Raw genomic sequence first — 57,671 nt, forward strand, 5'->3', positions numbered from 1 at the left:
AACTTCCTTATTTAGATCTTCCGAAAGAGATGAATCCATTCTTAGGTTTCCGTGCTATTCGTCTTTGTTTAGAACAAGATGACATGTTTCGAGTGCAGCTTCGTGCTTTATTAAGAGCGAGTGCATTTGGTAACTTGAAAATCATGTTCCCGATGATTGCAACACTTGATGAATTCAGACAAGCGAAAGCGATGCTTGAAGAAGAAAAACAAAAACTCATCGATAAAAATGTTGAGGTAAGTGAAAAGATTGAAGTGGGAATTATGGTCGAGATTCCATCTACTGCTATAATGGCGCCTCAATTTGCTAAGGAAGTTGATTTCTTCAGTATTGGTACAAATGATTTAATTCAGTATACGATGGCTGCTGATCGGATGAATGAACAAGTATCTTACTTGTATCAGCCTTATAACCCAGCAATCCTTCGTTTAGTGAAGATGGTCATAGATGCCTCTCACGCGGAAGGCAAATGGACAGGCATGTGTGGAGAGATGGCAGGCGATGAAGTTGCTATCCCATTACTTCTAGGCTTAGGACTGGATGAATTCAGTATGAGTGCCACATCCGTTTTACCCGCAAGGAGTCAATTACGTAAAATATCAAAAGAAGAAGCAGAATCGGTTGCAACGAAAGCTTTAGAACTTAATACTTCTGAAGAAGTGAAGCAACTGGTTGAAAAAACGTTTCTTTAATACGATATTACTATTTGAACATGCTCTTTATTAAGTGTTTAGAATAGAATAAAGTAGAAACAAACGCTGGTTTTTAACCAGCGTTTTGTTTTGTAAGATAAGAATTTATAAGTTGACAGCTATCTTTACGCCACACGCATCAAGGGAAGTTCGCTTCCTTTCGAGTAGCACCTACACGCACTAAATAGGTGCTACTCGGGGGTGGCTTTAAAGATCACGCTGTATTTAATAAAAGACGCTTTGCGTTTTTCTTATAGAGACAAGTTCGCAGGTAATGCAAGTCTTGTCCTAAGGAATTCTGAGGAATCACTTGAAATATAGCCGAAAAAGAAGGAAAATAGAACTATTCATAGGAATCGAAAGGAGGAAGGCAATGCCTGAACAAAAGCATGTAGAAAAAATCGATGAGGTACAAGTAGAACATATTGAAAAATCACTGCGAATGATTGCAGACATTGTCAAACAAAAAGGACGAGAGATTCTTAATGAATTTCCTATTACACCTCCTCAATTTATCGCTTTACAATGGTTGCATGAATTTGGCGATATGACGATTGGCGAATTGTCATCAAAAATGTATCTGGCCTGCAGTACGACGACTGATTTAGTGGATAGAATGGAAAAAAATGAATTAGTTGAACGTGTCAAGGATTCCAAAGATCGACGTGTCGTTAGAATTCATTTACTTGATAAAGGTACAACAATAATACGCGAAGTGATTAACCAAAGGCAAGGATATTTACAAGGTGTTTTAGAAGACTTCTCGAGAGAAGACGTAGATATTTTAGAAAAAAACTTACGTTATCTTTACGATGAAATGAAACGTGATGCAAAAAGCTGGAAATCATTTTAATTAAGGAAGAGGACGTTTACCATTGAATAAGCCTATAGGAGTTATTGACTCAGGAGTTGGCGGGCTGACGGTCGCATCTGAACTGATTCGGCAATTACCCAAAGAAGAAATCATTTATATTGGAGATACATCCCGGTGTCCGTATGGTCCAAGACCTGAAGAAGAAGTACGGAAATATACATGGGAAATGATTGACTATCTCTTGCTTCATGAAATTAAACTATTAGTAATTGCTTGCAATACAGCTACAGCCGTTGTATTAGAGGAAGCGAAGGAGAAGCTATCCATACCCGTGATTGGAGTCATTCATCCCGGGGCGATTGCCGCGTTAAAGAGCACACGAAAAAATCATATTGGCGTTATTGGTACTGAAGGTACGATCTCCAGCGGGGCTTATTACCATGAATTAACGTCTATTAATAATGATGTGAAAGTAGTAAGTGTAGCTTGTCCTACGCTTGTGCCCCTCGTGGAAAGTGGAGGTTTCACAGGAAATCACGCAACTGAGATTATTGAGCATGCCTTAAAGCCTATTTTAGAATATGATATTGATAGTTTAATTCTGGGCTGCACGCACTATCCTTTGATTTTAGCTAAAATTCAGGAGATAGCCGGTCCCGATATTAATATCATTTGCTCGGGTGACGAAACAGCTAGGGAAGTTAGTGCACTTCTTTATCATAATAAATTGCTTTATTTTGGTACAAGAATTCCGATTCATCTTTTCTATACGACTGGGTTTCCGGAAACATTTGAAAAGGTTGCCTCAGACTGGCTTGACCGTGATGATTTGATTGTGAAAGTAACTGATTTGAATAAACTAAAAGTAAGTGAATGGTATTAGTTATCATTTTATCAGCCTATCCTTTAAGGAGATTTATTCCTTTATGGATGGGCTTTTTTGGATAGGAAGTATAAGTTGACAGCTATTTTTACGCCACACGCATCGAGGGAAGGGCGCTTCCTTTCGAGTAGCACCTACACGCACTAAGTAGGTGCTACTCGGGGGTAGCTTTAAAGATCACGCTGTATTTAATAAAAGACGCTTTGCGTTTTTCTTATCGATATCCCAGTTACTCATTCTTTTTTCGCATTTTTCTCCGCGAACTTTTTTCTTTTGGTCTAAAAAGAAAGATAGCTCGTATATATCTGTAGTACAAACAGTCAAGGAGGGAATGCAATGCATCGCAAATGGAAACAAAGAGGTACTACGATGTTAATCATTGGAGCAACGGTAATGCTCATTACTGCTTGTGGGTCTGAGGAAACAAATGATGTGCTTGAAGAGATTGACCCGCCGCAAATTGATTATATTGAGGATGAAGAAGAGTTGGATTTAGAAGTATTTGAAGCAGAAAGTAATAGTGAGGGTGATCAGCTTAGTTCGATCACGCAGGAAGAAGTAGACGTAGGTGATAATACAGCGGAAGAAAAAGGTGGTTCCGAAGAAAAGGGTGGCGCTTTACAAACAGGGGACGTTCAAGAATTATATCTTCTTGATAAAAACGGGATGGTCGCTCCCCAATCGATTTCTATCGAGTTAGGAGAAGACGAAGTAAAGACTCTCGTTGATCATCTTGTGCAAGAAGGACCAATTACGGAACAATTGCCTAATGGTTTTCAGGCGGTGCTTCCGGCTGGAACAGAGGTTGTGGAATCAGTGGTAGACAAACAAGGTGTTGCCACAGTTGATTTTAATACGGTATTCAATGATTATCATCCGTCTCAGGAACTGCAAATTCTTCAATCATTAACCTGGACTCTTACACAATTGGATGATGTAGACAGAGTGAAGTTGAAAATGAATGGAGAAGAACTAACGGCAATGCCGCAAAATGATACGCCAATTGGGGGAGGTTATACACGAGATCATGGTATTAACTTAGAAATGAACGATCAAGCAGATCTTGTAGCTACAACTCCAGTAGTTGTCTACTTTCTTGCCCAAAATAACGAAGAAACCTATTATGTCCCTGTAACAAGAAGGGTTAATGAAACCGACAATAAATATGAAGCGGTAATAAATGAATTACTGGAGGGACCATCCTATACCTCTCAATTACTCACGGATTTTCGTGAAGAGGTAGCCTTAATGGAGGAACCTACGTTTAAAGACGGTACGTTGCACCTTGACTTCAACGAAGGATTGTTAAGTCAGATAAATGGTACAGCGATGTCTGAAGAAGCGTTAAATATGCTCGTACTTTCTTTGACAGAGCAAGAAGAAGTGGAAGACGTTTCTCTTTCTATAAATTCTGATCCATCTGTAATGGTAAGTAATGGACAGGAAGTATCAGCACCTGTCGCTCGACCAACGCATGTGAACTCAGGAAGATTTTAATAATTATATGAAACAACAAAATAGATAGAAAAGATTCTACGCGTTTTTCTTACAAGATAAGAATTTATAAAATTGGCAGCTACCTTCACACCGCGCGTATCAAGGGAAGTCCACCCTTGATACTAAGATGGCGGTGGAAGCTGACGCTGTATTTCATAAAAGACGGCTATGCCGTTTTTCTTATAAATTTGAAATTGATGTTGGAAAGATTTATGATGAGAAGGGGTGGCTATAATGAGCTGCTTCTTCTTTTCTTTACATATGTAGTGATTTCCGACGAATATGTACATCCTATAATTACATGAGTTTCAGTTTGATTGAGAGAAAGGGGAAATATATGAGATATGAAAATCGTGAAATAGACGAATTAAGAAATGTAGAGATTCTGCCTGGCTATATTAAGCATCCAGAGGGATCTGTACTTATAAGTTTTGGAGATACAAAGGTTATTTGCTCAGCGAGTGTGGAAGACCGAGTTCCTCCTTTTATGCGTGGCAAAGGAAAGGGATGGGTAACCGCGGAGTATGCCATGTTACCGAGAGCCACAGAGCAACGTAATATTCGTGAATCATCGAAAGGAAAAATTACAGGGCGTACCATGGAGATTCAACGTCTGATTGGTCGTGCATTGCGGTCTGTGGTTGACTTAGATAAAATTGGGGAGCGAACTGTCTGGATTGATTGTGATGTCATACAGGCCGATGGAGGCACTAGAACAGCATCCATTACTGGAGCATTCGTAGCGATGGGATTGGCGTTTGAAAAACTGATTAAAGAGGGAAAGGTAAAGTCTAACCCTCTTAAAGGATATCTAGCGGCAATTTCTGTTGGGATAGACGAGAAACAACAAGCGATGCTTGATCTGGATTACGTAGAAGATTCTCAAGCTAATGTGGATATGAATGTGGTCATGACTAGCGACGGCGAGTTAGTCGAAGTACAAGGTACAGGGGAAGAAGCGACTTTTTCCAGAAAACAATTAAACGAAATGCTCGATCTTGCGGAGAAGGGTATTGAAGAATTATTTCTTATGCAGAAAAAAGTCCTAGGTGCATTTGGGGATAGTATAGCAAGTAAAAGAGACCGTAAAGCGGATGGAGAGTAGTTAGACATGAAGGAAATATTTATTGCAACAAGAAATAGCGGGAAAGTAAAGGAATTTGAGGCATTTTTTCAGGAACGTGGGTTACAGGTGAAATCTCTCCTGGATCTGCCAGATGAAATTGATGTAGTAGAGGATGGTAAAACGTTTGAAGATAACGCGATAAAAAAAGCGGAAACCATCGGTAAACGAATTGGCATGCCTGTTTTAGCGGACGATTCTGGTTTGGAAGTGGATGCATTACAAGGTGCTCCGGGGATTTACTCCGCCAGATTTGCTGGTCCAAAAAAAGATGACGGTGAAAATAATCAAAAGCTTTTGCGTGAGCTGGAAAATGTTCGTGACGAGGATAGAACCGCCAGATTTGTATGTGCACTTGCAATCTTTTTTCCTAACGGCAAGGTTCAAACAGTTCGTGGTACATGTGAAGGGAAGATTGGTTATGAATTGATGGGGGCTCATGGGTTTGGGTATGACCCATTGTTCAAAATTCCAAATTCAGAACAAACGATGGCTCAATTGGAAAAACACGAGAAAAATAAAATTAGTCATCGTGCAAAAGCGTTATTAGCTCTTGCAGACCACTGGGATGATTGGGCCGCAACGAATAAATAAGTAGTAAGGAGTGAAGGAACTATGAAAGCTTTAATTATGAGTGATAGTCATGGGTGGGAAAAGGAAGTCCAATTACTTGTCGATCGTCATAAACAAGAAGTAGATGCTATTTTTCATTGTGGAGATTCTGAACTAACATCTGATTCTGGTTGCTTAGAGGCTGTTACTACTGTTCGCGGGAATTGTGATTTTGGAGATGATTTTCCCGAAGAAGTCGTTGAGGAAGTAAGAGATACGCGCTTTTTAATTGCTCATGGTCATTTGTTAAATATTAAAATGACACCGACGAATCTTATTGAACGTGGGAATGAAGAGGAAGCTGATATTTTATGTCATGGGCATTCACATATACCTGTAGCGATGCAGGAAAACAACAAAATCATCATTAATCCAGGCAGTATCCGCCTTCCGCGTCAGTATCCAATCGGAACTTATGTGATTGTGGAAACATCAGAAGATGAGGTAGATGTGACGTTTTTATCTATGGCGGGAAATAAAATTGAAGATTTAAGTAAAAAGTTTAAGAAAACCAGTTGACATATTGGCTGAGATTGTTTATATTAGATATTGTCGCTGTTAACAAAAACAGTTACTAACGCAAAAATATTTTAAACAATCTCAGCTCTTTACATAGTTTATAACTGAGAGAGTGACCGATCGATAGTAATAAAGTTTTGTTTTATATGCGGGTGTAGTTTAGTGGTAAAACCTCAGCCTTCCAAGCTGATGATGTGAGTTCGATTCTCATCACCCGCTCCAAATAATGTCTCAGTAGCTCAGCTGGATAGAGCAACGCCCTTCTAAGGCGTCGGTCGTAGGTTCGAATCCTACCTGGGACACCATACATAAACTTTCAAACCTCTTGGTTATCAAGAGGTTTTTTGTTTGTTTTAAAAGAGGAGTAGGCAGCTTTAACTTAACTGTGAGTTCTTTCATTAATGGTTTGCTTTATTTTGAAAAAACGCTTGAAGTAGCGAAAGCGTCCGCCTAGAACGAATTCAAGCGTCTCTCTGACCTAAGTGAACTATCTATCAGAAGAACTTCATTATTAGTTTCACTTCGTTTTGGATACTTTAATAAAAAGAGAAGTTTTATTAAAGGAGCTCTATCATGTCCCTAGACGCGTTACTTATGGGCGTTGCTTTTATCCTCATCCATCTATTTGCAAACAATCTTATACCTTCAGAGAGAATTCGGCGATTAAAGTGGTTTTCATTTTCCGGAGGTCTAGCTGTATCCTATGTATTTGTCTACGTTCTTCCGACTCTGCATAAAGAACAAATTGTCGTCAAAAAGTATGGAGATTACTTTACGATGGAATCGGAATTGTATTTTGTTGGTTTAATAGGGCTAATTATTTTTTATGGGATACAAAAAGTTGTTAGAAATGCACAAAAAACATCGCCGCCAGGCAAAGTTAAAACTTTGTTTTGGTTACAAATCATCTTTTTTGGCGTCTATAATATGCTGGTTGCCTATACAGTTATTGCGCATGATGTTTTGGGTATTCAAGCGGTATTTTACGGTCTTGCAGTTGGAATGCACTTTATCGCTGTTGCTCATGACTTAGGGAGGGAATATCCGGAGATCTATAATAAAGTAGGAAAGTACGTTCTAGCCTTTGGCATTGTTGCCGGATGGGCGTTAGGTATCGGAGTGAACCTTTCTCCTTTAACAGAATCAGTTATCTTTGCCTTTATTTCAGGAGCAATGATTTTAAATGTTTTAAAATATGAACTGCCTCCAGATGATGAAGCACACTTTATTACGTTTTCTATTGGCGTGATTTCATACACTACCATTACGATGTCGCTTAAGTTTTTCTTTCAGTGGTAATCTGTTTCCTATACCAAGATGAAATTTCTTGGCACGGGTAGAAAGAAAAGAAAGGAAGGGCAAAGCCGATCTTCATCGACTTTGGCCTATTCAATACGTTCCATGGATTTTAAATCGTTAATTTTAATCCATTCCCCTGAAATTTTTAATTGGTGAAGTTGATGATCGATATGGTCAATGACTCCACTGATTTCGGTATCATATCCATTATTCCAATAAATGATGCGTACATCGATTGTGTAATTCAAGGACTCCATGGCAACAAAGCCGAGCTCTGTTAACTCATAGTCATTTAGGTTTGGTTTGGGGTCCTTTGTCACTTCTCTGTTTCGGTTACGTAATGCCTGGATATGTTCAGGGAGCATCATTCGGCTTCCTTCCCACATAAGGTTACCTCTCTTGATGTAATCACTCATTTATAATGTCCTCCTATTTTCGCAGCACGTTCATCGGATTGACTGGCTTGAAGAAGAGCAGATGCCCGACGAATCGAGGTTTTTCCATACTTTACGTTAATTTCATCCATTGTATAGCCAAGTTGAATACGATGTTCCTGGTCGGGATCAAACAGACTTAGTTGAACCATCTGATCGCTTGTAAGACTGGATAAGGAGACGCCAAGGCGACGGATGGGAAACGTATCCCAAAATGTTTCCAAGAGCTCACAGGCGTAATGAAACACAGATGTGGTGACATTGGTTGGTTCCATCATAGTAAGCTGTCGATGAAAGCCGGTTGGGTGATCGTAGCTTGCTCCTGACATGCTTAGAGTGATCGTTTGTCCCATGACGTGAGAGCTTCTTGCACGCAGACAAACTTCTTCGCAAAGCTCCAGCAATACCACTTTGATATCTTCCTTTTTACGATAGTCTGAAGGAAGGGTCATCCCGTGCCCGATTGCTTTTTGACTATTCGTGGAAGAGGTGGAAACTGGAGAATAATCAACACCATTTGCATTCATCCATAAAACCTGTCCGTGTATTCCCCATCTTTTTTTTATCTTTTTCACATCTGTTTGTGCCAGTTCTCCGATTGTTCGTATAGCCATCATTCGTAAATGATGACTCATCCGAGTTCCTGCCCGGAACAAGTTTTCGATTGGCATCGGCCATAACGTATGAGTCAGTTCTTCTTTTTTCAGGTGAAAAATACCTTCTTTCGTTTTTTTAGCGAAATTATCACATGCCATTTTGGCTAAAACTTTATTTTCTCCAATTCCCACCCGAGCGCGGACGCGGATCTGTTTCTGGATGTCATGTTGAATCTGGCGGGCTATCTCATAGGGATCACCGAATAATTTTTGAGAATGGGTAAGATCCATGAACTGCTCATCAATGCTGTACGGTTCTACGATGTCGGTATACCTTTCCAAAATTTCAGTGATTGCTAACGAACTATCAATGTATTCCTGCATCGTTGGAGGTACAACGACCAGGTGTGGACATTTTTGCTGCGCTTCCCACAACCGTTCGCCATTTTTAATACCTGACTTCTTGGCGAGAGGACAAGCAGCTAAAATAACACCGGATCTTCGTTTGGGGTCTCCGGAAACGACGAGAGGCTGATCTAGGTTTTTATAATGCTTCGCTTTTTCCACAGAGGCAAAGAATGATTGCATATCAACTAAAAAGATGACTTTTTTCATAGCTGTAATCCCTCCTTAGGCACAATAATACCTAAGGAGTCGGAAGAAAACAAGAACATTTGTTCGGTAATATTTGGGTCTCATAATTCAATTGATCAGAAAAGAACTCATATACGAAGAGAGACATGGGGAAATATAGTGCAGAGGGTAATAAAAAATATTTTTAATCATCTTTTTGAGACGTCATCAATGTCAGTTATTCCACATTTTTTAAGTGACTGGAAGAAAGGAAATTACGTGTATCTATTCCATCAAGCATAAGTGTCATGTCCTCGTGTGAAGATTTGACAGAGAAAGAAACGACGTGCCAGCCTTTTAATTTCAAATATAATAAAGAGAGTCTTGAAACAAGCGTTCTAGGTTTTTCTTCAATGAAAGCCACTCTAAATGGTTCGAGTGCTAAAGGGATAAATACAAAATTGAGTTGCAAACCGCATGATACATAGTATCTTCGAGCAACAAGGGCTTCATATAATTGTCGTTGACTGTCCGTTAAGATACTTAGTTCGTATTTTTTCACAGTAGTAAAATAGGGGCGCGAATAGTGTATGGTCATGGTATGTGTTAATACGATAACGAACATAGCTATCAGCATAAAGAAGAGAGTAGTCATTTTTATCCATCCTCACTTTCTATCTATCGATTGAAAAACTATATGTATACTTAACATTTTCAAAATCGTTGAAAAATAAACGTGAATCACAAAAGTATTGAAAAAAGACGACGATAGTCATAATTGTATTTGTTTTTCTACTTGACAATTGATAAACTAATGAGACAGATGTGAGAAATCTACATAATACAGAATTAAAAACGAAAGGAGGATAGCTAAAATGGGGAAGCAGGCAAATGGTCATGATGACAATGTTATCCTTTTTCCAGGACTTGTTGCAAGGCTTGTAGAAAAAGGAATGTCATCTTTAAAAGAGAAAAAATTGTATGATGCGCTAACATATTTTAAACAGTCGACAGATTTGGAACCGCAGCATCCACAAGCCCGTTATGGACTCGTCATCACGAATATCGAGCTGAACCGTTTAAATGAGGCAAAGAAATATTGTGAATCCATGCTTAAAGAAGGGATTGGAGAATATTTTGATGTGCTTCAAGTTTACGTCTCTCTTCTTATTCAGTTAGGTGATTACGAAGAAGTAGTAGGATTACTGGAGACGGTAATGACAGAAGAGAAACTGCCTGCAAAAATGGCAGAATCATTTTACCACTTGTTGGATTTCGCAAGGAATATGACAGAAGGTTTTGAAGAGATCGCGGACGAAGTAGACTTCGGGGAAAAGGATTCGCTTGAAATGGTCCCTTCAACCGATGAACTTATTAAGGTTTTGGAAAAGGGTCATCCTGATCAGCAATGGGGGGCGATTCAACAACTGAGTCACTATGACTCCAGTGAGGTTCAAAATGCGTATCGTGCTTTTCTGAAAGATAAAGATCATTCACCAGTTCTAAAAAGCTATCTCCTTCAAATTTTAAGAGAAATGAAGCATCAAGGAGTATATGAAGTACATAAATTTAATGAGCAGTATCAAGTGAATATTGAAGACTTGGAAGATGTATTTCATGAAAAGTTTGGAAACGAAGTGATTCACAGACTTGAACATGAACTCGGACAAGAAAATCCATCATTATTTGAAATGGTGGGACAAGTCTGGTGGCACTATTTATTTGCGATATACCCTCAGGCACCCATTCCTTTAGATATTGAAGTGTGGGCTTGTGCCTTGCATCACATGGGAAATAGTTTAATGGAAGAGGAAACGTCGTATATAGAAGATGTCCTTCCATTCTATGGAGGTGAAAAAGAAGCAACAGTAACCGCAGTGAAACAAATGAAGGAAATCGAGTCATTACTATTTGCAACGGATCAGACACATACATAATAATGGAAAAGAAATTACATACAGATATCTGCATTTTCTAATCAAGCAGAAATCATTGAAATGAATGCAACGTGTGTTATAATGTAGGGGTTGCAAAAAGCTGAAGCGATAAATATGATTTTTTTTATGTTGGAGGGAAAGTATACATGACAGCTAAATGGGAAAAAAAAGAAGGTAACTCCGGAGTCTTAACTGTGGAAGTGAACAGTGAGCGCGTAGACGATGCCTTAGATCAAGCATTTAAAAAAGTATCTAAACAGGTGAATATTCCAGGATTTCGTAAAGGCCGTGTACCGCGTCCGATTTTCGAACAACGTTTTGGTGTAGAATCACTATATCAAGATGCATTGGATATTCTGTTGCCACAAGCTTATACAGAAGCAGTGGAAGAAACAGGAATTAATCCTGTGGACCAACCTGATATTGATATTGGTGATATGGAAAAGAGTAAGCCTTTATCTTTCACAGCAACTGTAATTGTGAAACCAGAAGTGAAACTTGGTGAGTATAAAGGATTAACAGTAGAGGAAGAAGATACTACTGTTACGGATGAAGATGTGGATCAGGAAATTACACAACTTCAAGAAAAGAACGCAGATCTTGTCGCTGTAGAAGATGGAGAAGTGCAACAAGGCGATACAGTGGTAATGGATTTTGAAGGATTTGTAGACGGCGAACCTTTTGAAGGTGGAACAGCTGAAAATTATTCTTTGGAAATTGGCTCAGGTCAATTCATTCCAGGGTTTGAAGAACAGCTTACAGGTGCAAAATCCGGAGCGGATACAGAAGTAAATGTAGAGTTTCCTGAAGACTATCATTCAGAGGAACTAGCTGGTAAAAAAGCGACATTTAAGGTGAAAGTTCATGATATTAAGCGTAAAGATCTTCCTGAACTTGACGATGAATTCGCGAAAGATGTCAATGAAGAGTATGAAACATTAGAAGACTTGAAGAAAAATACTCGCGAAAAGCTGGAAACAGCAAAACAACAAGAAGCAGACGCTAAGAAAAAGGATGTTCTTGTTGAAAAAGCAGCAGAAAATGCTGAAGTTGACATTCCTGAAGCAATGGTTAAGACAGAAGTCGACCGTATGCTCGAAGAATTCGGTCAACGTTTGCAGTCACAAGGTATGTCTTTAGACATGTATTACCAATTCTCTCAAACAGATGAAGAAGGTATGAAAGAGCAATTTAAAGAAGACGCTGAAAAGCGTGTTCGAATGAACTTGACTCTTGAAGCTATTTCTATTGAAGAAGAATTGGAAGCATCAGATGAAGATGTTGATAAAGAAATTGAGCAAATGGCTGGCATGTATCAGCGCTCTGCCGATGAAATTAAACAGATCCTTGCAATGCAGGGTGGAGTAGATACGCTTAAGAATGATTTAAAAGTTCGAAAAGCAATTGACTTCTTAGTAGATAACAGCAAAAAAGAAAAATAATTATTTAGTAGGGCAAGGCGCGAAGTAATTCGTGCCTTGCTTTATACATAACCTAATTACATAAAGCTTAAAGCGAATAACTTGACTTTTAAACCGTGACTCCCGTATTCTAGATCAGACTTAGAAGATTTGATTACCCTTTCTTTATGCTCCCGAAATAAAATGTGGTACAATTTAAGGCAAAGGTGTCAAATACAATCTTTTAAGGAAACAAAAATAAATTTAGTGATCATCGTATGAGAACGTGATTAAAAACAGATACGGCTACGTACAATGTAAAGATAGCATAATAAAATATCGAACAGACGAATTTAAGGTTTCCGTGCGAGTTTCAATTTTACTGTAAGGGGTGAAGAGAATGTTTAAATTTAATGAGGAAAAAGGGCAGTTAAAATGCTCTTTTTGTGGAAAGACACAAGATCAAGTGAGAAAGTTAGTTGCCGGACCCGGCGTGTATATATGTGATGAATGTATCGAGCTTTGTACAGAAATTGTAGAAGAGGAGCTGGGTAGCGAAGAGGAAGTGGAGATGGAAGACATTCCAAAGCCTCAGGAAATTCGTGAGATATTAAACGACTATGTCATTGGTCAGGACCAAGCGAAGAAAACTCTATCCGTAGCTGTTTACAATCATTATAAGCGTGTCAATGCGACAACGAAAAATGATGAAGTGGAACTAGCGAAAAGTAATATTTGCTTGATCGGTCCAACAGGTAGTGGTAAAACATTATTAGCTCAAACGCTAGCTAGAATTTTAAATGTTCCGTTTGCTATTGCAGATGCAACATCATTAACAGAAGCCGGGTATGTTGGTGAAGATGTGGAAAACATTCTGTTGAAGCTTATTCAAGCAGCAGATTATGATGTTGAAAAAGCAGAGCGCGGTATCATTTATATTGATGAGATCGACAAAGTGGCCCGAAAATCAGAGAATCCTTCGATTACAAGAGATGTTTCTGGTGAAGGTGTTCAACAAGCATTATTAAAAATTCTTGAGGGAACAACAGCGAGCGTACCTCCACAAGGTGGACGAAAGCATCCTCATCAAGAATTCATTCAAATTGATACAACCAACGTACTGTTTATTGTTGGGGGAGCATTTGATGGTATCGATCAAATTATTAAACGACGTTTAGGCAAAAAAGTTATTGGTTTTGGTTCCGATATAGATAAGGATGACTTGAAGGAAGACCAATATTTATCAAAGATTTTACCAGAAGATTTGCTTAAATACGGACTTATTCCAGAGTTTATTGGTCGACTTCCGGTTATTGCGAGCTTGGAACATTTAGATGAAGCTGCATTAGTAGAGATCCTGACTGCACCTAAAAATGCTCTCGTCAAACAGTATCAGAAGCTGTTGGAATTAGATGAAGTGGAGTTAGAATTTACTGAGGGTGCGCTTCGTGAAGTGGCTCATCAAGCAATTGAGCGAAAGACAGGGGCTCGAGGACTAAGATCCATTATTGAGTCAATGATGCTTGATGTCATGTATGAACTTCCATCACGTGAGGATATTGCTAAATGTATCATCACAGATGAAACGGTCCGTGATCTTAAAAGACCAACGCTTCTTTCCAAAGATGGGGAAGAAATCAAAGATCAAAAAGAACCAAAGGAAAGTGCATAATACAATCAAAACCGCTTGAAGGCCTCGGCTTTTAAGCGGTTTTTTCTGTTTAGGTGGCGTGGAGGCCAAAGTTTTTGGCCGCGGAAGCGTCCGCCTAATATAAATTTGAACTGACCTCTTTTTAAAATTCTAAACAATTATTCAAATTATAAAAAGGCGTCATTGCTTCTCCAATTTTTACCTCCTTCGAAAATACAGATTAACTAAACATGGTCGGGAGAGACTAAGTGAACCATGTAATATTAGGAGGATGAAGGATGGCGTTTACAACTTTAGCTTTATTAATTCAACTCTTTTTTGGGTGTGTAATTGGGTTATATTTTTGGAATTTACTACATACACAAAGAAGTAACCGTGTTTCTATTGATAAACAATCACAGAAAGAGATGGAAGAACTTCGCAAGTTACAAAAAGTAAGGCTGAATGAACCTTTATCAGAAAAAATCAGACCGTCAGTTTTTCAGGATATCGTGGGACAAGAGAATGGAATACGGGCATTACAAGCGGCAATCTGTGGACCAAACCCACAGCATGTCATCATTTATGGACCACCAGGTATCGGTAAAACTGCGGCAGCCCGTTTAGTGCTGGAGGAAGCAAAAAGAAATCCTCATTCTCCGTTCAAACCTAACTCTGTTTTTGTAGAGTTAGACGGTGCTACTGCTCGTTTCGATGAGAGAGGAATAGCAGATCCTTTAATAGGTTCTGTTCATGACCCTATTTATCAAGGTGCCGGAGCGATGGGGCAAGCAGGTATCCCACAACCTAAACAAGGTGCTGTAACAAAAGCACACGGGGGAGTCCTATTTATTGATGAAATAGGAGAATTACATTCTATTCAAATAAATAAATTATTAAAGGTTTTAGAGGAACGAAAGGTAATACTAGATAGTGCTTATTATCATGAAGAAAACAAGCAAATCCCTGAACATATTCATCATATTTTTCAGCACGGGCTTCCGGCAGATTTCCGGTTAATTGCAGCAACAACAAGAAGACCCGAAGAAATACCTCCAGCGATACGGTCAAGGTGCGTAGAAGTCTTTTTCAGGGCACTAACTGCAAATGAAGTTGTCACTGTAGCGAAAAAAGCTGTACAACAACTGAAAATGGATATCGAAACCCCCTCTTACGAATGGATAGGAAGATTTGCCTCTAATGGGCGTGAAGCAGTAAATATGATTCAATTAGCAGCCGGGATAGCGATTAATGAAGGTAGACAAATTATTAAAGAAATTGATATTGAATGGGTCATTCAATCTAGCCAGCACAATCCGAGAATGGATGAACGAGGATCCACCTTACCTAAGGTTGGATTTGTGCGAGGACTAGCTGTTGTGGGCTCTAATGTTGGGATGGTATTAGGAATAGAGGTTACTGCTATTAACAATCCGGGAAAAGGTGCATGTATTGTAACTGGAGTGGTAGATGAAGAAAGTACTGGTGGGGAAGGAAGAACACTGACTCGGAAAAGTTCAGCAAAGAGTTCTGTAGAGAATGTTTCTACCGTACTTCGGCAAATGGGTGTAAAAGTCTCCGATTATGATATACACATTAATTTTCCTGGCGGGGTACCGATGGACGGACCATCTGCTGGTACTGCCATTATTACAGCGATATACTCAGCGATTACAAATACACCAATATCTCCAGATGTAGCTATTACCGGGGAGATAGGTATTCATGGTGACGTTAAACCTGTCGGCGGTGTTATAGCCAAAGTTGAAGCCGCAAGGGAAGCTGGCATAAAAGAAGTTCTAGTACCAAAAGAAAACATGCAAAAAATATTGGAAGAGATGAAAGGCATTCAAGTTTATCCGATGGAAAACGTAAAACAAGTTTTTGATCGAGCATTACTTGTGAAAGATAGAAAAAGAGAAGAAAGAGATGAACTGCTTCAATCATCCTTTGCTTTGTTAGACAAAGAAGAGACAATAGGATAGAATTGTACAAGAGAATCATGTAAGAGACAAGGCGTGATCCACATACAGGATGACGTCCGTTTTTTTCTAAACTAAAAGTGAATAACAAGCTTTTGGAGTCTCTGTTTGGGGAAAGATGGAGTAGAGCCCTTTAAAAAAGAAATAGCAATTTATTTAATAAATTTGGATGTAAGATGTCTTTCAAAGAGAAAATAAGCATAAAACAGAACGAGACATATGGAGGTGTCGTACATATGAGTGATAAACAACAATTAAAGAGATTAGCTTTACTGCCGTTGAGAGGACTACTTGTCTACCCTACGATGGTTTTACATTTAGATGTCGGAAGAAAGAAATCAGTACAGGCTCTCGAAAAAGCTATGGTTGAGGATCATGAAATTTTCTTGACTACTCAAAGGGAGATCTCAACTGATGAGCCGGAAGAAAAAGATATTTATACAATAGGAACACTAGCTAAAGTGAATCAAATGCTGAAGCTTCCGAATGGTACCATTCGAGTCCTTGTCGAAGGTCTTCAACGAGGCACTATCGAAAACTATATCGATAACGAAGAATATACCGAAGTAGAAGTAGAATTAATTGAAGAACGACAGGAAGCAACAGTAGAGGAACAAGCATTAATGCGTAATGTATTGGATCAATTTGAACAATATATTAAGCTGTCTAAAAAGATATCACAGGAAACATTCGCATCTGTTGCTGATATTATTGAGCCGGGGAGATTAGCAGATATTACATCTTCCCACTTGCCGCTTAAAATCGTTCAAAAGCAACAGATCCTCGAAACCTTTTCAGTAGAGGACCGTTTAAAACAAATATTAACGATCCTTAGTAACGAAAAAGAAGTGCTCGGTCTTGAAAAGAAAATTGGACAACGCGTGAAGAAGTCCATGGAAAAAACGCAAAAAGAATACTATTTGCGTGAACAAATGAAGGCCATCCAAAAAGAACTTGGCGATCGCGAAGGAAAAGAAGGCGAAATTGAAGAACTAACCGAAAAAATAACCGAAGCCTTAATGCCGGAAACAGTTGCGGAAAAGGCTTTTAAAGAACTAAAACGTTATGAAAAGATGCCGGCAAGTTCTGCAGAAAGTTCCGTCATTCGAAACTATATTGAATGGTTGACGCAAATACCATGGCACGAGGAAACAGAGGATTTACTTGATATTCACCGTTCTGAAAAGATATTGGATGAGGACCATTACGGTTTGGAAAAAGTAAAGGAACGAGTCTTGGAATATTTAGCAGTACAACAGCTTACGAATGAGTTAAAAGGACCAATTTTATGTTTAGCTGGTCCTCCGGGCGTAGGTAAAACATCGCTGGCTCGTTCGATTGCAAGATCTTTAGACCGAAACTTTGTCCGAATGTCACTGGGTGGGGTACGGGATGAAGCAGAAATCCGCGGACATCGTCGTACGTATGTAGGGTCCATGCCGGGACGTATTATACAAGGGATGAAAAAAGCAAGCACGATTAACCCTGTTTTTCTATTAGATGAAATCGATAAAATGGCCAATGATTTCAGAGGTGATCCTTCCTCTGCACTTCTCGAAGTGTTAGACCCGGAACAAAACAACACATTTAGCGATCATTTTATTGAGGAACCATATGATCTTTCAAAAGTAATGTTTGTCACAACCGCGAACAACATTGGCGGCATCCCTGCTCCTTTACGGGACCGTATGGAAATTATCCATATTCCAGGGTATACAGAGCTTGAAAAGCTTCAAATTGCCCAAACTTACCTTTTACCGAAACAAGTAAAAGATCATGGTCTTACAAAGGGGAACCTGCAAGTTAAAGAAGAAGCTATTTTAAAAGTGGTGCGTTACTACACAAGAGAAGCCGGGGTTCGTAACTTAGAACGTCAAATGGCAACAATCTGTCGTAAAGCGGCAAAAATGATTGTTTCTAATGAACGAAAAAAAGTGATCGTAACAGAAAAAACGATTGAAAATATGCTCGGTCAACCAAAATTCAGCTATGGTAAAGCTGAATCTGAAGACCAAATTGGTGCGGCTACCGGACTTGCTTATACAACAGCCGGAGGGGATACATTATCCATAGAGGTTTCTTTATCACCGGGAAAAGGAAAGCTTACATTGACCGGAAAGCTTGGCGATGTCATGAAGGAGTCTGCGCAAGCGGCGTTTAGTTATATTCGCTCGAAGTCAGAGGAGCTGAACATAGATCCAACCTTTAATGAGCATAACGATATTCACATTCATGTACCAGAAGGAGCAACACCAAAGGATGGACCTTCAGCTGGAATTACGATGGCAACAGCGCTAATTTCCGCCTTAACAAATCGAGCAGTTCGGCGTGAAGTTGGTATGACAGGAGAAATTACCCTTCGTGGACGAGTGCTTCCAATCGGTGGATTAAAAGAAAAATCGATGAGTGCCCACAGAGCAGGTCTCACGCATATAATTATGCCGAAAGAAAACGAGAAAGATTTAGAAGACATTCCGGAAAGTGTGCGAAAGGACTTAACGTTCATTCCTGTTTCACACTTAGATGAAGTCTTAAAACACGCATTGGTAGGGAATAAAAAATGAAAATATCAAACGCAGAATTAATTATAAGTGCCGCAAAGAAGTTTCAGTTTCCAGAAGGGCCATTTCCAGAAGTGGCTCTTTCTGGACGTTCAAATGTTGGGAAATCCTCGTTTATAAACACTCTTTTGACGAGAAAAGGATTAGCCCGGACATCTCAACAACCAGGAAAAACACAGACCTTGAATTTTTACTTTATTAACCGTCGCTTTCATTTTGTAGATGTGCCCGGGTATGGCTATGCAAAGGTCTCGAAAAGTGAACGTGCAGCCTGGGGTAGAGTGATGGAAACATATATTTCAACCAGGGAGCAATTAAAAGGTGTTGTTTTGCTTATAGATGCTCGCCATAAACCGACAGAAGATGACTTGAAAATGTATGATTGGTTGAAATACCATGATTTGTCTGTATTAATCGTTGCAACAAAGGCGGACAAAATCCCGAAAGGAAAATGGGATAAACATGTGAAAATAATTAAAGAAGATTTGCAAGTAGAGGAAGAAGATACTGTAATTCTTTTTTCCTCGGAAACAAGCTATGGAAAAGATCGGGCATGGAAAGAAATTAACGCGTTACTCTATTCGGATAAAGAACGTGATTTATCGGATGAAGACGAAGAAGAACCAGCAAAGGAAGAATAATATATTCAAAAGGTCTACAGGAAAACTATTTCTGTGGGCTTTTTTTTACTAGATAGTCTAGTTGGATGCTATTTGTTGAGAATCCTAAAAAATACTGATAACGTTAATTTCAAAGAATACAGAAAAAGAAGATGCAAATGAGGAGGAACATCATGAAAGAAATGATTCGGGTGGAAAAACTAAATAAATCCTTCGGGGAGTTACATGTGTTGAAGGACATCGACCTGACTGTGAATGAAAAAGATGTGTTATGTCTGATTGGAGCAAGCGGCTCAGGGAAAAGTACTTTGCTTCGTTGTATGAACTTCTTAGAAATCAAAGATACTGGTAAGATAATTTTTGGTGGGGACCAGATTGAACCTGATACACATAATTTAAATAAAGTACGGCAAAAGGTAGGTATGGTCTTCCAGCATTTTAACCTTTTCCCTCATAAAACTGTTTTAGAAAATGTGATAGAAGCTCCAATTATGGTTAGAAAAGTCAAAAAAGCGACAGCAGTATCTGAAGGAAAAGCATTGTTGGATAAAGTGGGTTTAGAAGATAAATACGATGTCTATCCATCGACACTTTCCGGTGGGCAAAAACAACGTGTTGCAATAGCCAGGGCATTGGCAATGAAGCCTGATATTATGCTGTTTGATGAACCAACGTCAGCGTTAGACCCTGAACTCGTCGGTGAAGTATTAGAAACAATGAAGGACCTTGCAAAGGAAGGAATGACGATGATCATCGTGACCCATGAAATGGGCTTTGCAAAAGAAGTGGCTGATTATACGATTTATATGCATGACGGGTGTATTGTAGAGCGGGGAAATTCGAAAGAACTTTTTGATCAGCCACAAGAACAAAGAACAAAAGAATTTTTAAGTAAAGTGCTATAAGAGATAGCCTCAAAAAGTATATAGATATTGTTTGAGACTATCTTTATCTTTTCTTAGAGAATGGTGTTACTTTTTGAACAGATGAGCTCTAATACGCTCTAGGCGGACGCTTTCGTTTTTGTTATCTCTTCTTGAAAAATAATAAGTAGATGCCTATTATAATTAAAATTACCGGCCAATAGGATTCATAACCCGTCATTAGGTTTTGGTAACGTGCTATCAATTGGGGCAGAAATAAAGCACTGGCTGAAATCAGCAAAAGGATAATAGCAGGTGTTATGCCATCACGTTTATTCACAAAGTATTTCATGAAGAAAGCGAACGAAATGATTAAGGTGAAATAAGGCCAATTGTAATTCCAATAGCCGAATGTGTGGATACCGTGGAATAAGGTACCAAGACCTAATAGCACTATCCCCGAAAACATTTTACTATCATCCTTATTTGAGAATCCTTGCCAAGAAAGAATCATTCCAATTAAGAATAAAATAGATGGCCACTTCAGAACAATTTCTGTATAAGGTAATGAAAAAGCAAATTGTTGAGATAAATAATAAATACCGATGATGACTAAAATTAATCCTGGTAAAGCTTGTTTAGATTTCATATTATCATTCTCCTAGGTTGTTTTTTTTTGAATGGTTGTTTATAAAAGGACAGTAACAATGGAATCAGCTTCAGGCAGCTCTCTAAGCTTATTTCCCAAAACGAAGTGTAATTAACCTCTTGTTGGGAAAGATAAAAAAGCAGATTAAAAAAAAGTGATCAGAATGCCTTTTAAAGTTGCTTTTGGCTAAGTTTTTATTGAATTAGACATGAAATAGTGGTAATCTAAGAACTTGTATACATATACTTTTTTCAGCATCTTTTTTAAAAGTAACCCGTGACTTTTACTGGTAATATCTAAGGTGAAAGTATTCGTTTTTATCAACTTTCACAAAAAAGTCATATTACTTGAGCATTTACCTAAATACTTATAGATTAAAAATGTTATAATGTAATACGAGTTATCATTTAGCAAATAATGAAAAGAATAAAAATAAACGACTATATTGTCATTTAAAGAAATACCATGTAAAATGGATGTCGGTTCTAAAGTCAGGGGGGTGACGGTTTTGCACATCCTAGCAGTCAGTTTGAATTATAAATCAACGCCAGTTGAAATACGAGAAAAATTTTCTTTCCAGGATGATTTGGAAAAAGCTTTACCAAAGCTTAGAGACTCCAAAAGCATTTTAGAGTGCGTGGTTGTTTCAACCTGTAATCGCACAGAATTATACGTTGTAGCCGACCAGCTCCATACCGGCCGTTACTATACAAAGGTTTTCCTTTCGGAGTGGTTTAACATTCCTAAAGAAGAATTCAGTCATTACCTTCAAATCAGAGAAGATGAGCATGCGATTGAACATTTGTTTCGTGTAAGTTGCGGGTTGGACTCTATGATTCTTGGGGAAACACAAATTTTAGGTCAGGTCCGTTCCAGCTTTTTAGCTGCTCAAAGCCAGCAAACAACGGGTACAATTTTCAATCATTTATTTAAGCAAGCTATTACACTTGCGAAAAGGGCACATTCTGAAACAGCTATCGGGGAGAACGCCGTGTCTGTCAGTTATGCTGCAGTGGAACTTGGTAAAAAGATTTTTGGCGACTTTTCTAATAAAAAGGTCCTCATCATGGGTGCGGGTAAAATGAGTGAACTCACTGCTAAGCACTTGTCATCCAGTGGTGTAAATGATATTACAGTCATTAATAGAACAAAAGGGAAAGCCGAAGAATTAGCCACGAAGTTTTTTGGACGGGCAGGCAGTATGGATCAGCTCAAAAGTTCTCTTGAAACGACGGATATCGTAATTACCTCAACAGGATCAAAGGATTATGTCATCCGGAAAAAGGATGTACAAGAATTGATCCGCAAGCGAAATGGCCGCCCGTTATTTTTAGTGGATATTGCTGTTCCAAGAGATTTGGATCCTGACTTGGCAGATCTTGAAAATGTCTATTTATATGATATTGACGATCTGCAAGGAATCGTTGCTGCTAATTTGGAAGAACGAAAACAGGAAGCTGAAAAGATTGAATTGATGCTGGAAGAAGAGCTTGTTGAATTTAGTCAATGGCTGGATAAATTAGGGGTAGTCCCTCTTATATCGGCACTTCGTGACAAGGCTACTTCTATTCAACTTGAAACGATGCAAAGTTTAGAAAGAAAGCTAACGAGTCTTTCTGAACGTGAAAAGAAATTAATTCGAAAACATATGAAGAGTATTATCAACCAGTTACTGCGCGATCCAATAACAGCAATCAAAGAGATTCCTGATGAAGATCAGTCAGAGGAACTTCTGGCGTACATGACGAAAGTATTTGCTTTAGAGGAAAAACTTAGTGAACAAGAGAATGTTCTTGCGTGTAATATAAAGATTAACAAAGTTGAGCGAGAGTGGAATATTGAAAAGAAAAAGTCAAAATTGGCTGCGCAAAATGAAGCGGTTGTTCGCTCTATCTAGAGAGGATACATTATGTTCGGATTAAATCTGTTATATGTCCTCACTATCGTTTTCTACAGTTTGAGTGTGCTAGGTTATTTCATTGACTTTATCCAAAACAACCAGAAGGTGAATCGTGCTGCCTTCTGGTTGCTTTCTAGTGTTTGGGTATTACAACTCTTGTTTATTTTGATGAGAATGATTAAATACGACCGATTTCCCATCATGACAATATTTGAGGGGATGTTTTTCTATGCCTTTATACTGGTTACGATTGCATTAATCATAAATCGGTTATACAAGATGGATTTCTTAGTATTTGTCGTGAATCTTGTAGGGTTCTCAATATTAACGATCAGTTTATTCGCCCCGGCAGGAGATATATCCAGCCGATTATCTGAATTATTTATATTAGAACTCCTGATCATTCATGTAGTTGTATTACTTCTTTCCTATGGGATGTTTACGCTCTCCTTTGCGTTCTCTATGCTCTATTTTCTGCAACACCAAATGCTGAAGAGAAAGCTCTGGGGAAAACGAATGTCCCGAACAGGAAATTTATCCAATTTAGAAAGAAGGTCTTTTATATTTAACCTGGTAGGTTTTCCTCTTATGCTCATTGGTCTTATTTTAGGTGTCATCTGGGCGTGGGTAACCGTAGAGACAATTCCATGGAACGATGTGAAGGTATTAAGTTCTTTTATCGTATTATTTGTTTATGGGGTATACCTTTTTCAATATCAGGTGAAAAAGAGAAGAGGATATGAACTGGCGCTACTTAACATTGCTGCATTTCTAGTGTTGTTAATCAATTACTTTTTATCCAGCTCATTTTCAGAATTTCATATTTGGTAAAAACGTGATCTAGGCAAAACGGAGGTTGTTATGAGAAAAGTAGTTATTGGTTCAAGACGAAGTAATTTAGCGATGACCCAAACAAGATGGGTTATTGACCAACTAAACGAATTAAATCTTCCATACGAATTTGAAATTAAAGAAATTGTCACAAAGGGAGATCAAATCCTTGATGTTACACTATCAAAAGTTGGCGGAAAAGGATTGTTTGTAAAAGAAATTGAGAAAGCCATGTATGATGGTGAGATTGATATGGCAGTACATAGTATGAAGGATTTACCTTCAGAAATGGCAGAAGGACTCATAATCGGAGCAGTCCCGGACCGTGTTGATCCTCGGGATGCATTTATCTCTAACAGTGGTGAAAAGCTGATGGAACTGCCGCCAGGATCAATTGTAGGTACAAGCAGCTTAAGACGAAGTGCGCAAGTATTAGCAAGTCGTCCGGATTTGGAAATTCAATGGATTCGGGGGAATATTGATACCCGGCTACGTAAGTGTAGAGAAGAGAACTTCGATGCAATCATTCTAGCTGCAGCTGGACTTGAGCGAGTAGGATGGACGAAAGAGAAAGACTTGGTTACCGAGTATCTCGATCCGGAAACCTGCTTACCTGCAGTAGGACAAGGAGCTTTAGGTATCGAATGCCGAGCAGATGATGAAGATTTATTACAATTGCTAGATAAAATCAATCATCCGGATACTGCAAGAACTGTTTCTGCGGAACGCTCTTTTCTTCATACAGTTGAAGGCGGCTGCCAGGTTCCGATTGGCGGATATGCCGTGTTACAAGAAGACGGTCAGGTGAGTTTAACTGCCCTAGTAGGATCACCCGATGGAAAAATCATTTTCAAAGAAAACATTGTAGGACAGGATCCTATTGCAATCGGGAAAGAAGTTGCTGAAAAAATGTTAAATCAGGGTGCAAAAGAAGTACTCGATAAAGTAAAAGCTGAATTAGATCAATAACTGAGGGGATACACGATGAAAGCACTCCAAGGTGTAACAGTATTAAACACGAGAGCGACTCATCAAGCTGCTTCGTTAACTGAAATGATCGAAAAACGAGGGGGAATTTCAATAGAAATTCCCCTTATTGCGATTAAAGAACCTGAAAATTTTCTTGAAAGAAATCGTCAGCTTCAACAAGTAATGCACTGTGATTGGCTTATTTTCACGAGTGCAAATAGCTTCGAGTTTACAATGAATGCGATGATAGCAGGAAATATGCCTTTCCGTGAAATTATCATGCAGCGAAAAATTGCAGTAGTGGGCTCGAAGACAAAGGCCGCCGTAGAAAAAAAAGGGTTTAACGTCGATTTGTATCCACGAGATTTTGATGCAGAGCACTTAGCAGAAAAACTAATTGATCATACTAGTAAAGGGGAGACCTTTTTTTATCCTAGAAGCAACTTATCAAGAAAAGTATTAGTGGATAAATTGAAGCTGTCAGATCGCCATGTTAGTGAAATGGTTGCCTATGAAACAACAATAAATAAGCAGTTTCAAGAAGAATTGAATGAAATCATTTATAAAAAATCTGTCGATGTCGTTATTCTCACAAGCCCCTCTGCTGTGTGGTCCTTTTTTGAACAAATCACAAGCGAAAACAAAGCATACGTAAAAGAAACTTTAACGATAGCAGTGATAGGGCGTGTGACAGAAGAGGCACTTTCGCGATATGATGTAAGTAACATCCTTGTACCTAAAACATATACACTGGAAGCCGTTCTGGCATTAATTGAAAAAAATACATAACGTTTTGAAGGAGGAAATACAATGGAAAATGCTGAATTCCGTCGTCACCGCAGGTTAAGAAGGACTGCTGGAATCCGTTCGAGTGTCCGAGAAACACATCTTCGCACAGAAGATTTTATCTATCCTCTTTTTGTTGTAGAAGGCAAAAATGTAAAAAATGAGGTAGCATCTATGCCGGGTGTTTATCACCGCTCTCTTGACTTATTAAACGGAGAAGTAGATGAAGCCGTTGAAAGAGGCATTCAGTCGATTATTTTATTTGGCCTTCCTGATGAGAAAGATGATGTAGGTTCGTGTGCATATGATACAAATGGAATTGTTCAAAGAGCAACAAGACAAATTAAAGCTAGCCATCCGGAGTTAACGGTGATCGCTGATACGTGTCTTTGTCAATTTACAGACCATGGACACTGTGGGGTAGTGGAGGATGGAAAAATCCTTAATGATGAATCACTGGCATTACTCGCAAAGACAGCCGTATCCCAAGCAGAGGCGGGTGCAGATATTATTGCACCGTCAAATATGATGGATGGTTTTGTTTCAGCCATCCGTGCAGGGTTGGATCAAGCAGGCTATGAAGACATTCCGATTATGAGCTATGCTGTGAAATATGCTTCAGCATTTTACGGACCGTTCCGTGATGCTGCGAATAGTTCGCCGAAGTCTGGTGACCGTAAAACATACCAAATGGACCCAGCGAACAGACGTGAAGCTTTCCGTGAAGCACAATCGGATGTCGATGAAGGAGCGGACTTTTTAATTGTGAAACCTGCTCTGTCCTATCTCGATATTATCCGGGACATTCGTGATCGTCATGATTTGCCAATCGTTGCCTATAACGTCAGCGGGGAATATGCGATGGTGAAGGCTGCCGCACAAAACGGCTGGATTGATGAGAAAGAAGTAGTATTGGAGAAACTAACAAGTATGAAACGCGCCGGTGCAGATATGATCCTGACTTATTTTGCAAAAGACGCAGCAGCTTGGTTGAACGAAAGTAACTAATAGAAAGGTGGAAACATGCATGAATTGGAGTAAATCTGTCGAAGCATTTAACGAAGCAAAGCCACTAATGCCAGGCGGGGTAAATAGTCCCGTACGAGCATTTAAATCAGTAAACATGGATCCTATTTATATGGACCACGGAAAAGGTTCTCATATTTGGGATATCGATGGCAATGAATATATTGATTATATTCTTTCATGGGGACCACTGGTTCACGGTCACGCAGATGACCAAGTGGTAGACGCAATAAAAGCTGTCGCAGAAAAAGGGACGAGCTTCGGGGCTCCTCATGAAATGGAATCAAAGCTTGCAAAACTAGTGATTGAGCGCGTTCCGTCGATAGAGGTTGTGCGAATGGTCAACTCAGGAACAGAGGCGACGATGAGTGCACTACGGTTAGCGAGAGGTTATACAGGACGTGATAAGATCTTGAAATTTGAAGGCTGTTATCACGGACACGGGGATTCATTATTAATTAAAGCAGGATCCGGTGTCGCGACGTTGGGGCTTCCTGATAGCCCTGGTGTACCCAAATCAGTGGCAGCAACAACGCTAACGGTCCCTTACAATGATTTAGAAAGTTTAAAGGTTGCTTTCGAAAACTATGGTGACGACATTGCTGCTGTAATTTTAGAGCCAGTAGCCGGTAATATGGGTGTTGTTCGACCTGAACCTGGATTTTTAGAAGGTGTACGAGCAGTTACGGAAGAACACGGTTCATTAATGATTATGGATGAGGTAATGACCGGATTCCGTGTCGGTTACAACTGTGCGCAGGGAGAACTTGGCGTAACACCGGATCTAACTTGTTTAGGAAAAGTTATTGGGGGCGGTCTTCCTGTAGGTGCTTTTGGTGGTAAAAGAGAAATCATGGAGCGAATTGCTCCGGCTGGAGACATTTATCAAGCTGGCACACTTTCCGGAAATCCGTTGGCAATGACAGCTGGTTACGAAACATTAAGTCAGTTAACGAAAGAAAGCTATGAGCACTTTGACAAATTGGGGAAACAACTTGCAGAAGGTTTGGCAGCAGCAGCAGCTAAACATAATATCCCTCATTATGTAACGAGAGCAGGATCAATGGTAGGTTTCTTCTTTACGAATGAAAAAGTAATTAATTTTGAAACAGCGTCGTCGTCAAATTTAGATATGTTTAAACAGTATTTCCGGCTTATGCTCGAGAGTGGAGTATCCATCGCTCCTTCCCAATTTGAAGGGATGTTCTTGTCAACAAAGCATACGGAACAAGATATTAATCAAACAATTGATGCAGCAGAGAAAGCTTTTGCTCAAATTCAAAAATAACAGGAATAAGATCCCTTGAAGAATGTGTCATTCTTTTAAGGGATCTTTTTTTTGATTGTTTTTTTAGTGACACTCACATTGGCACTTGGATGTGGATGTCACCAAAATGCCCGGATAGGTACTCTCAACTGTCTTCAGCCGTGTGAGTGTCACTAACCAACAATGATAGTGACATTCAGACAAGAGAGCGCGCCTGAGTGTTTCTAAGCGATGTTTTCAGGGAGATCAACCGGACTCAGTGTCACCATAGAAAATAACTACAGAAAAAACACTCGTCTCCTGACCCTTATCTAGAAAAACAAGACTAATTTTTTAATAAAAAAGCCATCTCGATTTAAATCAGTCCCTCATGCGTGATCGCTTTTTCCACTTCATCTGTTAGTACTCCCATTTCTAGAAGCACCTGCTTCAAGGTTTTATTCTCGATATCCGCCTGCATCCCGATTTTTGCAGCAAGGTCATAACCCATAATTGGATTAAGTCCTGTTACAAGAGATAAGCTCGATTCCATAAACGTTTTACATACTGCTTCATCTGCTTGGATGCCAAGGATACATTTTGCAACAAGTGTCGATATAGCATTTGACATAATTTCAATGGAATCTAGAAAAGTGTGTGCAATGAGCGGCATCATCACATTGATTTCCAACTGGCTGGCTATTCCGGCTGTAGCTATGGCTGTTTCATAACCGATGACTTGGCAGCATACCATATGGACCATTTCTAAGATTGCCGGGTTAACCTTTCCGGGCATAATGGTCGACCCAGGTTGGACAGGAGGAAGGCTGATTTCAGCTAATCCTGTTCGAGGACCTGAGCTTAATAGTCGCAGGTCGCTAGTAATTTTAATTAGATGGACGGCCAGTTCTTTCAGTGCCGCCATGGTATGAATCGCGGCATTTCTATTTTGCATAAAACTAAACATATTACTAGGTTGTCGGAAAGGCATTTCTAATCGATTACTAATGACCTCGACTACTTTTTTTGGATAATCCGGATGAGTGTTGATGACTGTTCCAATTGCATTTCCGCCAAGACCGATTTCATATAATGGGTCTAGAGTAGCTTCAATTTGGGTATAAATCGATTGAATAGTGCTTGCAAAACCGGAGAATTCTTGTCCTAATCGAATAGGAACTGCATCGTGTAAATGAGTTCTGCCGGATTTCAATATCGGCATAAATTCAACTGATTTATCTTGAAGTGCCTGTTGTAAATCTAACAGTGCAGGCATAAGTTTACTAGTGATATTTTCAACTGCTGCTATATGAAGTGCAGACGGAAAAGTATCGTTTGTTGATTGGGCCATGTTGACGTGATCATTTGGATGGACTCGAAAAGATCCCACTGGTCCATTGGAGGAATTCTTTAATAATTCAGTAGCACGGTTTCCAATAACCTCATTTGCATTCATATTTTGAGAGGTTCCAGCACCGGCTTGGTAAACATCCACTTTAAATTGGTCATCCCATTTCCCTTGGATAACTTCTTCAGATGCTTCTATAATGGCATTAGCCGTTTCTTTAGGTAGTTTTCCTAATTCCATGTTTGTTAAAGCTGCAGAAGACTTAATGATCCCTTGAGCTCTAATAAAAGACCGGGGTAATGTTTTATTACTTATTGGAAAGTTTCCTATGGCACGTTGAGTTTGAGATCCATAATACGCGGAAGCAGGAACCAGTACGACACCCAACGTATCCATTTCTTTACGGTATTGATCGGAAGACATGAAATTCACTCCTTCGTTACCAATTTTATAGTAAACTTTGACTAACCGTTATTATGACCATAGGTGAGGATTAATAACCGAATGTTAAAAGACAAACGCGACAAAAAAAATCTTATTTTGAAATGGAGCATGATAGAAAATGAGTTATTATAAAATGTTACGGGATCACGTAGGGCAAGAACCGCTAATCTTACCAGGATCGACAGTGATTTTAATGAAAGAAAATCAAGTTTTATTACAAAAGCGAGATGACGGAGACTGGGGACTTCCAGGTGGGCTGATGGAGAGAGGAGAAAGTTTTGAGGAAACAGGCTTGCGGATTGAAATAGAGGACCTGAACAAAATAGATGTGTTCTCCGGAAAAGAGTATTATGTAGTGGCACCAAATGGGGACCCCTTTTATGTTATCGCCGCACTGTTTTATACGGAAAACTTTACAGGTGAATTAGTCATTGATAACGAAGAAACGTTAGACTTAAAATATTATTCTTTGAATGAACTTCCGGAAAAAATAAAAGGATCTCATCGGCATTTTTTAAAGTTATTTTCAGAGATATAGATGACAAGGACACTGAAAAAGTAAACATCGACTTTTTCAGTGTCCTTAGGAATATCCTCTGATAGCGACATTAATATTTTTATCCTCCGTCTTTACTTCTCTATCCTCATATTCTCTTATTAGGCATAACTGACTTCCTTTTTACATACAAGTGTATCGTATGAGTCTTTGTTCGTTCAGAAGTTGGACAACAAGCTAAAGTGCTCAATAGTAGTGAGATTTAGCAGGATGGAAAAGAGGAGGAATCATATTGAATAATGAAGGGTCTACATCGTTATCCTTTCCCATGAAAGAAGGGATTTGGCTTGATCGAGGGAAAAAACTAGATGAATTATTGACACTATCCTTAGAACCGGTTATCGACGTGGATGAAAAGGAAGATGAAGTAACTGTAAAAGGCGTACTTCAACTGTTTGGTGAATATCGCCCCTTAGAAAAGGAAGAATCTACGGGGAATCAGGCATCGTCCCTTGTTGATCAGTCAGCCTTCCGATCCGTGGAAGAGGTATCGTTATCTGAGGAAGGAATTGGTGAAATCCGGCACGAGTTCCCGATTGAAGTAACTATCCCTAGAGAACGTGTAGCTCGCCTTGAAGATATTTCTGTGGAAATAAATGAATTCGATTATGTTATGCCTGAGAAAGGTTTTCTGGAAATTACCGCTGATCTATCTATTTCTGGTGTGAGAGCCGAAGAACCAGTCTCAACTTCTGATGACGCAGAAGAAAGCACAGAGAAAGAGCTTGCACGTGAGGATAGGTCCTTTACGTTTGAGCAAGTAAGGAAAGTGGATGAGAAGGAACCGGATCAACTGTTTGGTGTTAGTGAGTCATCAGAAGGTTCTGAAGAGGAAGATTCAAGTGAAGAAGAAGAAAGTCAAGAAAATGAATTGACTTTCCAAGAACCGGTTACAGAAATCAAACGAGAACCATCGTGGTTGGATGAGAAAGAACTAGTTGGTACCATCGATGTTGAGGAAGAAGAGGATCATGCACCAAAAGTAAGCTTCCGATCCGTATTAGACGAAGAGGAAACGATAGAAGTTAGGGAAGAGCCAGAAGCATCCCATGATAATGACTATCAAAAAGAAGTGGTGAAAGCGCCGCGTCGTTTCCGAAAAAATGAGGCCAAAAAGCTAGAGGATGAGGAAAAATCCACCGAATCAAATGTGAAAGATGAAGAAGAAAGAGAACATGAAAATGCTCTGTATTTAACAAAGATGATGGCAAATGAAGCAGAAGCTTATTCAAAATTAAGGATGTGTATTGTCCAAGATGGCGAATCTTTGGATATGATTGCTGATCGCTATAAACTACAAGTGAGTCACCTGATGAGAACAAATCGTTTAGATGAGGAACAGGTTTCTGAAGGGCAAATATTATATATTCCAAGTCGACAATCTTCCTCAACCAGTTAAGGAAAGGGGGAGGAGTTATGATTAAGATTGAGCTATTGGAAAGAAGTTATCCTTTTCAATCGATTAGATGGATGATTGAAGGGAAAATTATGGATACGAATAAAGGAATGAAGGCTGTTCAACTTTGGAAAGAAGAAGATTTATTAGCATGGCATATCAAGTGGAGAGATGCATTAGCAGAGCACACTGGTATCATGACCAATCGTATGATTCAGACAATTACGGGGGAGAAGGTTCTATCGACTGATCTTGGGTTTATTACGGTCCATGATGTTGTGGAAGAAGCTTTTCCTATTTTCGATCATCCCAAGCAGATAGGGCAGTTTCTGGGGGAATATCTCGCATGCACGGCTGCTGAAGAAGATGATAGAGAAGTTCCTATCATTCCCGATCTAGAAAGAGATTTTGACATTCATTTTTTTGAAGAACTGTCACAATGGGATATTCTCCAAAAATTGAATCTAGAAGCTAAAAAAAGAGTGACAAAGGTTCGTGAACTGTTAAAAAATCATAGTCATATCTTCTACCATAACATCGTGCCACCGATTGAGTCGCTTATCCAAGCAAGATCTGTTCATCACAAGCTGTTCTGGGAGACCAGTGAAAAGAAACCAATATCTTGTTATGAAGCCTTAAGAAATGTGCTCCATGAATGGCATACAGAGGGACATGGGGCAAAAATAAAAGAAGTACTAGATGGTATTGATGAAACTTTCCCTCTCTCGGAAGAACGTGGAACGGCGTTATTAGCGAACTGTTTGTATCCTTGGGAATTACGGTCATTCGTTGCGAACGCTCTTGATAATGATGGTACTGGAACAATGGAGCAGCACTTTCAGTCATTTGCGCAGGAGTGGGACATTTCAAGGCGGCTTGTCAAAGATGTTGCAGGATGGTTGGTAAATAGCAGAGAGGGGGTTGTTCAATGATGAAGGAAACCTTGTCTACACCGTCAATAAGGGCAATCCTCTTTCACTATGATCTTTTCCCGCAAAAATTAGAAGCGATAGGAAAAATAGTTAAAGTAGAGACCCGGTACGGGACCTTTGCATTGAAACAAACAAAAATGACTCGGGAGGAAGGGGAATGGTTTATCCATGTTATCCGGCGACTAGATAGAATGAACTATCCGTTCGTTGTCCCAATCATTCCTACAAAATACGGGGATTACCTTGCGATGGATGATCATTCCACCTATTACCTCATGCCCTGGTACGAGGACCATCATGAGTTTCGTCACCCTGTCCAACCGGAAGAAACGCTCATTGAAGAAATTGCTAAGTTACATGGGTTAACGGAAAGAGTGCAGGATTATTCCGAAGAGTCTATATTAGAATCTTATAACCATTTGAAAAAAAGGTGGGATTTAAGGAAACTTGAGGTAGAAAAATTCGTAGATAGGATAGAGGCGCATACGTTTTATTCTCCATTTGAAATGGCATTTCTTACTCATTTCGAACGAGTTTCGCAAATGGCTAAAGAAGCAGAAAGAAATTTAGACCTATGGCTTGAGAAAGCAAAAGAATTGAAAAGTTACCGAAGTGTCTTGTGTCATGGACGTGTGAAACGAAACCATGCACTGTTTGATCCTTATGGTGCAGCACATTTTATTAACTTTGAAAAAGCTGTACTTGATTCTCCGGCAAGAGACCTGGCAACGCTTTTCCGGCACTTTTTTCATGAAGAACCTTGGAATGACATTGACGGACTTCACTGGCTTGCGATCTATGAAAAACAATTTGCACTTTTTGATGATGAGCGACACTTATTCATTAGCTATTTAGCATTTCCAGAAAGTATTTATCAGATGATGGACCATTATGTGAAGCCAGATCGAACTATATCTGAACTCGCTTGTGTAAAGCAGCTTGAACGTCGTTTGTTAACGATGGGAAGAATTCATCGGTTGATGAACGAAATGTATAAAAAAGAGTAAGGGAAATGGAAAATGTAAGTGAAGAAGTAAAAGTAAACCACTAGTGTGATACTGTAGTAGAAAGTGTTAAATCACAGTAATTTTAGCATCAAATAGTAATACCAGTAGCATAAAACAAACCGCTTGGATGTTTATATCCAAGCGGTTTGTTTTTTAACAATTAAGTTATCAATTTATGGAGGCGGAAGCTAACGTTGCATTTAATAAAAGACGCTACGCGTTTTTCTTAACTACTTAAAATAATGAAATAAGTAAATAACTGTTAAAATGCCGAGAAATATTACGTCGAAGGTTGTTGGCAAGAGTAAGGTTCGAATAAATTGAAAAATGATTAAAAGAAGCACCACTTGAAAAAATCCGTCTACAATATATTGAAAACGCCAATGAGTTCTTTTTCTTCCCATATTTCTCTGCATTTTACGATACATGTGATGTTGCTTGATTTTTCTCATTATAACGATACCTCCTCTTTTCCTCTGAAGTCATTTCTACAGTTTAATGTTAGAGTGTATTCTAAAAGGTGGGTAGCCCTTGAATTCGCTCTAGGCGACTACTTTTCTGCAAAAAAGTTTTATAACAACCTCATGTATATTGCAGACTATGCTAAAATTGTTTAATTGGTGTGTAAGAGGATTAAATATCATTTATTTAAAGATAATTTATATAATTGGCAGCTACCTTCACACCGCGCGTATCAAAGGAAACCCATCCTTGATACTTAAGAGATGGCGGCGGAAGCTAACGCTGTATTTGATAAAAGACGGCTATGCCGTTTTTCTTATGGTAATCCTATAGTAAATTGGATGGAAAATGAAACCTCTATTGATTATATGAATCATAAGGGGTAAAATACGAATATAGTTGAAAATGAAATGTGGAAAGGGAAGAGTACATCTCGAAACCATAAGAGAGGAAAACCAGCGTATATCGTTGCTGAGAGGTTTTCTTGGTGTTAAAGATGGAAAGTCGCCCTGGAGTTGTGGTTTTGAACAGAAAAGAGATTCTTTTCTTAGTAGTTATCGCCGGATCAGCCCGTTAACGCCTTGAGTGTACAGATCTGTTTTCGTTTGTTTTTTGGAAAATGAAAGTTTGTTTTGCTAGGAAGATCTGTAAACAAAGGTGGTACCGCGAGGAATATAATCCCTTCGTCCTTTGACGAAGGGGTTTTTTTGTATGCAATTTAATCGTTTTCAAGGAGGAGTTTATTATGACAGACGAACAAAATCAAGTTTCAATGCCGTCTAAGTATGATCCGTTAGGAACAGAAGCGAAGTGGTATAAATACTGGATCGACGGTAAATTTTTTGAAGCTACTGGTGATAAAACGAAAGAACCATATACCATTGTTATTCCACCACCGAACGTAACAGGAAAGCTCCATTTAGGTCATGCTTGGGATTCAACGTTACAGGATATCCTTGTCCGTGTGAAGCGGATGCAAGGCTATGATGCACTTTGGTTGCCTGGGATGGACCATGCGGGGATTGCAACACAAGCTAAAGTTGAAGGAAAACTTCGTGAACAAGGCACATCTCGTTATGATCTAGGCCGAGAAAAATTCATAGAAAAATCATGGGAATGGAAAGCCGAATATGCGGAGTTCATTCGTGAACAATGGGCAAAACTTGGTCTATCCCTTGATTATTCCCGTGAGCGGTTTACGCTGGACGAAGGATTGTCAGAAGCGGTTAAAGAAGTATTTGTTCGTCTTTATGAGGAAGGGCTTATTTACCGTGGAGAATACATTATAAACTGGGATCCTGACACCAAAACAGCGCTGTCGGACATTGAGGTTATTTATAAGGATGTGCAGGGTGGTTTTTATCATATGAAATATCCGCTCGCTGATGGTTCTGGACATATCGAAGTGGCAACAACCCGTCCGGAAACAATGCTTGGTGATACAGCTGTTGCTGTTCATCCTAAAGATGAGCGATATCAAGATCTTATCGGAAAAAAAGTAATTTTACCGATTGTAGGAAGAGAAATTGAGATCGTTGCAGATGATTATGTAGATATGGAATTTGGTTCTGGAGCAGTGAAGATTACGCCAGCTCATGATCCGAACGATTTTGAAATAGGGAACAGACATGATCTTGAGCGAGTCTTGGTCATGGACGAAGGCGGTAAAATGAATGAAAATGCCGGGAAGTATCAAGGAATGGATCGTTTTGAGTGTCGGAAGCAAATCGTAAAAGACTTGCAAGAAGATGGGATTTTATTTCATATTGAAGAACATGCGCACAGTGTTGGACATTCGGAACGAAGCGGCGCTGTTGTGGAGCCATACCTTTCTACACAATGGTTTGTTAAAATGGGACCATTAGCGGAACAAGCGATTGAATTGCAGAAAAGTGAAGGAAAAGTAAACTTTGTTCCAGAACGATTTGAAAAAACATATATGCACTGGATCGAAAATATCAGAGATTGGTGCATTTCCCGTCAATTATGGTGGGGTCACCGGATTCCGGCATGGCATCATAAAGAAACAGATGAAATTTATGTTGGAAGAACAGCACCTGAGGATATTGAAAATTGGGAGCAGGATGAAGATGTATTAGATACGTGGTTCAGCTCTGCGTTATGGCCTTTCTCTACAATGGGCTGGCCGAACGTGGATGCAGAAGATTTCCAAAGGCATTACTCGACTAACGCACTCGTTACAGGATACGACATCATCTATTTCTGGGTGGCTCGCATGATTTTCCAAGGAATACATTTCACTGATGAAAGACCGTTTAAAGATGTGTTAATCCATGGGCTTATTCGTGACGAACAAGGTCGTAAAATGAGTAAATCCTTAGGAAATGGTGTTGATCCACTTGAAGTGATTGATAAGTACGGAGCAGATGCTCTTCGCTTTTTCATCAGCACTGGCAGTTCTCCAGGGAATGACCTTCGTTTTTATTGGGAAAAGGTTGAGGCGAACTGGAACTTTGCGAATAAGATCTGGAATGCATCCCGTTTTGCGTTAATGAATATGGATGGATTAAAGTATAAAGAGATTGATATTAGCGGCAAAAAATCTATCGCAGATAAGTGGATTCTTACCCGGTTACAGGAAACAACTGATCACGTTACCAAATTTATTGATACGTATGAGTTTGGTGAAGTTGGACGATCGTTGTATAACTTTATTTGGGATGATTTCTGTGATTGGTACATTGAAATGGCAAAGTTACCGTTAAATGGGGAAAACGAAGAAGCCAAGCATACGACGCGATCCATTCTTGCCTATGTATTAGATGAAACGATGAGATTGTTACATCCGTTTATGCCTTTTATTACGGAAGAGGTTTGGCAACACCTTCCTCATAAAGGCGAATCGATTACGATTGCTTCATGGCCGGTGAAAGAAGAGTCCCTTATGGACACCGAGTCTGTAAAAGATATGCAACTTTTGCAAGAGATCATTCGCTCTGTTAGAAATACCCGTTCAGAATTGAATGTTTCGATGAGCAGAGAAATTAAGCTCTACATTAAAGCAAACTCTTCTAATGTGCTGGCGCAGTTGGAACGTGGAAAGTCATACTTGCAGCGTTTCTGTAACCCAAGTGAATTAGTTATCTCGACAGACTTAGAGGCACCAGAGAAATCAATGAGTTCCATTTTATCAGGCGTTGAACTTTACATGCCGCTTGAAGGACTTTTGGATCTTGATGCCGAAATAGATAGATTAAACAAAGAAGTAAAACGTTTAGATGGAGAAGTAATCAGACTTCAGAAAAAACTAGGAAACGAAGGCTTCATCAAAAAAGCACCTGAAAGTGTGGTTGCTGAAGAACGAGAAAAAGAAAAAGACTACACAGCTCAACGTGAAAAAGTCCAATTAAGAATAGCAGAATTGAAAAAATAACTGTTTTCCAAATAATGGGGGGTCTGTCCCCCATAGAGGTGATGACATGCAAGAGATTGCTTTTTACAATGATCAATTTGTAGATATGAATGAAAAAGTGGTACCAATTCAGGAACGTGGCCATCAATTTGGTGATGGCATTTACGAAGTAATTCGCGTCTACCATGGCGTCCCGTTTTATTTGGATGCTCATATGCAGCGGCTCAAAAAAAGTGCGGCTGCAATTGAGCTTCAATTACCTTTTTCTGTTGCTGAAATAAAAGAATTATGCATGGAAGGACTTCGCAGGTCTGACATGGAGGAAGCAGAAATATATATGCAGATTACCCGTGGAATTCACAGTCGTCAGCATCACTATCCAGATCAACCAAACTCTGTTTTTTCGATGACTGTTAGAAGAGCAAAAATTATCTCCAGTCAAGTCCGGACTGAAGGAATTAATGTTTTAACAGTAGAAGACGATCGTTGGAAAAAATGCTATATCAAATCTCTTAATCTATTACCTAATGTGATGGCAAAGCAAAAAGCTATCACAAATGGCTGTCAAGAAGCGGTTTACCATGACAATGGGATTGTGAAAGAAGGATGCAGCAGTAATCTCTTTATCGTAAAAAATGGAGTATTAGCGACATATCCGGCGTTAGATGGTATTTTACATGGAATTACTAGACAAATAGTTATGGAATTAGCAAAAGAGAGAAACATAAAAGTCGTTGAGAAAACTTTTACACTTGATGATCTTAAACAAGCAGACGAGGCATTTGTGACGAGTACGAATATGGAAATTGTTCCTTTGAAGCAGGTAGATGAAGATATTCTGCCAACGGAGCGACCAATAAGTAATCAACTTATCAAAGCATATCAACGAAAAGTACTGGAAAAAGTAACTAGCTTAACAAGTAAAATAACAACAACCAAATTATATTTCTAGAAGAGGCTGAATTAAATCAGTCTCTTTTTTTTTTTGCGGGGATTTATAAATTATTTTATCCTAATCAGTCGTCAATAATTCCCATTACTTTTATAGGTGGTTCGTAATGAAACAAGTTCAACTTTGGAATGATAACAAGGCGTGTAAAAATAGGAGGTGTTAATGATGACTAAGCGTAATAATAAAGGTGGCAGTAAAAATCAAAGCGCGCCGGAAAGAGGCGGAAAGCTAGACACAGAATTTGGTCAAGAAGTAGCTAGTGGCGATAACAATAAAGGAAAAGATTATAACTCCAAACGTGGCAGCAAATCGTCATTAAAAAACCCAAGTAATCATTAATTAAGAAAAACGCAAAGCGTCTTTTATTAAACATAGCGTGATCTTTAAAGCTACCCCGAGTAGCAACTACGTAATGCGTGTAGGTGCTACTCGAAAGGAGGGCGAACTTCCCTTGACTGTGGCGTAAAGATAGCTGTCAACTTATAAATTCTTGTAAAAAAGGAGCCATTTTTGGTTCCTTTTTCTACTCAGTTCTTATCTAGCATTCTTTATAGTATTGACCTTATTAAAACATATGAATGATATAAAAACTGCAAATTTGATAGATATATGTTAAAGAAAGGATAAATAAAATCAAATTCATCACCGACTGAGTATGTTTGCTTTTATTTTTGTTCTTTGCATACCTGTAAAAGAGCCAGTACCAAATAACAAGCATCATAACGGGTGTTCCAAGAAACATCCATAATGGAGCAGATTCAATAGGTATGGGAAACAAAGTTGTTAAAAATAAACTAAAGACCGTAGATACACCCGCAAGGAAAAGACTGATAAATTCCCAACTTTTCAGTCGAAAAAAGTGATTCACACTATTTGGATATGATTCTAAATGAAGGGAAATCCATAAATAACCACTGATCCACAACGCACTTAAGACAGAAGGAGTAAGTAATACATATATGTTAATCTCTCCTACAAATCCAAAACCAAATAAAATAGCAAAGGAAAAGATAGATAGGATAATAAGGGCGATGAAATAAACCGTATGAAAAAGAATTGCCTTCACAATAATCTCCCTCCTCGTAAACAAACTTAAGATAAGTCCCGTGCATAGTTCAAACAGAATGAAAAGTCATTTTATACTTTTAGTTAAATTTTAACATAAATATCCAATTAATTTTGGAAAACAGCTATACCTAAAATGCCTGACAAATTATCCGGTAATTTGTCAGGCATTTTAGGTTATTAGGAAGTCGATTTTATGCGTGTGAAATAATGACGCTCTTCATTGTCACCTTTGCTTTTCTTCTAAATTACGCCTTAAGTCTTATGAAAGATAATACTCAGGAACATTATACCGACAAAGGTTTCCAGATAAGATGAAGATAAGAAATAAGAAAGGAGGAGAAACAATGAAATCATTTCTCATGTTTGTGCTAGGAATTGCGGCAGTGTTTGTATTTTTAGCAAATTTAGGACCATTAATCTTGATTGGCATAAGCTTGTTTTTACTCTATGTCATTTACAAACAGTTTATAAAGTCAGAATCTACTTTCTCGAAGGTGGTTTGGATCGTTCTAGGGCTAATCGTATTATAAGTATGACGGTCTCTAATATATTTGCGCTTGTGGGAGTTTTAGCTCTTTATTTGCTGTATGTTATGTTTCGCGGAGATAAGGAAGAAAAAGCGGAGAAAGCTTCAAAAACAGAAGACCCATTTGTGAACTTTGAACGAGAGTGGGCAGAGCTAAAAAATTAATATTAATACCAGACAAAAGTCTAAAAGCGGATTGTATTTAAATAAATTTACGAGGAGAGAATATCATGTCAAATATATTTACCAGAATGAAGGAAACGGTAGCGAGTGATTTGCACGGAATGATGGATAAAAAAGAAGAAAAAAATCCAATTTCAGCCTTGAATCATTATTTAAGGCAAAGTGAGCAAGAAACGGAAAAAGTACGTGTGTTAGTGGAAAGACAGCACCGTTTAAAAGAAGAGTTTTCACGTGAACGACTGCTGGCAGAAGAGATGGCTGAGAAGCGAAAGCGCCAGCTGGAAATAGCCAAAGAAGCAGGGGAATCGGAGTTGACTCAATTCGTCCAGCAAGAATATGAAGAATACTCAGAACGGGCGGAGCGATTAACATTAAGCCAAATAGAAGCGATGAAGCAGCTTGAAGCCCTAGAGAAAAAGTACGAAGAAATGATGCACAAATTGAAGGATATGCGTATAAAACGCATGGAACTTATGGGACGTGAAAATGTCGCCAAAGCGCGTCACCAAATGAGTAGGATAACAGAAGAAACCGTCGAAGAACCTTACTCGAAATTTGGAGAGATGGAGCGTTACATCGAGGGATTAGAACATAAATTAAACCGTGATTATTATCACCATACGATTGATAGTAAAATCGCAGCCTTAGAGAAAAATCGTAATTTCCAACAAAATAATACGGTATTAGAGTATAAGTGATATGATAGAAAAAGACGTTTCAGCGTTTTTGTAACACTCAAAAATGCGAACAATACCTAGTCAAACCTTGCCCCAAACACTCAACTAGAAGGAGGCCACCATCATGCTGAAGAAACTGTCAACAAATACGGTAAATTGGATCATCATGATTACTTTGGCGATTCTTCTAGTTGAATTAATGTTTTTTGGCGGGGGATTTTTGTTTAACACCCTGTTCCTCGGATTTCTTATATTTCTAGGTTGGAAAAATTACCATGGACTGATTGGCAAAGTTTTATTTTGGATAGGAATAGTGAGTCTTGCACTAACCGTATTAAACATGGTTGCTATCAGGTTTTTGTTTATATCCCTTATTATTCTTTTCTTCATACAATACAGACGTTCAAAAAGTGAACCGGAATATATAAAGCCAAGATTTGATGCCAGTATAAAGCCGGAAACAGAAACCTTAACAGAAATTAAACCGCTTTTGCAGCATCGTTTTTACGGGGAACATAAAACAGAGGATGTCCCTTACCAGTGGCGTGATGTGAATATTCATGGAGGTTTCGGAGATCGGATCATAGATTTAAGTAACACCGTTATCCAGGAAGATGCCGTGATCTCGATCCGCCATTTTATGGGAAGTATCAAAATATATGTACCGTATGAAATGGAAGTCTCCGTCCAACACAGCTGTATGTTTGGACATCTTTCTATTTTTCAGAGTCAAGAAATGAAACTGTTAAACCAATCTGTTGCTTTTCAAACGGATAATTACACCGGCGGCAAGCCAAGAGTAAAGATCGTAACCTCAATATTCTCTGGAGATATTGAGGTGAGACGATCGTGAATCTCTTTATTCGGCAAACGTTGCTCGCCTTTCTTGGATTTAGTATCGTAGCATTGATCTTATTATTCGTTACCTTTACTGCTTTTCCAATCACAGAATGGTCTCTTCTTTGGCAGGTAAAAGTCTTCGATCTTCCCTACCTGTATTTTATTTTGGCGATTATCGGAGCTTCCTCTTTAATTGTAGGCATGTCACAGAGTGCTTTTTGGAGAAAGAAGCTGGGAGCGATTCGGCAAAATTTAGATGACTTAATAAAAGGACAAAAATTAGGCTCAGCGTCAGAAGAAACTGTTCAGGAATTGACAACGGTACAGGAACAGATCTTTCGTTTGGAATCGAAACTGTTAAAACAGACGGAAGCTGCCCAAAAGCTTGCGACTGAAAGAACAGATGAACGAGAGAAAAGTCTTCAAGAAGTAGTGATCCAGGAACGGAACAGGCTGGCAAGAGAACTTCATGATTCCGTAAGTCAGCAGCTTTTTGCTGCATCTATGATGATGGCAACAATTAATGAAACGAATCCGCCTGAAGATCCTGTGATGAAAAAGCAATTAGCGATGATTGAAAAAATGATTGACCAATCTCAGTTAGAAATGCGAGCATTGTTACTTCATTTAAGACCTGCAGCATTAAAAGGGAAGTCACTCACAGAAGGAATAAATGAATTACTGATTGAATTAAAAGAGAAAGTACCAATGGAGATGGAAACGAAGATAGAATCGTTGGATTTAGATAGAGGCGTTGAGGATCATCTTTTTCGGATTTTACAAGAAAGCATCTCTAACACATTGAGACATTCCAAAGCTAGTCATCTACAAGTAATGCTGATTGAGCGAGATGATAATGTCATTATGCGAATTGCCGATGATGGCGTTGGTTTTGATGTGCAGGAAGTGCAAAATCACGGCTCCTATGGCATGCAGAGTATGAGTGAACGAGCGTTGGAAATTGGCGGAACATTAAAAGTTGTAAGTGTCAGGGAAGAAGGAACTCGGTTAGAAGTAAAAGTGCCCGCGATCAGGAAAGAGGGAGAAACGGATGATTAGCGTATTATTTGTAGATGATCATGAAATGGTCCGCATAGGAGTGTCAGCATATCTATCTGCTCAGCCAGATATTGATGTCATTGCAGAGGCAGATGATGGAACAAAGGCAGTTAAACTCGCGTTGGATTTAAGGCCTGATATTATATTAATGGACTTGGTCATGAAAGAAATGGACGGTATCGAAGCAACCAAACGGATCATTAATGAATGGCCGCAAGCAAAGATTATTATCGTAACCAGTTTCTTAGACGACGAAAAGGTGTATCCTGCTTTAGAAGCCGGGGCAACAAGTTATATGTTGAAAACTTCAAAGGCAAGTGAGATTGCAAAAGCGATTCGAGCAACGTACGAAGGGCAAACAGTACTAGAGCCGGAAGTCACCGGAAAACTAATGTCAAAGATGCGCAAAAATAGTCAGGCACCGGTTCTCCATGAACAATTAACAGAGAGAGAGAAAGATGTATTACGGCTCATGAAACAAGGTAAGAGCAATCAGGAAATCGCCGATGAACTTTACATCGCTCTTAAAACAGTCAAAGTCCATGTAAGTAATATTTTAGGGAAATTGGACGTCCACGATCGGACACAAGCCGTCATTTATGCCTTTAACCAGAAGTTGTATGAATAACTTGTGATAATAGAATGTAACAGTACTGCTAAAGTCAATAATCGCTAAAAAAAGTGAGGATTCTGTTAAATCTTTTATTGTACAGAACTTAAACGTGACATATAATTACAAGTGAAACGTCAATTTAAAAGTGTACGAGTAGAACAATCATATTAAATTTCAAAGCTTTTCTATTTAGGGAAGCTTTTTTTACATTCGAGAACGTATTGTATGTCAAAAAAGTAATACCTTTCGTTTTATAATTAAAAGTCTGAATTATCAATCTTTTTAATGCATAAGGAGAGGTACAATCATGGAGGACAACGAGAGAGAAATCTCATCCGCAGAAGGTAGCTACGGGATGGTTTCAACAGCTTCAAAACAAGCAACAGAAGCAGGAGTAGAGATATTAGAAAAAGGAGGCAATGCGATTGATGCGGCAGTAGCTGCTGCTTTTTGTCTCGGAGTTTCAGAGCCTCAGGCTTCAGGTATTGGAGGACAATCTATGGCTCTAGTGCATCTGGCGCAAGAGAAACGTATTTTTGCATTGGATGGCTCTTCACGTGCCCCTTTTGCACTTCAACCTGCAAGAAATCCAAAGAAACCGATTAAACTAGGACTAAAATCAAGTACGGTTCCTTCGACAGTAGCATCTTTAGGATACTTACAAGAAACTTACGGAAACTTATCGTTTTCGGATGTACTGGAACCTGCAATTAAAGTTGCAGAACAAGGGTTTACTGTGACCCCACTTATTCATCGACTATTAAGAAAAGAGACGGTTCAATTGTTAAAAGACAGAAACATTAAGCGATTATTTTTTCATAATAATACGCCAAAACAACCTGGGGATACCGTCATTCAACCTGAATTGGCAGCAACTATGCGGAGAATGGCTGTGAAGGGTTGGCGTGATTTTTACACGGGGGATATTGCAGATTTTATCGTTAAGGACATGCAGAAACGCGGGGGATTAATTACGAAACTGGATTTGAACCAGATTCCTATGCCAGTTGAAAGAGAAGCACTTGAGAGTACATACAGAGACTATGATATATACACGTATCCACCACCAGGAGCGGGAAGAGTGCTTGTACAAATATTAAATACGCTCGAGGGTTTTCCTTCAGAAAGCTTAAATCCTGATAAGCCTATAGGAGCAGTGATTTCTGCGCTAGCATTTCGATTCGCTCTTAATTATCGAAAACGGATGCCAGTCCATCCTGATCATTATTTACAATCCGTTAACCAGATGTTGGTTGATAAAGGGTACGCAAAAGAAATTACGAAACGAATCCAAGAAATTTATAATTTAGCACTGAAAGATACGTTTTTGCCACCACCTACCAGTGGGGAGACGACCCATTTATCGGTTGTTGATAAGGATGGAAATTCAGTAGGCATCACACAATCCATTGAACTCGTTTTCGGTAGTAAGACAATGGCTGATGGACTTGGATTTTTTTATAACAATTATATGAGTGCATTTGAATACAAAAATATAGCTCATCCATATTATTTATTACCTGGTGGAAGACCATGGAGCAGTGTGGCACCGGTACTGTTATTTTCGAAAGGAAAGCCGCAGTATTTGCTGGGGAGTCCTGGAAGCAGCCGAATATCTACGGCATTGGCTCAAGTCATTGTTCGTCTCATAGACAATGAAGAGTCCCTGGAAGAAGCAATCAGCGCTCCTCGTTTTCACGCCTCCGATACCGGGGAGATATTAATAGAAAAAGATCGGTTTGACCAAGAGATTTATACAGCACTTGATATTTCGGGATTTGATTTGAAAAAACGAGGCTCTTACAGTTTTTCTTTAGGATGTGTGCAAGGAGTTCAAATGCCAGTGAAGTGGCGTGAATCTTATAAGGGGGTGGCAGATCCTAGACGTGATGGAACAGCCCGCGGACCAGAAGAGGCCTAGACAAGAAGTCGGTTAAGTCAAATGATGAAAAAATCGGGAATAGGGGTTGAACAGGAATGAAAATAGCTGTGGTCTATAATAGGGAAAGTCAGGCAGTCATTAATTTATTTGGTACGCAAAACCGTGAAAAGTACGGGCTGGAAACGATTAAAATGATCAAGGAAGGTCTCGTTTCCGGGGGACATCAAGTCAAAACCTTTGAGGGAGATAAAAACCTCATTAAAAATCTGGAAGAATTTATGCCAACTGTTATTTCCGGTGAACGTCCTGGACTTGTGTTTAACCTTAGCTACGGTATTCAAGGAAGAGGAAGATACATGCATGTTCCAGGCATTCTTGAAATGCTGGGCGTGCCTTATGTGGGATCTGGACCGGAAACTCATGCCTTGGCCCTTGATAAAGTAGTGACGAAAATGATCCTTCTTCAAAAAGGATTACCGACACCAAAATTTTCAGTTCTAGATAATCCGGATTCGCCGCTTACAGAAAACTTAATGTACCCGCTTATCGTCAAGCCGAAAGATGAGGCTGTTTCATTTGGTTTGAAGATTGTTCATAACGAAGAGGAACTCCGCGAAGGTGTGCAAGTAATCTATGAAACATACAATGCGCCAACTTTAGTAGAAGAATATATTGCCGGAAGAGAAGTAAACGTCGGGATCTTGGGAAATAATCCTGTGCAAGCACTTCCACCTGTGGAGCTTGTATTTGGTGAAGGACCGCAAATCTTCACATACGAAGATAAAAAGAATAAAAGTGGGCGAACAGTTGAAAAAGTGTGTCCTGCACCGTTAACTGAAAAGGAAACAGAAAGGATTCAAGATTTAGCGATCCAAACATTTAAAGCATTAAATTGTTATGATACGGCTCGTGTGGATTTCCGTATTGACAACGAAGGAAACCCATATATTTTGGAAGTGAATTCGATGGCCAGCTTAGGTGCAGATGGCTCATTTATTTATGCTGCAGAGCAAATCGGACTGACTTATAAAGCATTAATGAATCGAATTATTGATATAACGTGCGAACGGTATTTTGGAGCTGATTTCCTTGCACCGGTAGAGGAAGACTTTCAGAAAATGGATGTCCGTTTATTTAATCGACTTACGAAAAAACGAAGTATGATGGAGACGGACTTAAAGGCTTGGACAAATGTCTCAAGCCGAACGGAAGATCCTGTAGGTTTAAGCAGAATTAGAAATAAGCTTGAAGAGAGATTACTTAAATTAGGAATGAATCCAGTTGATGAGTTTACGAATGGTCGCTCTGCATGGACATTTGAAACTGGAGCAGGAATGAAAGATGGGACACTTATCGTCGTGCCTATTGATGTTCCGGGAGAAAGAACAGGATTCCCAATTCCATTTAGAACAGAACAAGAATGGCTTTATGGAGAGGGAATAGCATCAAGTAGAGGCGGAATTACTGTGATGTTAAGTGCTTTAAATGCCTTAAAAGAGCAGAAGCTTTTAAGTAAAAAAAATGTTGGTGTACTCTTCTATTCAGATGAAGGGCGGGGAATGCGCTATAGCTCTTCGACATTGCGGAAAGCAACGAAAGAAGTGAAAGAGGTTATCGTACTTCAACCTGGCTTTACAGATGGGAAAGTGGTGGATCAACGCCGCGGTACAAAACAGTTCAGCGTAATCGTAGAAGGAGATCCAGTACGAATCGGTAAGGAAACAAAATCGATAGATGTTCTTCAGATGTTTATAAAAAATGCTGAAAAAGTACAGAAATTAAACAACAGAAAAGGGAAATTGGCTGTTGCGATACAGGATGTCAGGTCTGAACGGTATTCTGTCTTAAAACCACACCGTGTCTATGCGACGTTGTCGATTACTTATATTGACGAAGCTCTTGCTGAAGAAACCGAAAAAGCTATTAGAGAGTTGTTTACTGTAAATTCAAAAGGGATACGTACCAATATTGAAAAGCTGGTCGAGCGTCCACCGTTAATTAGGAAGAAGAATCATTTACTATTAGATAAATTAAAGAATTTGAGTGAAGCGTGGAACTTACCTTTTGGAACAGAATCCAGCTTGTTATCTTCGGCTGCAGGTGAGGTTGCTAAAGATACACCGGTTGTATGTGGGTTTGCGCCAGCTAGTAAAGGGCTCTATACACCGGAAGAAAGCCTTCATCGCAGTGAATTAGTTCAGCGATCGTTACTTCTTGCTTTGTATTTGAATGATGGTGAATGAGGGATAATGACACCATGACCGAGAAATTGCCGATTCTCATTTCGGTTCCACACGCTGGGATGAAAAAACCAGCCTTTATTCAAACTACATGCTTGCTAAATGATATGGATATTTTACTGGATGGCGATACATGGACAGATCACCTCTTTGCATTTAATGGCCGAGTAGAAGAATTTCACCAAATGGATGTGTCGAGGATTTTTCTGGATTTAAATAGGGAAGAAAACGATCTTCCTCCCTTAAATCCCGATGGCATTGTAAAAACAAGGACGGTCACCGGCAAGAAGGTGTGGGACACCCCTTCCGGACTTCGCCCATTAGAGCGGGAGAAGCTCATTCAAGATTACTACCTTCCATATCATCGTAAACTCGAAAAGGCTGCTAGAAATCCTAAAGTGAAAGTGGCGATTGATTGCCATTCGATGCTTGATTATGGCCCGGATAATAAACTAATTAATTGGCAGCATCGTCCTTTATTTTGTATTGGGAATCGCGGGACGACATCCGGGGAACAAGGAGATGAGGACCTGACAGCGCCGGTGGAAATGGTCGTGAAGTTAAAGAGATTATTGGAAAAGAAGTTTCAAAGGTATAAGACAGACAATCAGCAATTTGTCACAATGAATGATCCTTTTAAAGGTGGATTTGTCACACGCCATCATGGCGCTTTAGGGGAGATTCCTTGGATTCAGCTGGAAGTTAACCGTAACTTGTACTTGCCGGAGCGAGAGTTCATGAATCTTCAGCCTAGTGAATCGCAAAAGCAGAAACTTGGAGAATTCAGAGAGATGTTATATGAGGTCTTGCTGAGTTTCTCAAAGTAATTCCGTTTAATGGGGAAGAAGATTTATAGTTGGAAGGGCACTGAAAAGGTTGATTTTAACTTTTCCAGTGTCCTTTTATATGCAATGAGCGAAGCTTCCGCGGGCAACTTCTTCAACAGTTGCTTTTCTGCAGGGAGTCGCCGACTTCGCTACTTTGATCTTTTCAAAAATTTAAGGTTGAGAAGGCATTTTTAATAAAAGACGGCTAAGTCGTTTTTCTTATATCTTATCGAATGGACCCGTGTGGTAATACAGCGTGAACACCTTTGACGCCATTCACAACTTGGGTGACTCTTAAATCAACAGCTACACTTGCCAATGCCGTTGCTTCTACCTTAGTGATCTGATAGTGCTGTTCCATCAATTGAACCATTTCATCTAGAGCATCTGCAGCAGCTTTGTTCAAGTCTTCTGCAAATCCAAACGTAATCCATCCCGCCGGCGTATTGGCTCTTGGTAGTTTTAAAACCATATCATCCCTAACTGTTAGCGTAAGATCCACATGGTCCATCGGACATTCGATCGCGGTTCCGGAAACTTCCCCATCCCCTTGAAGGGCATGACCATCACCAACTGAGAACAATGCTCCATCTACAGCAACAGGAAGATAAAGGGTACTTCCTTTGACAAGTTCTTTACAGTCAATGTTTCCTCCACAGTATCGCGGTGGTGCGGTTTCATGAATGCCAGTTTCTGCAGGAGCGACGCCTAACACTCCCATGAAAGGACGAAGGCCAACATGATAATTTTTCTCTCCGATAGCAGTGCTTCCGGTCATCGTTGTTGACTCAAGTTCCCAATCTAAAGTAATTGTATCTTCTCCACTTATTCCTAGCTGGTCGTTTTGCCAATTAGATTCTCCACCGGCCCAATTTTGACCATACCAGCCAGGAACGATCTCATGTAACTGAATTTCCAAGACAGTTCCGGCTTTTGCACCTCGGACGGCAATGGGACCAAGGATTGGATGCCCGGGATTAGCTTCTTTTTCACGAGAATGAAAAATTGTGCGGGCTTCTGATTTTTCAGAAGAATAGCCCCATCGAATGTCCGATGTCGTTAAGTGAAGAGAGTCACCGGAATCAATTGTCAAAATAGGCGAGTATTCCTTACTGAAAGAACCGTGAAGGTTATTAGAGTTTAACTCAAGTTTATGGATCATATTTATTCTCCTTTATGGTAGATAGATTTTTTATAAGACTTATTTCCTCATTAATTGATGGCTGATTTTGCAACAAATTCCTGCTGATTTATGAAATTGATTCAGCCACATATTCCATAAAAATACTGGCAATATTGATCGAACTATTCATGTAAAGGCTACGGCATCCAACGGCGTCTTCCATTTCATTAAACAATAGTCTTCCATTATGATCTATCAGGAAGTCTATGCCAACGAAATCCATGTGCATAGAATCGGAAATTCTGTTTACTATCTTCGTTTCTTCTTCGGTTAAGGTATAAAGACGGGAGCTTCCCCCTATGGATATGTTGGCTCGGAAATCTGTCGCCGATTCCCTTAATACTGCTGCGACAATTTCATTTCCAACAAGATACACTCTTAAATCTTGTCCTTTTTTTCCACCAACCGGTTGGTATAACAATTCTTCAGAAAGCATCGAGGACATCAGTTTTCCTTTCTCTAGAGATTCTATATATTTGACCCCGGTTCCACCTCTGCCTTGAGGGTCTTTTAAAATAAAAGGAGTTGGTAAATGATTGTGATGATAGAAAAGAGCCGAACTGTGAATCGTTTTACTCGTGAGCATGGGAATTCCAATGCTGGATATGACTGCGTGGGCAAGTCGTTTATCATTTGCAATACGAGCAACATAGGCACTGTTGAAACAAGGGATATTTTTCACCTCAGCTACTTCATTCAACCAAGGTGAAACGGAACGGTTGATGATAAAATCAGGAGTTTTCTCTCCATTTCTTGTGAATATGTTGTCAACACTGGACACATTGACCTGGATTTCCTCATAGGGAACAACAACTAGTGTCAAGCCAAAGCTTTGTGCTGCAGCCTTCATAAAACCTATGAATCTGTCATTGCGTATAATATCTTTTTTTCGATAAACAACCCAACCTATTTTCAACGTCATGATAGTTTCCTTTCTTTTTGACCAGATAATATAGCGTCAATATGTTCGATCATTGGGATGGCAACATCAATTCCTGTGCATTCATAAATGCTGCGAATATGTGGGTTAGAATTCACTTCACATACGACAGGTCCTTCTTTTTCGAGCAAAAGATCAACCCCGGCAAAATCCGCGCCTACTGCGGCAGCAGCTTGAACTGCTAATGTTTTTTCTTCCAGGGAAGGGTCATAAGGAGTGGTCGAGCCTCCAGCAGTGACATTGGCACGGAAATCCGTCTGAGATGTTCTCTTCATCGATGCTACCACTTTGCCGCCTACTACATTTATTCGAATATCTTTACCCAAACTGTGATGAACGGGCTTTTGGTAAAGGTGGTCTTTTCCCGCTAGTTTTTTCGTCATGATCTCAAGTTGCTCTTTGGAGTCAATCCAATATACTTGTTGACCAAATGACCCGAAAGCTTCTTTTATAATCATCGGTAATCCGATCGCCTCAATAATGCGTTCTATATAGGTTACTTCCTTTACTTCAATACCGTTAAAGGTCATCGGTGCAATGATGGTCATCGGAGTAGGAATCGATTTTTCAACTAAATGGTGATGCATGAGTGATTTATTATCACAAATTTCTATTGATTTGGATCGATTAAAAAGAGGAATATTCATCGATTCCAGTTGTCTGGCAAGATGCAGATCTTTATCAGCGTAATGAACAAAATCAGGGTGGAAGTTCTCACACCGCGTTTTTGAAAAAAGAAGTGGTTTTGTCTTATCGTTTGAGACCAATATCTCATCATTAGTAAGAATTTCCAGATGTATATTGGCCTTTTCTGCGGATTGTTTAAACCATGTTACATAGTCTAAGAATTTATCGGATTTTAACTGACCGTTATAGATGATCCAACCAGATAATTTAGTCATTTTACTGTCAATCCTTTCTTGCGAGATCACGCAGAGCGTATTATTATGTAATATGATAAAGTAAAATATGTCATTGAATTGATCATGGCACTTTTTCCAGTTAAAATCAATTATTGAAATGAAGTGATAGTGATGAGAATAGAGAATTATGACCAAGCAAGAGCCCTTCTTTTTTCGAAAAAAAAGGCAGGTATTGCTTATACATTAGATCGAATGGAAGAATTAATGGAACAATTAGGTCATCCGGAAAGGCAGATTCGGGCTATTCATGTGGCTGGCACGAACGGTAAAGGATCAACCTGTGCTTTTTTAGCTGCTATTTTGCAAGAGGAGGGCTATAAGGTTGGAGCTTTTAACACGCCAGCATTCGGACCGGAGAAGAATCAAATGACGTTGAATGGTGTGCCTCTTACCGAAGAGGAATTCAGAATGGCATGTGACGAAATTGTCCAAGCTGTGCATATTGTAGAAGATCGTCGCGGAGAAATGGTGAGTGAGTTCGAGCTCATGGTTGCTTTAACGTATCATTATTTTTCTACCATTCATCCTGTCGATATCGTGTTAGTGGAAGCGGGAATGGGTGGTAGACTTGATGCTACTAATGTACTGACTTCTCCTATAGCCACAATTGTGACAAATGTAGGTCTTGATCACCGACAGTACCTCGGTGATACGGTGAAAGAAATCGCTCGAGAAAAAGCCGGAATAGCGAAAAAAGGTGTTCCTATGTTTACAGCAAGTAGTAATGAAGTCTTGCATGAGATACAAACTGTCGTTCAGAAACTAGGTGCCTATATGGTTGAAGTGAAACACCTTGAGGAAGGATTGACAGAGCGTATTCGTATGCAAGGGGAACATCAAAAGAAAAATGCAGCGATTGCCGTTGCAGTAGCAAAAGAATTAGACGATAGAACGATAATAGAACTAGGTCAATCAAGTATCGTCAAAGGTTTAGAAAAAGCTTTTTTAGCGGGACGTTGGGAGCGGGTTCAGCAATCTCCTGAAATAATAATAGATACGGCTCATAACGTGGAAGCAATGCAAACTGTCTGTGAACAGATAAAGGGATTTCCTGAGAACATGCAGGTGGAAGTGTTATTTGGCGCAATGCGCGATAAACCGGTTAAAGAAATGCTAGAAAACTTGCGGGCAGCCGGAGCCGTTATTCACATTACAGGTTTTGGTTCTGAAAGAAGTATGGATTTGGAAGACTATCAATCACAGTCTATTTTACAAGAGAGCAATTATATTAAAAATCCGGAACAATGGATACGTGAATGGAGCAACGAGGGTCCAACGGGAAAGGTACTGGTTGTTACAGGGTCTCATCAGTTTGCAGGTGAAGTAAGAGAGCTTATTTAGAGGTGAATAATAGAAGAGTTTAACATTCGATATACAAAATTGGTAATGAAAATTTCAAAAAGATCCATAATGTGATTGGAAAAATGGTATATTTAATACTAACATGTTGTTTTAAAGGAGGAGTACGTATGGTTTATCTATTTTTACTCATAGGTTTTATACTATTAATTCCTATAATATTTATTCTTCCTCCCGTTTTTTCTCGATTCGTTCTTTTTTTGCATGTTTTTTTATCTGTAATTTACGTGTGGCTTGGTTATTATATATCCTCTATCATTCACTGGAGTGTAGCTATTATAGTAGTTCTGCTGCTGGCAGGGATTACGGCTATCTTTTTCACAAAAGTAAAAGTTGATTCTGAGAGTGGGAAAGAGGGATCTTATGAAAATTAAATATTTTGTAAATTCGATGATTTTGTTAAGCGGGAGTATTCTCTTTCTTTTTTATATTACATTTGGCGGTGACTATGTTTATACCGCTTACTACGAAGAAGAAACGTTTGAAAACAATACATTTATTGCAACGGCTGATATTAGTAATCTAACGCATGAAGAAGCAATAGCGGTAGTTGAAACAGAAGTGGAGAATTGGAAGGCATCAGCAGAAGCATCATTTCGATGGTATGAACAGGAAGTTAAATCTAATGTGGAATCAATAGATTTTTTTGTGGAAGAATCGGTGACGAATGCTGACATGAACAAAGCATCGTCGTATGATTTAATGGCAGAGATTGATGTGACTTATCTTCGTGATAACTTATCTCAGTTCTCTTTTTACTTTCAAGATATGAATCTGGTAAATGAAGAGCAGCTAGAAATAGAGGTTTTGGAAACTGCAGTGAATTTACCTAACTCGGAGCTAGAGTTAAATGTGCATGAGTTTTTAAACTCTGATATTAAAGAGAAGGAAACGGTTCTCTATAGTGCTACGAGGCAACTTGATTCCCCTTTGTTAGAAGCATGGTCCAATGAGATGCCTGAAATTGTGATAGAAGGTGATAGTCGTTTCTCATTGACAGAAGTGGTTGAAGGGCAAAACATTGAATCCACAGAAGGCAACCCCTTATCAATAGTAGGTTCAGCAGTTTTTGAAACGCTATTACACAGTAACTTTCAATTAGTGGAGCGGCACCAGCCTGAACGTTTAAATGAAGGGATACCACTAGGATTTGATACTCAAGTTGTAATCGGTGAGCAAGACTTGGTCTTTGATAACCCTAATCCGGTCAGTTATGAACTGGAACTTGAGTACGATAATGGCTTATTGACTGTTGAGCTAATAGGGGAGAATCTGCCTTATACGGTCACTGTTGAAATGGAAGATGTTCATGATTTAGAACCAAAAACAATTGTTAACTATACAGAACAACTTTCTTCAGGAGGTTCTTCGGTTGAAGAGATGGGTTCAAATGGGACAACCTACGATATTGTCAGAACGTTTGATTTCCCAGAAAATGAGTGGCAGGTCGAAGAGTGGATAGCCAATGACTATTATCCACCAGAACATCGAGTGGAGTTGCGAAATGTTGACGATCTGAGAGTTACTGAGGAAGAGGAAATAGGCTTTGACGAGTACGGAAATCCTATCACTGAGAATCCGAATCCGGATGACTACGATTCCGTCGATGAATTTTTGGATGATTACTATGGAACGGAAACAGGTAATGAAAGCGGATATGGTAGTACGGATGGAACTAATGGTGGAACAAATTCAGGCAGTAATGATGATACAGGCTATGGAACAGATTATGATACGGATTATGATACGGGTTACGGAAGTGATTATGATTACGATACTGATTTTGATTCAGGTTATGGATCTGGTTCTGATGGATCCAACTCAGGAGGCACGAACCAAAGTCCTGAAACGGATACTCGTTGGTCTGATTTTTGGAGTGGTAATGGAAGTCAAGGAACTAGTGGAGGAACAGGTCAAAACGGTGTGACTTCTTATGAAAATAATAGTAGTACAGGAGGAAATGGAACAGGGACATCAGGATATCCAGACACCAACAATGGTGGAAGTAACTCTCCTAGAGAAGATGAAGATGGGGAACCGGTTAAGGGATATTAAATTTTATAAAAAACAGGATCTTTCTTTTTTGTACAAAAGAAGGATCCCGTTTTTTTTTTATATAAGTTGACAGCTATCTTTACGCCACGCATTTCAAGGGAAACACACCCCCGAGTAGCACCTACACGCTTTACTTAGGTGCTACTCGGGGGTGGCGAAAGATCACGCTGTATTTAACAAAAGACGCTATGCGTTTTTCTTATTGACTGCTATGTCATTATTCTGCTTGTTCTTTGGTTGGAGTGGTAGAAATAATTAAATTGTTTTGATTAAAAAAGTAGTCTCCTGGATTTGAGCCATCATATATTGTAGAAAGGCTATCTTCTTCTATTTTATCCATTATGACATGACTACCTCCAGTGGCTTCAAAGCTCTTACTAATAATTCTCCCGGTTACAGAACCTCCGCCACTCATAGAAAAATGTGCGTTGGGAGCGTGAAATAATTTGGTAGTGTTATCAGAGCCACCAGAAATATTAACGCTCGTCCCACCTGTTAAAATATGTCCTTGGAAACCACTTCCGGCTGTAAGGTCTATGTTTGTATCTTCTCCAAAAAAAGATCCAAATATCTTTTGATTACCACTTAGCTTTAATGTTTTAGCGGTAGTGGAATCGGAAGCCTTTAAAAACAACTGTAGTTGATCAATATCACCATCATTGTTAATACTGCTCCCTGAACCCATTGTAATTTCATCAATGACATATATTTTTAGGGATCCTGTCCCTTCAATTAAAATATGTCCATTTATAATATTTAAATGGCTAACTACAAGTTTTTTATCAGAGTTACCGACGTCAATAGTTAATTCAGTGTTACTTTTTAAACTTATTGTTGAGATAGAAGTAACGCTACTGTTTAAGTCCCATTTAAACTTATCATTGCCGCTCAGCTCAATATTATCGTGATTTTCTGAATTCTCGGGATACGTAGGGAAAATCGGAAACGTGAGTGAAGGATAGGATTTTTTTTGGACTTTTAACCACCATTCTTCAGGATAATGATCAGGTACATTGATCACTTTTTCATTATCTGCATCGGGATGAAGAGAAATATTTTGCGTAATGGATGATCCACCAGTAAGAGTAATCGCATTTTCATTAAGAGATTTTGTAGCAACGCTCCCATTAATACTAGCTCCACCACGCAAAGATATGGATTCATCAGTAACAACTGCAAGGTCATTATTTTCAGGGGAATTAATGGTGATATCTTTAGTAAGTTTACGAGATCGATTGTTGATTATTCCCTCAGATTTTATCGTGTATTTTAGAGGATATTCATCATTAAGAGGACCAAGTACCTCTGTTAAGAATATCCCATTGTTAAAGTCTTTTTTTTCATTTAGACCAGTAGAGATGGCTGAAACAATTGCATCACGAGAATCACCAATTGGGTTTTCCAGATGTTGGTTGTATGCTTCTAAACTTTCTGTTTGAATCTCTTGCATCCTTACATTTATTCCTGCCTCAGCGATGTAATAAGAGGATTGATGATCACGCTCTCCGGTTGTTAACGTTAAATTCGAAGATGTTACACCTATGACACCTAGGGTTAATACAGAAAAAATCATGATTAACAGCAAAACCAAAACTAAAGCCATGCCATTTTCATTATTTAATCTCTTAGTTGAGAGAAACTTATGTCTCATAGATTATCCTCCGTTCAATTCCTAATATAAATAGAAGATGAGATGGTCGTTGATTGTCCGTTCGTCGGTGAGAAGCTTTCTATCGTTATCTTTGTTTTTTCCATATGATCCTCATCGGGATGTGCAGTAAACATTTTTATGTTGTCAACGAGCTTGTTCTTATCCTCATCCACAGTTTCCCAAATCGTACTTGATCCTGCCTCAAAATAAATCCATTCCTCATTATTCAGATAGATTGCATCATCTTTTGTAGTTATCTGAGAACCATCTGCAGACCTTATCTTCCGCTGAATATCATTCATTGCATATCTAACGTCAGCCTGACTGTCTACGTGTTCTGCTTGATTCATGAACTGATTTTGTCCGAATAGTTGAATCGAAGTAACAATTAAAAGAATCATAGATAAGAGAGAGACGGAAATCAGCAGCTCAATCAGACTTAAACCTCTGTCATTTTTCAGCATAGACATCATTCGCCCTCCCAATATAAAATGGTTTCCATATAAGTATCAAATCTATCATAAGGATAAACTTCAGATACACCGACAATTAAGGAAATCAAACCTTCTTGCGCTTCATTCTTTTCTAATTTAATGGTTATATATTCTCCGTCTATTACTTTGTAACCAGCGTAAGTGTCTTCATTACTAGTTATTTCCGTAAAATCTTCTGCTGTCAGTTGAGCGGATACTTGGTCAAACGGAATAGTTTTAGAATAGTACGTCACTGTTTCCATATATTCCTGAACAATATACGTTTCATCAAGAATAGTATCCGATATTTGAATCGACTTAGCAGATTGGATGAACAGTCCTGATATAGGAATAATGACAATAGCGAGAATAGTGAGAGATATGAGAACTTCAAGTAAACTTAATCCCTTTTGCGAGACTAAATTTTTTTTAATGAAAGGTACCATTTTATGTCACCACCTGTATAATTATCAGTTAATTAAAATGTGATCTCTTTTAAGTTCTAAATTTAGACATATTTTTTGTAAAAATAACTGTATTTAGTCCTATTATACATTATAATGAGTATACAGATAGCTACATTTACCTGTATGGAAAATAGTTATTTTTTCACTATTATGTTCACTATAGTGGATACAATTGGTAAAAAGTAGTATTTTTGTTGGAATGGGTGAAGGTAGTTGAAAAAAACACGTAAAAGATTAGGAGATTTATTAGTAGATTCAGGTCTCATTACCAGTGAACAGCTTGAAGAAACGTTAAGTCAAAAATCAAGTAACCAAAAACTTGGAGATTCTTTGCTGCAGCAAGGGTTTATTACTGAACAGCAGTTAATCGAAGTATTAGAATTTCAACTAGGAATCCCTCATGTCAGTTTATACCGATATCCCATTGATCAGAAAATGGTCTCGCTTATCCCAAAGGAAATGGCTATGAGAAATTATATCATGCAATTGAAATTGGAGGGTGATAAATTATTTATTGCCATGGCGGATCCAATGGATTATTTTACGATAGACGACATCAGGTTATCAACCGGATTTCAAGTAGAAGTTGCAATTGCTACAAAAGACGACATTATTCGTACGATTAATAAATACTATGATCTTGATGACTCTGTTGAAAACATGTTAGGGGAAGAATTCAATCCCGAACAGCAAGAGGAGGAATCAATTGCCGAAGAAGATTCTCCGATGGTGAAGCTTGTAAATCAGTTACTCCTTCGGGCTATACAAGAGAGAGCCAGTGATATTCATGTGG

The 57,671-nt window shown here is 39.0% G+C and carries 54 protein-coding genes, 2 tRNA genes and 1 other annotated feature (2 of these 57 cut by a window edge); of the genes, 43 read left to right on the forward strand and 13 right to left on the reverse strand.

The window, feature by feature from the left end:
* From ptsP to ACHABW_RS08890, 10 genes are all read left to right on the forward strand, one after another.
* Positions 1-692 carry the 3' portion of a phosphoenolpyruvate--protein phosphotransferase gene (gene ptsP / locus ACHABW_RS08845; RefSeq protein WP_435754970.1) on the forward strand. Its footprint begins 1,024 nt before the window's first position, so only the last 692 of its 1,716 coding nucleotides appear in the window; its start codon lies beyond the left edge, outside the window; its stop codon occupies positions 690-692.
* A gap of 373 nt (positions 693-1,065) precedes the next feature.
* Positions 1,066-1,545 carry a MarR family winged helix-turn-helix transcriptional regulator gene (locus ACHABW_RS08850; RefSeq protein ID WP_110934952.1) on the forward strand — a complete coding sequence of 160 codons (480 nt, stop codon included), beginning with the start codon at positions 1,066-1,068 and terminating at the stop codon, positions 1,543-1,545.
* Between the two features lie 22 nt (positions 1,546-1,567).
* A complete protein-coding gene (gene racE / locus ACHABW_RS08855) occupies positions 1,568-2,389 on the forward strand; it encodes a glutamate racemase (protein WP_435754971.1) in 822 nt (273 codons plus the stop codon).
* A 336-nt stretch (positions 2,390-2,725) separates the two neighbouring features.
* Positions 2,726-3,886 (forward strand): GerMN domain-containing protein, encoded by a 1,161-nt coding sequence (locus tag ACHABW_RS08860; protein ID WP_435754972.1) that lies wholly within the window; start codon positions 2,726-2,728, stop codon positions 3,884-3,886.
* Positions 3,887-4,223: 337 nt separating this feature from the next.
* Positions 4,224-4,991, forward strand: a complete 768-nt coding sequence (gene rph / locus ACHABW_RS08865; protein WP_435754973.1) for a ribonuclease PH — start codon at positions 4,224-4,226, stop codon at positions 4,989-4,991.
* Positions 4,992-4,997: 6 nt separating this feature from the next.
* Entirely contained in the window at positions 4,998-5,603 is a 606-nt protein-coding gene (locus ACHABW_RS08870; protein WP_110934956.1) for an XTP/dITP diphosphatase, read from the forward strand.
* Between the two features lie 21 nt (positions 5,604-5,624).
* Complete coding sequence (locus ACHABW_RS08875) at positions 5,625-6,140, forward strand: metallophosphoesterase family protein (protein ID WP_435754974.1); 516 nt, start codon at positions 5,625-5,627, stop codon at positions 6,138-6,140.
* Positions 6,141-6,288: 148 nt separating this feature from the next.
* Positions 6,289-6,362, forward strand: a tRNA-Gly gene (locus ACHABW_RS08880).
* A 6-nt stretch (positions 6,363-6,368) separates the two neighbouring features.
* Positions 6,369-6,445: transfer RNA gene (locus tag ACHABW_RS08885), tRNA-Arg, on the forward strand.
* A gap of 268 nt (positions 6,446-6,713) precedes the next feature.
* Complete coding sequence (locus ACHABW_RS08890) at positions 6,714-7,439, forward strand: hypothetical protein (RefSeq protein ID WP_435754975.1); 726 nt, start codon at positions 6,714-6,716, stop codon at positions 7,437-7,439.
* Between the two features lie 86 nt (positions 7,440-7,525).
* Here ACHABW_RS08890 and ACHABW_RS08895 read toward each other — a convergent pair whose 3' ends face one another.
* The 3 genes from ACHABW_RS08895 to ACHABW_RS08905 all read right to left on the reverse strand — a co-directional run bounded on the left by ACHABW_RS08895 (position 7,526) and on the right by ACHABW_RS08905 (position 9,697).
* Positions 7,526-7,855, reverse strand: coding sequence for a YolD-like family protein (locus ACHABW_RS08895; RefSeq protein WP_110934959.1), 330 nt, complete (start codon positions 7,853-7,855; stop codon positions 7,526-7,528).
* Positions 7,852-9,084: a DNA polymerase IV gene (locus ACHABW_RS08900; protein WP_435754976.1), complete on the reverse strand. Its 1,233-nt coding sequence runs from the start codon at positions 9,082-9,084 to the stop codon at positions 7,852-7,854. The genes ACHABW_RS08895 and ACHABW_RS08900 overlap by 4 nt, the downstream gene beginning before the upstream one ends.
* A 196-nt stretch (positions 9,085-9,280) precedes the next feature.
* The gene (locus ACHABW_RS08905) at positions 9,281-9,697 is read right to left on the reverse strand and encodes a hypothetical protein (RefSeq protein WP_435754977.1); all 417 of its coding nucleotides are present in this window, start codon (positions 9,695-9,697) and stop codon (positions 9,281-9,283) included.
* 220 nt (positions 9,698-9,917) lie between these two features.
* Between ACHABW_RS08905 and ACHABW_RS08910 the strand changes: the two genes are divergently transcribed.
* The 7 genes from ACHABW_RS08910 to ACHABW_RS08940 all read left to right on the forward strand — a co-directional run bounded on the left by ACHABW_RS08910 (position 9,918) and on the right by ACHABW_RS08940 (position 20,077).
* Entirely contained in the window at positions 9,918-10,979 is a 1,062-nt protein-coding gene (locus ACHABW_RS08910; protein ID WP_435754978.1) for a tetratricopeptide repeat protein, read from the forward strand.
* Between the two features lie 146 nt (positions 10,980-11,125).
* On the forward strand, positions 11,126-12,421 hold the full coding sequence (gene tig / locus ACHABW_RS08915; RefSeq protein WP_110934963.1) for a trigger factor: 1,296 nt from the start codon (positions 11,126-11,128) through the stop codon (positions 12,419-12,421).
* 358 nt (positions 12,422-12,779) lie between these two features.
* Positions 12,780-14,051: an ATP-dependent protease ATP-binding subunit ClpX gene (gene clpX / locus ACHABW_RS08920; protein ID WP_110934964.1), complete on the forward strand. Its 1,272-nt coding sequence runs from the start codon at positions 12,780-12,782 to the stop codon at positions 14,049-14,051.
* A gap of 257 nt (positions 14,052-14,308) precedes the next feature.
* Positions 14,309-15,994 (forward strand): ATP-dependent protease LonB, encoded by a 1,686-nt coding sequence (gene lonB, locus ACHABW_RS08925; RefSeq protein ID WP_435754979.1) that lies wholly within the window; start codon positions 14,309-14,311, stop codon positions 15,992-15,994.
* 233 nt (positions 15,995-16,227) lie between these two features.
* Positions 16,228-18,555, forward strand: coding sequence for an endopeptidase La (gene lon / locus ACHABW_RS08930; protein WP_435754980.1), 2,328 nt, complete (start codon positions 16,228-16,230; stop codon positions 18,553-18,555).
* On the forward strand, positions 18,552-19,193 hold the full coding sequence (gene yihA, locus ACHABW_RS08935; protein WP_435754981.1) for a ribosome biogenesis GTP-binding protein YihA/YsxC: 642 nt from the start codon (positions 18,552-18,554) through the stop codon (positions 19,191-19,193). The genes lon and yihA overlap by 4 nt, the downstream gene beginning before the upstream one ends.
* A gap of 161 nt (positions 19,194-19,354) precedes the next feature.
* Positions 19,355-20,077, forward strand: a complete 723-nt coding sequence (locus ACHABW_RS08940) for an amino acid ABC transporter ATP-binding protein (protein WP_435755026.1) — start codon at positions 19,355-19,357, stop codon at positions 20,075-20,077.
* A gap of 121 nt (positions 20,078-20,198) precedes the next feature.
* On the opposite strand, the gene ACHABW_RS08945 is transcribed toward ACHABW_RS08940, so the two are convergent.
* Positions 20,199-20,684, reverse strand: a complete 486-nt coding sequence (locus ACHABW_RS08945; RefSeq protein ID WP_435754982.1) for a hypothetical protein — start codon at positions 20,682-20,684, stop codon at positions 20,199-20,201.
* 508 nt (positions 20,685-21,192) lie between these two features.
* On the opposite strand from ACHABW_RS08945, the gene hemA reads away from it, so the two are divergent.
* The 6 genes from hemA to hemL are packed head-to-tail and all read left to right on the forward strand — an operon-like array spanning position 21,193 to position 27,484.
* Entirely contained in the window at positions 21,193-22,581 is a 1,389-nt protein-coding gene (hemA, locus tag ACHABW_RS08950; RefSeq protein ID WP_435754983.1) for a glutamyl-tRNA reductase, read from the forward strand.
* Positions 22,582-22,593: 12 nt separating this feature from the next.
* Complete coding sequence (locus ACHABW_RS08955; RefSeq protein WP_110934970.1) at positions 22,594-23,415, forward strand: cytochrome C assembly family protein; 822 nt, start codon at positions 22,594-22,596, stop codon at positions 23,413-23,415.
* A 30-nt stretch (positions 23,416-23,445) separates the two neighbouring features.
* Positions 23,446-24,384: a hydroxymethylbilane synthase gene (gene hemC / locus ACHABW_RS08960; protein ID WP_435754984.1), complete on the forward strand. Its 939-nt coding sequence runs from the start codon at positions 23,446-23,448 to the stop codon at positions 24,382-24,384.
* A 15-nt stretch (positions 24,385-24,399) separates the two neighbouring features.
* A complete protein-coding gene (locus ACHABW_RS08965) occupies positions 24,400-25,173 on the forward strand; it encodes a uroporphyrinogen-III synthase (protein ID WP_435754985.1) in 774 nt (257 codons plus the stop codon).
* Positions 25,174-25,194: 21 nt separating this feature from the next.
* Positions 25,195-26,178 carry a porphobilinogen synthase gene (hemB, locus tag ACHABW_RS08970; RefSeq protein ID WP_435754986.1) on the forward strand — a complete coding sequence of 328 codons (984 nt, stop codon included), beginning with the start codon at positions 25,195-25,197 and terminating at the stop codon, positions 26,176-26,178.
* A 19-nt stretch (positions 26,179-26,197) separates the two neighbouring features.
* A complete protein-coding gene (gene hemL, locus ACHABW_RS08975; RefSeq protein WP_435754987.1) occupies positions 26,198-27,484 on the forward strand; it encodes a glutamate-1-semialdehyde 2,1-aminomutase in 1,287 nt (428 codons plus the stop codon).
* Between the two features lie 334 nt (positions 27,485-27,818).
* On the opposite strand, the gene ACHABW_RS08980 is transcribed toward hemL, so the two are convergent.
* Entirely contained in the window at positions 27,819-29,213 is a 1,395-nt protein-coding gene (locus ACHABW_RS08980) for a class II fumarate hydratase (RefSeq protein ID WP_435754988.1), read from the reverse strand.
* 139 nt (positions 29,214-29,352) lie between these two features.
* Between ACHABW_RS08980 and ACHABW_RS08985 the strand changes: the two genes are divergently transcribed.
* From ACHABW_RS08985 to ysxE, 4 genes are all read left to right on the forward strand, one after another.
* The gene (locus tag ACHABW_RS08985; protein ID WP_435754989.1) at positions 29,353-29,772 is read left to right on the forward strand and encodes an NUDIX hydrolase; all 420 of its coding nucleotides are present in this window, start codon (positions 29,353-29,355) and stop codon (positions 29,770-29,772) included.
* 250 nt (positions 29,773-30,022) lie between these two features.
* Positions 30,023-31,189, forward strand: a complete 1,167-nt coding sequence (spoVID, locus tag ACHABW_RS08990; protein WP_435754990.1) for a stage VI sporulation protein D — start codon at positions 30,023-30,025, stop codon at positions 31,187-31,189.
* A 17-nt stretch (positions 31,190-31,206) separates the two neighbouring features.
* Positions 31,207-32,118, forward strand: coding sequence for a hypothetical protein (locus ACHABW_RS08995; RefSeq protein WP_435754991.1), 912 nt, complete (start codon positions 31,207-31,209; stop codon positions 32,116-32,118).
* Positions 32,115-33,125: a spore coat protein YsxE gene (gene ysxE / locus ACHABW_RS09000; RefSeq protein ID WP_435754992.1), complete on the forward strand. Its 1,011-nt coding sequence runs from the start codon at positions 32,115-32,117 to the stop codon at positions 33,123-33,125. The genes ACHABW_RS08995 and ysxE overlap by 4 nt, the downstream gene beginning before the upstream one ends.
* A 230-nt stretch (positions 33,126-33,355) precedes the next feature.
* On the opposite strand, the gene ACHABW_RS09005 is transcribed toward ysxE, so the two are convergent.
* The gene (locus tag ACHABW_RS09005) at positions 33,356-33,577 is read right to left on the reverse strand and encodes a hypothetical protein (RefSeq protein ID WP_110934985.1); all 222 of its coding nucleotides are present in this window, start codon (positions 33,575-33,577) and stop codon (positions 33,356-33,358) included.
* 414 nt (positions 33,578-33,991) lie between these two features.
* Positions 33,992-34,281 (forward strand) — a binding site (T-box leader).
* Between the two features lie 51 nt (positions 34,282-34,332).
* Here ACHABW_RS09005 and ACHABW_RS09010 point away from each other — a divergent pair.
* From ACHABW_RS09010 to ACHABW_RS09020, 3 genes are all read left to right on the forward strand, one after another.
* Positions 34,333-36,981, forward strand: coding sequence for a valine--tRNA ligase (locus tag ACHABW_RS09010; protein WP_435754993.1), 2,649 nt, complete (start codon positions 34,333-34,335; stop codon positions 36,979-36,981).
* Positions 36,982-37,027: 46 nt separating this feature from the next.
* Positions 37,028-37,912, forward strand: a complete 885-nt coding sequence (locus ACHABW_RS09015) for an aminotransferase class IV (protein ID WP_435754994.1) — start codon at positions 37,028-37,030, stop codon at positions 37,910-37,912.
* Between the two features lie 162 nt (positions 37,913-38,074).
* Positions 38,075-38,251: an imidazoleglycerol-phosphate dehydratase gene (locus ACHABW_RS09020; RefSeq protein WP_435754995.1), complete on the forward strand. Its 177-nt coding sequence runs from the start codon at positions 38,075-38,077 to the stop codon at positions 38,249-38,251.
* A gap of 226 nt (positions 38,252-38,477) precedes the next feature.
* On the opposite strand, the gene ACHABW_RS09025 is transcribed toward ACHABW_RS09020, so the two are convergent.
* On the reverse strand, positions 38,478-38,978 hold the full coding sequence (locus tag ACHABW_RS09025; protein ID WP_435754996.1) for a hypothetical protein: 501 nt from the start codon (positions 38,976-38,978) through the stop codon (positions 38,478-38,480).
* Between the two features lie 346 nt (positions 38,979-39,324).
* Between ACHABW_RS09025 and ACHABW_RS09030 the strand changes: the two genes are divergently transcribed.
* From ACHABW_RS09030 to ACHABW_RS09070, 9 genes are all read left to right on the forward strand, one after another.
* A complete protein-coding gene (locus ACHABW_RS09030) occupies positions 39,325-39,510 on the forward strand; it encodes a hypothetical protein (protein WP_435754997.1) in 186 nt (61 codons plus the stop codon).
* A complete protein-coding gene (locus ACHABW_RS09035) occupies positions 39,480-39,671 on the forward strand; it encodes a hypothetical protein (RefSeq protein ID WP_435754998.1) in 192 nt (63 codons plus the stop codon). The genes ACHABW_RS09030 and ACHABW_RS09035 overlap by 31 nt, the downstream gene beginning before the upstream one ends.
* Before the next feature lie 65 nt (positions 39,672-39,736).
* Positions 39,737-40,387, forward strand: a complete 651-nt coding sequence (locus ACHABW_RS09040) for a PspA/IM30 family protein (protein ID WP_435754999.1) — start codon at positions 39,737-39,739, stop codon at positions 40,385-40,387.
* Between the two features lie 103 nt (positions 40,388-40,490).
* A complete protein-coding gene (gene liaF, locus ACHABW_RS09045) occupies positions 40,491-41,219 on the forward strand; it encodes a cell wall-active antibiotics response protein LiaF (protein WP_435755000.1) in 729 nt (242 codons plus the stop codon).
* Positions 41,216-42,265, forward strand: a complete 1,050-nt coding sequence (locus ACHABW_RS09050; RefSeq protein ID WP_435755001.1) for a sensor histidine kinase — start codon at positions 41,216-41,218, stop codon at positions 42,263-42,265. The genes liaF and ACHABW_RS09050 overlap by 4 nt, the downstream gene beginning before the upstream one ends.
* Positions 42,258-42,893, forward strand: coding sequence for a response regulator (locus ACHABW_RS09055; protein ID WP_110934994.1), 636 nt, complete (start codon positions 42,258-42,260; stop codon positions 42,891-42,893). The genes ACHABW_RS09050 and ACHABW_RS09055 overlap by 8 nt, the downstream gene beginning before the upstream one ends.
* A gap of 292 nt (positions 42,894-43,185) precedes the next feature.
* Positions 43,186-44,799, forward strand: coding sequence for a gamma-glutamyltransferase (gene ggt / locus ACHABW_RS09060; RefSeq protein ID WP_435755002.1), 1,614 nt, complete (start codon positions 43,186-43,188; stop codon positions 44,797-44,799).
* A 56-nt stretch (positions 44,800-44,855) separates the two neighbouring features.
* On the forward strand, positions 44,856-47,003 hold the full coding sequence (locus tag ACHABW_RS09065) for a M20/M25/M40 family metallo-hydrolase (RefSeq protein ID WP_435755003.1): 2,148 nt from the start codon (positions 44,856-44,858) through the stop codon (positions 47,001-47,003).
* Positions 47,004-47,017: 14 nt separating this feature from the next.
* On the forward strand, positions 47,018-47,827 hold the full coding sequence (locus tag ACHABW_RS09070) for an N-formylglutamate amidohydrolase (protein ID WP_435755004.1): 810 nt from the start codon (positions 47,018-47,020) through the stop codon (positions 47,825-47,827).
* A 226-nt stretch (positions 47,828-48,053) separates the two neighbouring features.
* Here ACHABW_RS09070 and ACHABW_RS09075 read toward each other — a convergent pair whose 3' ends face one another.
* From ACHABW_RS09075 to ACHABW_RS09085, 3 genes are all read right to left on the reverse strand, one after another.
* Positions 48,054-48,989, reverse strand: coding sequence for an acetamidase/formamidase family protein (locus tag ACHABW_RS09075; protein WP_435755005.1), 936 nt, complete (start codon positions 48,987-48,989; stop codon positions 48,054-48,056).
* Between the two features lie 88 nt (positions 48,990-49,077).
* Positions 49,078-49,932: an ATP-grasp domain-containing protein gene (locus ACHABW_RS09080; RefSeq protein WP_435755006.1), complete on the reverse strand. Its 855-nt coding sequence runs from the start codon at positions 49,930-49,932 to the stop codon at positions 49,078-49,080.
* Positions 49,929-50,852: an ATP-grasp domain-containing protein gene (locus ACHABW_RS09085; RefSeq protein WP_435755007.1), complete on the reverse strand. Its 924-nt coding sequence runs from the start codon at positions 50,850-50,852 to the stop codon at positions 49,929-49,931. The genes ACHABW_RS09080 and ACHABW_RS09085 overlap by 4 nt, the downstream gene beginning before the upstream one ends.
* 132 nt (positions 50,853-50,984) lie before the next feature.
* On the opposite strand from ACHABW_RS09085, the gene ACHABW_RS09090 reads away from it, so the two are divergent.
* The 3 genes from ACHABW_RS09090 (at position 50,985) to ACHABW_RS09100 (ending at position 54,287) form a co-directional block, all read left to right on the forward strand.
* A complete protein-coding gene (locus ACHABW_RS09090; protein ID WP_435755008.1) occupies positions 50,985-52,214 on the forward strand; it encodes a bifunctional folylpolyglutamate synthase/dihydrofolate synthase in 1,230 nt (409 codons plus the stop codon).
* A 128-nt stretch (positions 52,215-52,342) separates the two neighbouring features.
* Entirely contained in the window at positions 52,343-52,606 is a 264-nt protein-coding gene (locus tag ACHABW_RS09095) for a hypothetical protein (RefSeq protein WP_110935002.1), read from the forward strand.
* Positions 52,596-54,287 carry a VanW family protein gene (locus tag ACHABW_RS09100; RefSeq protein ID WP_435755009.1) on the forward strand — a complete coding sequence of 564 codons (1,692 nt, stop codon included), beginning with the start codon at positions 52,596-52,598 and terminating at the stop codon, positions 54,285-54,287. The genes ACHABW_RS09095 and ACHABW_RS09100 overlap by 11 nt, the downstream gene beginning before the upstream one ends.
* A gap of 217 nt (positions 54,288-54,504) precedes the next feature.
* Here the strand turns inward: ACHABW_RS09100 and ACHABW_RS09105 are convergent, their stop codons facing one another.
* The 3 genes from ACHABW_RS09105 to ACHABW_RS09115 are packed head-to-tail and all read right to left on the reverse strand — an operon-like array spanning position 54,505 to position 56,857.
* Positions 54,505-55,938: a DUF7305 domain-containing protein gene (locus tag ACHABW_RS09105; protein ID WP_435755010.1), complete on the reverse strand. Its 1,434-nt coding sequence runs from the start codon at positions 55,936-55,938 to the stop codon at positions 54,505-54,507.
* Positions 55,939-55,952: 14 nt separating this feature from the next.
* Positions 55,953-56,411 (reverse strand): PilW family protein, encoded by a 459-nt coding sequence (locus ACHABW_RS09110; RefSeq protein WP_435755011.1) that lies wholly within the window; start codon positions 56,409-56,411, stop codon positions 55,953-55,955.
* On the reverse strand, positions 56,408-56,857 hold the full coding sequence (locus ACHABW_RS09115; protein ID WP_435755012.1) for a type IV pilus modification PilV family protein: 450 nt from the start codon (positions 56,855-56,857) through the stop codon (positions 56,408-56,410). Before ACHABW_RS09115 ends, ACHABW_RS09110 begins: the two co-directional genes overlap by 4 nt.
* 234 nt (positions 56,858-57,091) lie before the next feature.
* On the opposite strand from ACHABW_RS09115, the gene ACHABW_RS09120 reads away from it, so the two are divergent.
* Positions 57,092-57,671: the start of a GspE/PulE family protein gene (locus tag ACHABW_RS09120; RefSeq protein ID WP_435755013.1), read on the forward strand. Its footprint extends 1,082 nt past the window's final position; only the first 580 of its 1,662 coding nucleotides appear in the window; the start codon lies at positions 57,092-57,094; its stop codon lies beyond the right edge, outside the window.

The sequence above is a fragment of the Salipaludibacillus sp. CF4.18 genome (assembly GCF_051262595.1).
Lineage (GTDB): Bacteria > Bacillota > Bacilli > Bacillales > Salisediminibacteriaceae > Salipaludibacillus > Salipaludibacillus neizhouensis.

Excerpts from the sequence above, each read along its gene's own strand:
- ACHABW_RS08980 (WP_435754988.1), bottom strand. The coding sequence starts at position 29,213 with ATGTCTTCCGATCAATACCGTAAAGAAATGGATACGTTGGGTGTCGTA.
- ACHABW_RS08995 (WP_435754991.1), top strand. The coding sequence starts at position 31,207 with ATGATTAAGATTGAGCTATTGGAAAGAAGTTATCCTTTTCAATCGATT.
- ACHABW_RS09005 (WP_110934985.1), bottom strand. The coding sequence starts at position 33,577 with ATGAGAAAAATCAAGCAACATCACATGTATCGTAAAATGCAGAGAAAT.
- ACHABW_RS09055 (WP_110934994.1), top strand. The coding sequence starts at position 42,258 with ATGATTAGCGTATTATTTGTAGATGATCATGAAATGGTCCGCATAGGA.
- rph (WP_435754973.1), top strand. The coding sequence starts at position 4,224 with ATGAGATATGAAAATCGTGAAATAGACGAATTAAGAAATGTAGAGATT.
- ACHABW_RS09080 (WP_435755006.1), bottom strand. The coding sequence starts at position 49,932 with ATGACGTTGAAAATAGGTTGGGTTGTTTATCGAAAAAAAGATATTATA.
- hemB (WP_435754986.1), top strand. The coding sequence starts at position 25,195 with ATGGAAAATGCTGAATTCCGTCGTCACCGCAGGTTAAGAAGGACTGCT.
- ACHABW_RS09110 (WP_435755011.1), bottom strand. The coding sequence starts at position 56,411 with ATGATGTCTATGCTGAAAAATGACAGAGGTTTAAGTCTGATTGAGCTG.
- ACHABW_RS08875 (WP_435754974.1), top strand. The coding sequence starts at position 5,625 with ATGAAAGCTTTAATTATGAGTGATAGTCATGGGTGGGAAAAGGAAGTC.
- liaF (WP_435755000.1), top strand. The coding sequence starts at position 40,491 with ATGCTGAAGAAACTGTCAACAAATACGGTAAATTGGATCATCATGATT.
- ACHABW_RS09090 (WP_435755008.1), top strand. The coding sequence starts at position 50,985 with ATGAGAATAGAGAATTATGACCAAGCAAGAGCCCTTCTTTTTTCGAAA.
- ACHABW_RS08905 (WP_435754977.1), bottom strand. The coding sequence starts at position 9,697 with ATGACTACTCTCTTCTTTATGCTGATAGCTATGTTCGTTATCGTATTA.
- tig (WP_110934963.1), top strand. The coding sequence starts at position 11,126 with ATGACAGCTAAATGGGAAAAAAAAGAAGGTAACTCCGGAGTCTTAACT.
- ACHABW_RS08985 (WP_435754989.1), top strand. The coding sequence starts at position 29,353 with ATGAGTTATTATAAAATGTTACGGGATCACGTAGGGCAAGAACCGCTA.
- ACHABW_RS08870 (WP_110934956.1), top strand. The coding sequence starts at position 4,998 with ATGAAGGAAATATTTATTGCAACAAGAAATAGCGGGAAAGTAAAGGAA.
- lon (WP_435754980.1), top strand. The coding sequence starts at position 16,228 with ATGAGTGATAAACAACAATTAAAGAGATTAGCTTTACTGCCGTTGAGA.
- ACHABW_RS09070 (WP_435755004.1), top strand. The coding sequence starts at position 47,018 with ATGACCGAGAAATTGCCGATTCTCATTTCGGTTCCACACGCTGGGATG.
- ACHABW_RS09105 (WP_435755010.1), bottom strand. The coding sequence starts at position 55,938 with ATGAGACATAAGTTTCTCTCAACTAAGAGATTAAATAATGAAAATGGC.
- ACHABW_RS08945 (WP_435754982.1), bottom strand. The coding sequence starts at position 20,684 with ATGAAATCTAAACAAGCTTTACCAGGATTAATTTTAGTCATCATCGGT.
- ACHABW_RS08940 (WP_435755026.1), top strand. The coding sequence starts at position 19,355 with ATGATTCGGGTGGAAAAACTAAATAAATCCTTCGGGGAGTTACATGTG.
- ACHABW_RS08860 (WP_435754972.1), top strand. The coding sequence starts at position 2,726 with ATGCATCGCAAATGGAAACAAAGAGGTACTACGATGTTAATCATTGGA.
- ACHABW_RS08900 (WP_435754976.1), bottom strand. The coding sequence starts at position 9,084 with ATGAAAAAAGTCATCTTTTTAGTTGATATGCAATCATTCTTTGCCTCT.
- clpX (WP_110934964.1), top strand. The coding sequence starts at position 12,780 with ATGTTTAAATTTAATGAGGAAAAAGGGCAGTTAAAATGCTCTTTTTGT.
- ACHABW_RS09030 (WP_435754997.1), top strand. The coding sequence starts at position 39,325 with ATGAAATCATTTCTCATGTTTGTGCTAGGAATTGCGGCAGTGTTTGTA.
- ACHABW_RS09085 (WP_435755007.1), bottom strand. The coding sequence starts at position 50,852 with ATGACTAAATTATCTGGTTGGATCATCTATAACGGTCAGTTAAAATCC.
- lonB (WP_435754979.1), top strand. The coding sequence starts at position 14,309 with ATGGCGTTTACAACTTTAGCTTTATTAATTCAACTCTTTTTTGGGTGT.
- ACHABW_RS09095 (WP_110935002.1), top strand. The coding sequence starts at position 52,343 with ATGGTTTATCTATTTTTACTCATAGGTTTTATACTATTAATTCCTATA.
- ACHABW_RS08895 (WP_110934959.1), bottom strand. The coding sequence starts at position 7,855 with ATGAGTGATTACATCAAGAGAGGTAACCTTATGTGGGAAGGAAGCCGA.
- ACHABW_RS09040 (WP_435754999.1), top strand. The coding sequence starts at position 39,737 with ATGTCAAATATATTTACCAGAATGAAGGAAACGGTAGCGAGTGATTTG.
- ACHABW_RS08965 (WP_435754985.1), top strand. The coding sequence starts at position 24,400 with ATGAAAGCACTCCAAGGTGTAACAGTATTAAACACGAGAGCGACTCAT.
- ACHABW_RS09020 (WP_435754995.1), top strand. The coding sequence starts at position 38,075 with ATGATGACTAAGCGTAATAATAAAGGTGGCAGTAAAAATCAAAGCGCG.
- ACHABW_RS09075 (WP_435755005.1), bottom strand. The coding sequence starts at position 48,989 with ATGATCCATAAACTTGAGTTAAACTCTAATAACCTTCACGGTTCTTTC.
- ACHABW_RS08850 (WP_110934952.1), top strand. The coding sequence starts at position 1,066 with ATGCCTGAACAAAAGCATGTAGAAAAAATCGATGAGGTACAAGTAGAA.
- yihA (WP_435754981.1), top strand. The coding sequence starts at position 18,552 with ATGAAAATATCAAACGCAGAATTAATTATAAGTGCCGCAAAGAAGTTT.
- ACHABW_RS08910 (WP_435754978.1), top strand. The coding sequence starts at position 9,918 with ATGGGGAAGCAGGCAAATGGTCATGATGACAATGTTATCCTTTTTCCA.
- ACHABW_RS09065 (WP_435755003.1), top strand. The coding sequence starts at position 44,856 with ATGAAAATAGCTGTGGTCTATAATAGGGAAAGTCAGGCAGTCATTAAT.
- hemC (WP_435754984.1), top strand. The coding sequence starts at position 23,446 with ATGAGAAAAGTAGTTATTGGTTCAAGACGAAGTAATTTAGCGATGACC.
- ACHABW_RS09115 (WP_435755012.1), bottom strand. The coding sequence starts at position 56,857 with ATGGTACCTTTCATTAAAAAAAATTTAGTCTCGCAAAAGGGATTAAGT.
- ggt (WP_435755002.1), top strand. The coding sequence starts at position 43,186 with ATGGAGGACAACGAGAGAGAAATCTCATCCGCAGAAGGTAGCTACGGG.
- hemL (WP_435754987.1), top strand. The coding sequence starts at position 26,198 with ATGAATTGGAGTAAATCTGTCGAAGCATTTAACGAAGCAAAGCCACTA.
- ACHABW_RS08890 (WP_435754975.1), top strand. The coding sequence starts at position 6,714 with ATGTCCCTAGACGCGTTACTTATGGGCGTTGCTTTTATCCTCATCCAT.
- ACHABW_RS08955 (WP_110934970.1), top strand. The coding sequence starts at position 22,594 with ATGTTCGGATTAAATCTGTTATATGTCCTCACTATCGTTTTCTACAGT.
- ACHABW_RS09015 (WP_435754994.1), top strand. The coding sequence starts at position 37,028 with ATGCAAGAGATTGCTTTTTACAATGATCAATTTGTAGATATGAATGAA.
- ACHABW_RS09100 (WP_435755009.1), top strand. The coding sequence starts at position 52,596 with ATGAAAATTAAATATTTTGTAAATTCGATGATTTTGTTAAGCGGGAGT.
- ysxE (WP_435754992.1), top strand. The coding sequence starts at position 32,115 with ATGATGAAGGAAACCTTGTCTACACCGTCAATAAGGGCAATCCTCTTT.
- ACHABW_RS09010 (WP_435754993.1), top strand. The coding sequence starts at position 34,333 with ATGACAGACGAACAAAATCAAGTTTCAATGCCGTCTAAGTATGATCCG.